The sequence below is a fragment of the Streptomyces sp. NPDC097617 genome (assembly GCF_044761485.1).
In the GTDB taxonomy this organism is placed as follows: Bacteria; Actinomycetota; Actinomycetes; order Streptomycetales; family Streptomycetaceae; genus Streptomyces.
Map to the genome: position 1 here is coordinate 114573 of NZ_JBIWCL010000013.1, position 57671 is coordinate 172243.

At 71.6% G+C, this 57671-nt stretch carries 52 protein-coding genes, 1 pseudogene and 1 riboswitch (2 of these 54 cut by a window edge); of the genes and pseudogenes, 38 read left to right on the top strand and 15 right to left on the bottom strand.

The window, feature by feature from the left end; translation table 11 throughout:
- Positions 1-471, top strand: partial view of a hypothetical protein gene (locus ACIQZO_RS21650; RefSeq protein WP_403628349.1) — the 3' portion only. 204 nt of this gene lie to the left of the window's left edge; 471 of the gene's 675 nt are visible here — the last part of the coding sequence; the start codon falls outside the window, past its left edge; its stop codon occupies positions 469-471.
- Between the two features lie 109 nt (positions 472-580).
- Positions 581-799: a DUF6458 family protein gene (locus ACIQZO_RS21655; protein WP_403628351.1), complete on the top strand. Its 219-nt coding sequence runs from the start codon at positions 581-583 to the stop codon at positions 797-799.
- Here the strand turns inward: ACIQZO_RS21655 and ACIQZO_RS21660 are convergent.
- Together ACIQZO_RS21660 and ACIQZO_RS21665 are read right to left on the bottom strand one after the other, a co-directional pair.
- Positions 792-1913 carry a glycosyltransferase gene (locus ACIQZO_RS21660; protein ID WP_403628353.1) on the bottom strand — a complete coding sequence of 374 codons (1122 nt, stop codon included), beginning with the start codon at positions 1911-1913 and terminating at the stop codon, positions 792-794. The genes ACIQZO_RS21655 and ACIQZO_RS21660 overlap by 8 nt on opposite strands.
- Positions 1910-2449: a WcaF family extracellular polysaccharide biosynthesis acetyltransferase gene (locus ACIQZO_RS21665; RefSeq protein WP_403628355.1), complete on the bottom strand. Its 540-nt coding sequence runs from the start codon at positions 2447-2449 to the stop codon at positions 1910-1912. Before ACIQZO_RS21665 ends, ACIQZO_RS21660 begins: the two co-directional genes overlap by 4 nt.
- Positions 2450-2567: 118 nt before the next feature.
- Between ACIQZO_RS21665 and ACIQZO_RS21670 the strand changes: the two genes are divergently transcribed.
- Positions 2568-4091, top strand: coding sequence for a hypothetical protein (locus tag ACIQZO_RS21670; protein WP_403628357.1), 1524 nt, complete (start codon positions 2568-2570; stop codon positions 4089-4091).
- A 155-nt stretch (positions 4092-4246) separates the two neighbouring features.
- On the opposite strand, the gene ACIQZO_RS21675 is transcribed toward ACIQZO_RS21670, so the two are convergent.
- Genes ACIQZO_RS21675 through ACIQZO_RS21685 form a run of 3 tightly spaced genes read right to left on the bottom strand, consistent with a single transcriptional unit; the run spans position 4247 to position 8447 of the window.
- Complete coding sequence (locus tag ACIQZO_RS21675) at positions 4247-5479, bottom strand: hypothetical protein (RefSeq protein ID WP_403628359.1); 1233 nt, start codon at positions 5477-5479, stop codon at positions 4247-4249.
- Complete coding sequence (locus ACIQZO_RS21680) at positions 5476-7239, bottom strand: lipopolysaccharide biosynthesis protein (RefSeq protein WP_403628361.1); 1764 nt, start codon at positions 7237-7239, stop codon at positions 5476-5478. Before ACIQZO_RS21680 ends, ACIQZO_RS21675 begins: the two co-directional genes overlap by 4 nt.
- A complete protein-coding gene (locus ACIQZO_RS21685) occupies positions 7236-8447 on the bottom strand; it encodes a glycosyltransferase (protein WP_403628512.1) in 1212 nt (403 codons plus the stop codon). Before ACIQZO_RS21685 ends, ACIQZO_RS21680 begins: the two co-directional genes overlap by 4 nt.
- A gap of 150 nt (positions 8448-8597) precedes the next feature.
- On the opposite strand from ACIQZO_RS21685, the gene ACIQZO_RS21690 reads away from it, so the two are divergent.
- Complete coding sequence (locus ACIQZO_RS21690) at positions 8598-9101, top strand: adenylyltransferase/cytidyltransferase family protein (protein ID WP_403628514.1); 504 nt, start codon at positions 8598-8600, stop codon at positions 9099-9101.
- On the opposite strand, the gene ACIQZO_RS21695 is transcribed toward ACIQZO_RS21690, so the two are convergent.
- Both ACIQZO_RS21695 and glgX read right to left on the bottom strand, forming a co-directional pair.
- On the bottom strand, positions 9082-9804 hold the full coding sequence (locus ACIQZO_RS21695; protein ID WP_403628363.1) for a CDP-alcohol phosphatidyltransferase family protein: 723 nt from the start codon (positions 9802-9804) through the stop codon (positions 9082-9084). The genes ACIQZO_RS21690 and ACIQZO_RS21695 overlap by 20 nt on opposite strands.
- A gap of 145 nt (positions 9805-9949) precedes the next feature.
- The gene (glgX, locus tag ACIQZO_RS21700; RefSeq protein ID WP_403628365.1) at positions 9950-12286 is read right to left on the bottom strand and encodes a glycogen debranching protein GlgX; all 2337 of its coding nucleotides are present in this window, start codon (positions 12284-12286) and stop codon (positions 9950-9952) included.
- 182 nt (positions 12287-12468) lie between these two features.
- Here glgX and ACIQZO_RS21705 point away from each other — a divergent pair, with 182 nt between their 5' ends.
- The 8 genes from ACIQZO_RS21705 to ACIQZO_RS21740 all read left to right on the top strand — a co-directional run bounded on the left by ACIQZO_RS21705 (position 12469) and on the right by ACIQZO_RS21740 (position 21944).
- Entirely contained in the window at positions 12469-13689 is a 1221-nt protein-coding gene (locus ACIQZO_RS21705) for an Ig-like domain-containing protein (RefSeq protein WP_403628516.1), read from the top strand.
- Between the two features lie 185 nt (positions 13690-13874).
- Complete coding sequence (locus ACIQZO_RS21710) at positions 13875-16202, top strand: choice-of-anchor A family protein (protein ID WP_403628367.1); 2328 nt, start codon at positions 13875-13877, stop codon at positions 16200-16202.
- Positions 16203-16380: 178 nt separating this feature from the next.
- Positions 16381-17619: an Ig-like domain-containing protein gene (locus ACIQZO_RS21715; RefSeq protein ID WP_403628369.1), complete on the top strand. Its 1239-nt coding sequence runs from the start codon at positions 16381-16383 to the stop codon at positions 17617-17619.
- A 105-nt stretch (positions 17620-17724) separates the two neighbouring features.
- A complete protein-coding gene (locus ACIQZO_RS21720) occupies positions 17725-18492 on the top strand; it encodes an enoyl-CoA hydratase/isomerase family protein (RefSeq protein WP_403628371.1) in 768 nt (255 codons plus the stop codon).
- A gap of 256 nt (positions 18493-18748) precedes the next feature.
- On the top strand, positions 18749-19261 hold the full coding sequence (locus ACIQZO_RS21725; protein WP_403628373.1) for an ATP-binding protein: 513 nt from the start codon (positions 18749-18751) through the stop codon (positions 19259-19261).
- A gap of 362 nt (positions 19262-19623) precedes the next feature.
- Complete coding sequence (locus ACIQZO_RS21730; RefSeq protein ID WP_403628375.1) at positions 19624-20436, top strand: polysaccharide deacetylase family protein; 813 nt, start codon at positions 19624-19626, stop codon at positions 20434-20436.
- Positions 20433-21620, top strand: a complete 1188-nt coding sequence (locus tag ACIQZO_RS21735; protein ID WP_403628377.1) for a YncE family protein — start codon at positions 20433-20435, stop codon at positions 21618-21620. The genes ACIQZO_RS21730 and ACIQZO_RS21735 overlap by 4 nt, the downstream gene beginning before the upstream one ends.
- Before the next feature lie 111 nt (positions 21621-21731).
- Positions 21732-21944 carry an EF-hand domain-containing protein gene (locus ACIQZO_RS21740; protein WP_403628379.1) on the top strand — a complete coding sequence of 71 codons (213 nt, stop codon included), beginning with the start codon at positions 21732-21734 and terminating at the stop codon, positions 21942-21944.
- Positions 21945-22017: 73 nt separating this feature from the next.
- Here ACIQZO_RS21740 and ACIQZO_RS21745 read toward each other — a convergent pair whose 3' ends face one another.
- Complete coding sequence (locus tag ACIQZO_RS21745) at positions 22018-22566, bottom strand: PadR family transcriptional regulator (protein ID WP_403628381.1); 549 nt, start codon at positions 22564-22566, stop codon at positions 22018-22020.
- A gap of 71 nt (positions 22567-22637) precedes the next feature.
- Here ACIQZO_RS21745 and ACIQZO_RS21750 point away from each other — a divergent pair.
- A pseudogene (locus ACIQZO_RS21750) lies at positions 22638-23144 on the top strand (hypothetical protein).
- A gap of 97 nt (positions 23145-23241) precedes the next feature.
- A complete protein-coding gene (locus tag ACIQZO_RS21755; protein ID WP_403628383.1) occupies positions 23242-23886 on the top strand; it encodes a dihydrofolate reductase family protein in 645 nt (214 codons plus the stop codon).
- 70 nt (positions 23887-23956) lie between these two features.
- Here the strand turns inward: ACIQZO_RS21755 and ACIQZO_RS21760 are convergent, their stop codons facing one another.
- The 5 genes from ACIQZO_RS21760 to gcvT form a co-directional block, all read right to left on the bottom strand.
- Positions 23957-24463 (bottom strand): hypothetical protein, encoded by a 507-nt coding sequence (locus ACIQZO_RS21760; RefSeq protein WP_403628385.1) that lies wholly within the window; start codon positions 24461-24463, stop codon positions 23957-23959.
- Positions 24464-24600: 137 nt separating this feature from the next.
- On the bottom strand, positions 24601-25983 hold the full coding sequence (locus tag ACIQZO_RS21765; protein ID WP_403628387.1) for an L-serine ammonia-lyase: 1383 nt from the start codon (positions 25981-25983) through the stop codon (positions 24601-24603).
- A gap of 353 nt (positions 25984-26336) precedes the next feature.
- The gene (gene glyA, locus ACIQZO_RS21770; protein ID WP_403628389.1) at positions 26337-27593 is read right to left on the bottom strand and encodes a serine hydroxymethyltransferase; all 1257 of its coding nucleotides are present in this window, start codon (positions 27591-27593) and stop codon (positions 26337-26339) included.
- A 15-nt stretch (positions 27594-27608) separates the two neighbouring features.
- Positions 27609-27989 (bottom strand): glycine cleavage system protein GcvH, encoded by a 381-nt coding sequence (gene gcvH / locus ACIQZO_RS21775; protein WP_319722092.1) that lies wholly within the window; start codon positions 27987-27989, stop codon positions 27609-27611.
- A gap of 101 nt (positions 27990-28090) precedes the next feature.
- A complete protein-coding gene (gene gcvT, locus ACIQZO_RS21780) occupies positions 28091-29206 on the bottom strand; it encodes a glycine cleavage system aminomethyltransferase GcvT (protein ID WP_403628392.1) in 1116 nt (371 codons plus the stop codon).
- Positions 29207-29378: 172 nt separating this feature from the next.
- Positions 29379-29482: riboswitch (glycine riboswitch) on the bottom strand.
- A gap of 206 nt (positions 29483-29688) precedes the next feature.
- Here gcvT and ACIQZO_RS21785 point away from each other — a divergent pair.
- The 11 genes from ACIQZO_RS21785 (at position 29689) to ACIQZO_RS21835 (ending at position 41752) form a co-directional block, all read left to right on the top strand.
- Positions 29689-30345, top strand: coding sequence for an AAA family ATPase (locus ACIQZO_RS21785; protein ID WP_403628394.1), 657 nt, complete (start codon positions 29689-29691; stop codon positions 30343-30345).
- A gap of 89 nt (positions 30346-30434) precedes the next feature.
- Entirely contained in the window at positions 30435-31169 is a 735-nt protein-coding gene (locus ACIQZO_RS21790; RefSeq protein WP_403628396.1) for an enhanced serine sensitivity protein SseB, read from the top strand.
- Between the two features lie 92 nt (positions 31170-31261).
- Positions 31262-32002: an enhanced serine sensitivity protein SseB C-terminal domain-containing protein gene (locus tag ACIQZO_RS21795; protein ID WP_403628398.1), complete on the top strand. Its 741-nt coding sequence runs from the start codon at positions 31262-31264 to the stop codon at positions 32000-32002.
- A 446-nt stretch (positions 32003-32448) separates the two neighbouring features.
- Positions 32449-33444: an ABC transporter permease gene (locus ACIQZO_RS21800; protein ID WP_403628400.1), complete on the top strand. Its 996-nt coding sequence runs from the start codon at positions 32449-32451 to the stop codon at positions 33442-33444.
- Between the two features lie 74 nt (positions 33445-33518).
- Complete coding sequence (locus ACIQZO_RS21805) at positions 33519-35297, top strand: ABC transporter substrate-binding protein (protein ID WP_403628402.1); 1779 nt, start codon at positions 33519-33521, stop codon at positions 35295-35297.
- A 131-nt stretch (positions 35298-35428) separates the two neighbouring features.
- On the top strand, positions 35429-36427 hold the full coding sequence (locus ACIQZO_RS21810; protein WP_403628404.1) for an ABC transporter permease: 999 nt from the start codon (positions 35429-35431) through the stop codon (positions 36425-36427).
- The gene (locus ACIQZO_RS21815; protein WP_403628406.1) at positions 36424-37542 is read left to right on the top strand and encodes an ABC transporter ATP-binding protein; all 1119 of its coding nucleotides are present in this window, start codon (positions 36424-36426) and stop codon (positions 37540-37542) included. Before ACIQZO_RS21810 ends, ACIQZO_RS21815 begins: the two co-directional genes overlap by 4 nt.
- Entirely contained in the window at positions 37539-38645 is a 1107-nt protein-coding gene (locus ACIQZO_RS21820; protein WP_403628408.1) for an ABC transporter ATP-binding protein, read from the top strand. The genes ACIQZO_RS21815 and ACIQZO_RS21820 overlap by 4 nt, the downstream gene beginning before the upstream one ends.
- 280 nt (positions 38646-38925) lie before the next feature.
- Entirely contained in the window at positions 38926-39582 is a 657-nt protein-coding gene (locus ACIQZO_RS21825) for a trimeric intracellular cation channel family protein (protein ID WP_403628410.1), read from the top strand.
- A 47-nt stretch (positions 39583-39629) separates the two neighbouring features.
- Positions 39630-40487: a thioesterase family protein gene (locus ACIQZO_RS21830; RefSeq protein ID WP_403628412.1), complete on the top strand. Its 858-nt coding sequence runs from the start codon at positions 39630-39632 to the stop codon at positions 40485-40487.
- 101 nt (positions 40488-40588) lie between these two features.
- Positions 40589-41752 (top strand): cysteine desulfurase family protein, encoded by a 1164-nt coding sequence (locus ACIQZO_RS21835; RefSeq protein WP_403628414.1) that lies wholly within the window; start codon positions 40589-40591, stop codon positions 41750-41752.
- Here the strand turns inward: ACIQZO_RS21835 and ACIQZO_RS21840 are convergent.
- Positions 41745-42413, bottom strand: a complete 669-nt coding sequence (locus tag ACIQZO_RS21840; protein ID WP_403628416.1) for an N-acetylmuramoyl-L-alanine amidase — start codon at positions 42411-42413, stop codon at positions 41745-41747. The genes ACIQZO_RS21835 and ACIQZO_RS21840 overlap by 8 nt on opposite strands.
- Positions 42414-42482: 69 nt before the next feature.
- Here ACIQZO_RS21840 and mnmA point away from each other — a divergent pair, with 69 nt between their 5' ends.
- Complete coding sequence (gene mnmA / locus ACIQZO_RS21845; RefSeq protein WP_403628418.1) at positions 42483-43616, top strand: tRNA 2-thiouridine(34) synthase MnmA; 1134 nt, start codon at positions 42483-42485, stop codon at positions 43614-43616.
- Between the two features lie 25 nt (positions 43617-43641).
- Here the strand turns inward: mnmA and ACIQZO_RS21850 are convergent, their stop codons facing one another.
- Complete coding sequence (locus ACIQZO_RS21850) at positions 43642-44565, bottom strand: NADP-dependent oxidoreductase (protein WP_403628420.1); 924 nt, start codon at positions 44563-44565, stop codon at positions 43642-43644.
- Between the two features lie 135 nt (positions 44566-44700).
- On the opposite strand from ACIQZO_RS21850, the gene ACIQZO_RS21855 reads away from it, so the two are divergent.
- The 12 genes from ACIQZO_RS21855 to ACIQZO_RS21910 form a co-directional block, all read left to right on the top strand.
- Entirely contained in the window at positions 44701-45717 is a 1017-nt protein-coding gene (locus tag ACIQZO_RS21855; RefSeq protein ID WP_403628422.1) for a GlxA family transcriptional regulator, read from the top strand.
- Between the two features lie 89 nt (positions 45718-45806).
- A complete protein-coding gene (locus ACIQZO_RS21860; RefSeq protein WP_403628424.1) occupies positions 45807-46151 on the top strand; it encodes a DUF1330 domain-containing protein in 345 nt (114 codons plus the stop codon).
- A 2-nt stretch (positions 46152-46153) separates the two neighbouring features.
- Positions 46154-47104 (top strand): hypothetical protein, encoded by a 951-nt coding sequence (locus tag ACIQZO_RS21865; protein WP_403628426.1) that lies wholly within the window; start codon positions 46154-46156, stop codon positions 47102-47104.
- Positions 47105-47153: 49 nt separating this feature from the next.
- Positions 47154-47843, top strand: a complete 690-nt coding sequence (locus tag ACIQZO_RS21870; RefSeq protein ID WP_403628428.1) for an SDR family oxidoreductase — start codon at positions 47154-47156, stop codon at positions 47841-47843.
- A complete protein-coding gene (locus ACIQZO_RS21875; RefSeq protein WP_403628430.1) occupies positions 47840-48823 on the top strand; it encodes a methionine synthase in 984 nt (327 codons plus the stop codon). The genes ACIQZO_RS21870 and ACIQZO_RS21875 overlap by 4 nt, the downstream gene beginning before the upstream one ends.
- A gap of 30 nt (positions 48824-48853) precedes the next feature.
- On the top strand, positions 48854-51055 hold the full coding sequence (gene ligA / locus ACIQZO_RS21880) for an NAD-dependent DNA ligase LigA (protein WP_403628432.1): 2202 nt from the start codon (positions 48854-48856) through the stop codon (positions 51053-51055).
- A 389-nt stretch (positions 51056-51444) separates the two neighbouring features.
- On the top strand, positions 51445-53637 hold the full coding sequence (locus ACIQZO_RS21885) for a putative bifunctional diguanylate cyclase/phosphodiesterase (RefSeq protein WP_403628434.1): 2193 nt from the start codon (positions 51445-51447) through the stop codon (positions 53635-53637).
- A 224-nt stretch (positions 53638-53861) separates the two neighbouring features.
- A complete protein-coding gene (gatC, locus tag ACIQZO_RS21890; protein WP_030010586.1) occupies positions 53862-54158 on the top strand; it encodes an Asp-tRNA(Asn)/Glu-tRNA(Gln) amidotransferase subunit GatC in 297 nt (98 codons plus the stop codon).
- Between the two features lie 5 nt (positions 54159-54163).
- Positions 54164-55657: an Asp-tRNA(Asn)/Glu-tRNA(Gln) amidotransferase subunit GatA gene (gene gatA / locus ACIQZO_RS21895; protein WP_403628436.1), complete on the top strand. Its 1494-nt coding sequence runs from the start codon at positions 54164-54166 to the stop codon at positions 55655-55657.
- A complete protein-coding gene (locus tag ACIQZO_RS21900) occupies positions 55654-55899 on the top strand; it encodes a hypothetical protein (protein ID WP_403628438.1) in 246 nt (81 codons plus the stop codon). The genes gatA and ACIQZO_RS21900 overlap by 4 nt, the downstream gene beginning before the upstream one ends.
- Before the next feature lie 16 nt (positions 55900-55915).
- Positions 55916-57427: an Asp-tRNA(Asn)/Glu-tRNA(Gln) amidotransferase subunit GatB gene (gatB, locus tag ACIQZO_RS21905; RefSeq protein ID WP_403628440.1), complete on the top strand. Its 1512-nt coding sequence runs from the start codon at positions 55916-55918 to the stop codon at positions 57425-57427.
- Between the two features lie 144 nt (positions 57428-57571).
- A protein-coding gene (locus tag ACIQZO_RS21910; protein WP_403628442.1) for a hypothetical protein crosses the window boundary here: on the top strand, positions 57572-57671 show its 5' end (the start). It continues 416 nt past the right edge of the window; 100 of the gene's 516 nt are visible here — the first part of the coding sequence; the start codon lies at positions 57572-57574; its stop codon lies off the right edge, out of view.

Sequence of the window (57671 nt, forward strand, 5' to 3'; positions counted from 1 at the left end):
AAGCTCACCCCGAAGACGGGCAGCTTCACCGCGCAGGAGAAGAAGTACCTGAGCGGGCGGGTCCCCGAGAAGATGGACCCGGCGGCCGTCCTGCAGACCGGCCAGGAGGCCTGCCAGCGGGTGGCGCGCACCGCGAAGCGCGACAAGGACGCGGCGACCGGCGCGGTCATCACGGGCGAGATCGCGGGCGCCAAGGACGCGATCAACCTGCTGTGCCCGGACCAGAAGCCGATCCTGGCCGCGGCGGAGAAGGGCTTCGCCGAAGGCCCCCGTACCTCGCCCGCGGCGGGCAACTACCGGGCGCTGACCCAGGCCACGAATTGCACCTGGGAGGCCAAGGGCAAGGACGGCTCCGTCCTCGCCTCGGGCCCCGAGACCCCGCCCAAGGCCGGCGACAAGATCACGGCGACGATCCCGGCGGGCACGACGGAGTTCAACTCCGCCAACTGCTACGCCTGGATCCCCGCGTAGCCGAAGCACCGACGCCCCCGAGGACCGGACTCCCGGCCCCCGGGGGCGTTTTCGTACCCGGAACCGGGGTACTCGCGCGGTCACAGCCATGACAGCGGAAGGCGGACCCATGGGCATCGGCGGATGCATCGTCCTGATCGTGGTGGGTGCCATCCTCACCTTCGCCAGCGACTGGGAACTGGAGCGCGTCAATCTCGACCTGGTCGGCCTGATCATGATGGCGGTCGGCGGCATCGGCCTGGCCGTCTACACCAGCATCTACAAACGCCGCCGCACGGCGGGCGCCGCGATCCCGGTGGTGGACGAACACCGCCGCGACGTCATCTGATGCAGCGGCGGATGCCCTCGTAGACCGGGAGGAGGGTGTCCAGGACGGCGTCCATGGAGAAGGACTCGGCGGCCAGTTCGCGGGCGGCGTGGGAGGCCTTGTGGTTGGCCGCCGGGTCGAGGAGGTCCAGGATCGCGGCGCGGACGCCCACCGGGCCGGGGTCGACCGCGTGGCCCGCGCCGGTGCGGGCGATGTCGCGGGCCAGGCCGTTGGAGTGGGTCACCACCGTCGGGACGCCGACGGAGAGGGCTTCCAGTACCGACATGGGGAACGGCTCGTCCACCGAGGGCAGGACGTAGACGTGGGCCCGGCGCAGTTCCGCGAGGACCTCCGCGCTGGAGAGCGCCCCCGGGACCGTGAACCGGTCGGTGAGGCCCAGTTCCCCGATGCGGGCCCGTACGGCGGCCAGCTCGCCCTCGTCCGGCCCCGCGACCGTGAAGTGGGCGTCGGGGTGCACCGCGAGGACCGCCGGGGCCGCGTCCACGAAGTCCACCGGCCGTTTACGGGCGTGCAGGCGCGCCGAGTACAGGATGCGCGGCGGGCCGCTCAGCGGGGGCCGTTCCTCCTGCGCCGGGGTGCCGTTGACCAGGCGGACCGCCCGCGCCAGCGGAGCGCCCACCACCGCGTCCAGCCCCTCCCGCTCGTGCGGGGTCAGGTACAGCACCGCGTCCGCGCCGCGCAGCAGCCGGCGGACCGCCACCGCGTCCAGCACCTTCGCCAGCAGCTTCTCGCTCGGGTCCACCATGCCGTGGGTCTGGAGCACCAGCGGCTTGCCCGCCCGCAGCGCCGCCAGGGCCACCGGCAGCGTCACCAGGTCGCGCGCCAGGTGGACGTGTACGACATCGGCGTCCCGCACCAGCCGGCCGGCCGAGGCCAGCAGGGCCGGCGAGGTCATCCCGCTGAAGCCGAGGGGGAGCAGCCGGCGGGCCGGGAACAGCTTCGCCGAAACGCCCTCCACGGACGTCGGCCACTCCTCGAAGCCCTCGCCGAGCGCGAGCAGCCGCGCCTCGTGGCCCCGGCCCCGCAGCCCCTTCGCCAGGTTCAGCGCGACCCGGACCGGACCGCCGAAGGCGTGCGAGGGGGAGTGCAGGGTGACGGCGTGCAGGACTTTCACTTGGGCTCCTCGACCGGGCGGCGCTGCCCGTCCTGGGTCTGCAGGGTCAGTGCGGGAAGGTTTCTGTGAACCACCGAACCGGCGCCCGCGACCGCGCAGCGGCCCAGCGTCACCCCGGCCAGCACGGTCGCCCGTACGGCCACCCACGCGCCGTCCTCGACCACGATCGGCGCGTTGCGGTAGCGGAAGTCGGCGGCCCGGTGGTCGTGCGAACCGGTGCACAGCATGGCCTCCTGCGAGACGCACACGTTCGCCCCGAGGGTCACCGGCTCCAGGTTCAGCAGCCAGGCACCCTCACCTATCCAGGTGTTGTCCCCGACGGTGAGCTTCCACGGCCACAGCACCCGCACCCGGTGCCGGATCAGCACGCCCTCGCCGATCTTCGCCCCGAAGGCCCGCAGGAGCGCCACCCGAAGCCGCGCCGGACAGAACCAGCTCATGAACAGCGTGTTCATGACGGCGAACCAGAGGGCCTGCGTCAGCAGCCCGCGCCCCTTGTCGTACCCGGCCAGCGTGAAGGAAGGAAGATCCCGCAACTGTCGCCCCCATCTGCTCCCCGGACTCCCTCCGGGGGACCCCCGGCCACCGCCTCCCCGGGCGTGGCCCGCTCAGACTAGACTGCGCGCGGACCAGGCACATCGGGTGGGGGCGGCAGTGACGACGGACATACGCAAGCCCTCCGCAGCACCCGCGAAGCAGCCCGCTCCGTCCCCCTTCGAGGACGAGAGCCTGTGGGGGCGGGCCACCCTCCCGCGCACCCTCCTCTCGCGCGCGCTGTCCGTCCCGCTCGCCCTCGGATTCACCGTCTTCCTGCCGCTGTTCGTCGCGCTCCAGTCGGGCGCCGGCGCCCGCGACGCGGCCTTCTGGCTCCAGCTGCTGCTCACCATGTACGCGGGCGCCCGGCTCTCCGCGATGGTGCTCACCAGCCGCCGCAAGCTCCTCCAGGGCTCCTTCTGGCTGTTCGTCTACATGGCGATGGGGGTGGCCCCGCTCGCGCAGGCCGTCCTGGGCCAGGTCCCCACACCGGTCGTCGGGCCGCGCTCCGACCTGACCGTCGCCGTCGGGCTCGTGCTGCTCGGCTGCACGGCCTTCGACGTCGGCGTGCTGCTGGCCCGGCACCGGCCGGCCGGGCGCGCGGGCGGTTCCCAGAAGCGGTCGAAGCCCGCCATGGCGCACCGGCACCGGCTCCAGCTCCTGACGGTCCTGTCGTTCCTGTGCAGCGCCGTGTTCATCATGAAGCTGGGCGGCCCGACCGTCTTCTTCTCCAGCCGCCAGGAGATCATCGCCGGTATCGAGGAGGCGGGCGTCTCCAACGGCGACGGCCAGGCCGGCCAGGCCCTGCTGCGCGGCTTCGGCACCGTACCGGCGCTGCTCGCGCTGCTCCTTTACACCCGCTGGCTGATCACCTCGAAGTTCGCCCGCCGCAAGGTGTCGATCATCGTCACCTGGGCGGCGCTCGCCGGCCTCAACCTGATCGTCAACAACCCGATCTCGAACCCGCGGTACTGGTTCCTGACGGTCATGTTCGCGCTGCTGTTCACCGTCTTCCCGGTGAGCGCGGCGATGTACCGCGTCGCGCTGTCCATGGCGGTGGTCGTCGCGCTCCTGATCTTCCCCTTCGCGGACCGCTTCCGCTACGACGAGAAGAACTACCGGCCGGTCGAGACCACGTCCTTCCTGGAGCCCATGGCTCTCAAGGACTACGACCAGATCGGCATGTTCGCGAACACCATCACCTTCTCGAACTCCGGCCCCGGCCACTTCTACGGCCGCCAGCTCGCGGGATCGATCTTCTTCGCGGTGCCGCGCGCGGTATGGCCCGGCAAGCCGCGGGACACGGGCGTGATGGTCGGCCAGTGGATGGGCACGGTCAACACCAACCTCTCCTCGCCGATCTGGGCGGAGCTGTGGCTGGACTTCGGGCCGCTGGGCATGGGGGCGGGGATGCTGGGCATGGGGTACGCCTCGGCCCGCGTCGACCGGCGCTACGCGAAACGCGCGACGCGGCGCAGTCCACCGGGCAGCCTGATCTCGGTGGTGGTCCCACTGGTCGCGGGGTACTCGTTCATCCTGCTGCGGGGGCCGCTGCTCCAGGCGTCGGGGCGGGTGGCGATCGCGGCCCTCTGCCTCGCGCTGGTGGCGACCTACCGCACGGACAGGTCCACCACCCTGCGCTAGGCAGAGCCCGGTAGGGAAGCCCCGCCGGCGATTGAGGCGCGGGTCCGGGCGGCGCCCGGGAAACGGCGAAAGGGCGGGGCGGGAGAGGCTCCGCGCAGCGGATCAGGCGGCGACGGACCCGCGGCCCGGCCGGATTCAGCGCTCCGCGCAGCGGCTCACGCGGCGGGAGTCGATGTCGGCTCGGGTTCGCGGGACGCGGCGGCGGCCGGGAGGCGGGTGACGCGCCACCAGGCGGCCAGGGCCTTGAGGGCCGAGCCGGCCGCCAGGCCCCACGCGGCGCCCGCCACCCCCCACACCGCGTACCCGCCGAGCAACAGCCCCACGGACAGCAGCGAGAAGACCACCTGCAGGGACAGCGTGGCCTTCGGGGCCAGCACCCGCAGGGTCAGCAGCGCGCACGTGCCCAGCCCCATCACGGCGTACTGCGCCCCCGTGGCCGGCAGCAGCGCGGACGCGCCCGCCCAGGTGTCGCCGAGGAGTTCTTGGCCCAGCCGGTCCGGCAGCAGGTACAGGGCCGTGGCCCAGCCCGCGCCGACCGCCGCCAGTACGAGTCCCAGCGCGGCCGTGGCCCGGACCGTGGCCCGCTTGCCGCCGAGCCGCCCGAGTACCGGCGGCCCGAAGGCGTTCGCGGAGTTGAACAGCACGTTCAGCGGCCCGAAGAGCGTGGTCGCACCCCGCAGCGCGCCGACGGCCAGCGGTGTCGCGAAGACGCCGAGGCCCAGAACGGCGAGCTGGCTGGAGCCGTTGCCCACCGCGAACTCGACCACGAACCGCTGCCCGAGGTGTCCCCGCCGCAGATACGGCCGCAGGTCCGCGCGGGCGCCGCGCACGTACGGCCGCAGCAGCCACAGCCCCAGCCCGAGCGCCGGCAGCGCGGAGAGCCCCCACGCGAGGACCAGGCGTCCCGCCGAGGCCCCCTCGGGCTGCACGGCCAGCGCCGCGACCACGCACACCAGGCGCAGCGCGTCGGCGGCCAGCGCCCGCTCGGGGGCGCGCAGCGCGGAGAAGCAGTACCGCAGGCCGTCCTGGAGGAGCACCAGCGGCAGTACGAGGCCCAGCGCGAGGAAGGCCGTACCGGTGGCCCCGGCCAGCGCGAGGCCGACGACGAGCAGCAGCGCGCCCACGGCGGCCGACGCGGCGGCGGTGAAGCCCACGGCCGAGCGGCACTCGGCGCCGAGCCCGTGGCCCTTCTCCAGCACCAGGCTCTGGCCGACGTAGGCCATGTTCAGTCCGAGGAGCACGCTGAAGGTCACGTACACCATGGAGAAGTCGGCGAACCCGGCTGCCGAGGACAGCCGGGCGGCCAGCACCAGCACCAGGATGTTGGTGGCGCTGGAGGCGGCCTGGTCCAGGACCGACGCGACGGCGGCGAGGCCGCGTCGGCTCATCTGCGGCCCATGCGGACGGTGCGCAGCGCGACGGTGTCGGTGCCGTCACCGGGGATGTGCTGTTCGGGCTCGGCCACTTCGTAGGGGATCGGCTGGGGCTGCGGTACGGGCTTGCCGGACTTCGCGGCGGCCTGGGGCCCCGCGCCGGAGGCGACCGGCGCCGGGCCGGCCGTGTCCTTGCCGCGGCGCTTCTCGCCGGGCAGCGGCGCGTGCAGCACGGCGCCGAGCACGGTGCCGCCGGCGCCGCTGATCAGCTCGCGGATGCGGGACAGGTCGGTGCGGTGCACGGCGCGCGGGTCGCAGACGACCAGGACGCCGTCGACGCGGTCGACGAGGGCGAGGGCGTCGGCGTACGAGAGCACGGGCGGCGCGAGCACGACGACCGTGGAGTTGGGGGAGTCCGCCTCGGAGATCAGCCGGGTGGCGCGGGCCGAGGTCAGCGAGCGCGGGACGTTGCGCGCCCGCTCGCCCGGGATGAGGTCGAAGGATCCGGACTCCCCGGCGTCCACGACGAGCTGGCGGCCGTCGGGCCACTCGGTGTCCGCGTGGCGTCCGCCCGCGGACGGGCTGCCGGGGGTCTGGCTCCAGCGCGGCCGGCCACCGGCGTCCGTCGGCAGCTGGCTGGCCAGTACCGGGGTGCGCAGGTCGGCCTCGATGAGGAGGACGTCCTTGCCGGTCTCCGCGAAGGAGGCGGCGAGGTTCACGGCCACCGCGGCGGCGGTCTCGCTGCTGCCGCGCGGGGCGACGACGAGCAGGCGGCGCCGGTCGGCGAAGCGGGCGTCGTAGGCGAGGCGGAAGGCCACCGAGCGGTACTCCTCGGCGAGCCGGGGATCGGCCTCGCCGGCGGCGAGCAGCGGTCCGCCGCCCGTCCGGTCCCGGGGCAGGTAGCCCAGGACGGGTGCGCGCAGCGCCCGGGCGACGTCGCCCTCGGAGCGCGGGGCCGGATCGAAGACGAGGCGGACCCAGGCGGCCAGCAGGCCGAGCGCGAGGCCGACGGCCGCGCCGAGCGCGAGCGACATGATGACGCCGGGGCCGTCGGTGGCGGTGGGCGCGGTCGCCGCGCTGGTGACGCGGCCCGGGGTCATGTCCAGGGCCTCGAGCTTGGTGATCTTGGTGTTGTAGCCGCCGACCTCGCTCTGCAGGTCGGTCTTGGAGGAGCTGGCGGCGTCGCGGCCGGCCCCGGCCGGCATCCGGGCGATCTCCTTCGACAGCTCGTCGAGCTGCTTGGCGATCGGGTCGCGCTGCTCCTTGTACCCCTTGACCATCTTGTCGCGGGTGGCGTCCAGGGCCTCCTGCCGCTTCAGCAGGTACGCCTCGGTCATCGTGTTGGCGCGCTTGGCGGCCTCCTTGGGGGAGTCCGCCGTGTACGTGAAGCGCAGCACCATGGTCTGCGGCGGGTTGGTGACCTGCAGCCCGCTGCGCAGGGCGGCGAAGCCGGACGCGCCCACGCCCAGCTTCTTCGCCGCCTCGTTGGCTATGGAGGAGCTGAGCGCGACCTGGCGCTCCGAGCCGATGTTGATCGCCTTGTCCGGGGCGAGGCTGGGGTTGAACGGGTCGTCGGTGGGCGCGCGCAGGACGACGTCGGCGGTCGCGACATAGGTGTCGGCCGTGGATATGCCGAGGTAGACGCCGCCCAGCAGACCTACTCCGATGCCCGCGCCGATGAGCCTGCGGTAGCGCAGGAGCTGCCGGAACTGATCTCTCAGGAGATCGGGTTCGTCGTCGGCCGGTGCCGCTGCAGGGCGGTTCGTCTCGATCACGGCCGGGTTCCCCCAAGTGCTTCGTCTATCAGTGCGTCGATGCGGGCCAGGCCCGCTTCGCGGCTCAGATGGGCCGCCACGTGGCGGGGTCCGGCCGCTCCCAGTGCGTCCGCACCCTCGGGGTCCTCGGCCAGAGCCCGTACGGCCTTCAGCAGGGCCTCGGGGTCCTCCGGCGGTACGAGTACCCCCGCGCCCGAACGTTCCACCTCCTGGGCGGTCCCGCCCTCCGCCGCCACGGAGGCGACGACGGGCCGGCCGGTCTGGAAGTAGGAGGTGAGCTTCGACGGAACGCTCATGTCCAGAACGGCTGCGTGCTGCGTGACCGCGAGAACGTCCGCCGCCGCGAGGATATCCGGGAACTCGCCGTCAGCGGCAGGGGGGATGATGTCCAGATTCGGCACATCCGCCGAGAGGTCGGCCAGAGCGGACCGCTGGCTGCCGTCGCCCATCAGGACGAAGCGGACGCTCGGATCCAGCCGGGCGGCGCCGACGAGGACCTCCAGACCTTGCTTGAGGCCCATGTTCCCGGAGTGCAGGACGACGGTCTCGCCGGGGGCCCAGCCCAGGTGGTGGCGGGTCTCCCCGCGCGGCTTGGTGGGCACGGACACGTGGGACCAGTTGGGGACGAGGCGGATCTTGCCCGGGTCCACGCCCATGCCGACGACCCGGTCCACGAAGGTCTCGTGTATGACGCCGACGAGGGTGGCCCGCTTGAGGGCGTACGCCTCGGCGCGGCCGGCGATCGCGGCGGCCTTGTCGCCGCCGCTGATCCCGCTCTGCGCGGCGGCGGCGCCCATCAGGTCCTGGACGACCGGGATGTACGGGACCTTCCACCGCGCCGCGAGCCGGGCGGCGAGCACCCCGCCGGCCAGGCTGGGCATCTGGGCGAGGACCGCGTCGGGCTTCGGCATCCGGGGCGGGGCCACGGCGCCGTGCAGCAGAATCGATCCTTCAAAAAGAGCGCGCTTCACGGCGGTCTGGCGCGGCGGCACGGTGTGCGCACGCCGGTGCACGGTGACCCCCGCACGCTGTTCCGTGCGCTGGAACGCGCCCTTGTATTCCGGTTCGAGCGACCATGCCGGGTAGTGCGGCATGCCCGCCAGCACATGGGTCTCGTGACCGAGATCCGCCCAGTGCTCCGCGATCTGGGTCGCGTACGGGCCGATCCCCGCGTGCTCCGGAGCGTAATTGGTGGAAACCAGCAGCATGCGCCGGTGACCGGATCTGGACACTGAGCGTCCCCTTCTCCCCTGGATGATGCGCACGTCACCCTATTCGTTCACCAACGTGGTGCGGAACGTGCACGCTATTGTCTGCTAATCCGCTGCACCGGGGGGTGTGGCTGCTGGGGGTAAATGATGACGGAGCATGACATGTCCGACCTTGCTGCGCCTGCGCGCAGGCCGTATCGAGTCGGCTATGCGCCCGGCGCCTACGATCTGTTCCATATCGGCCATCTCAACATCCTTCGGCACGCCCGGAGCCAGTGCGACTACCTGGTCGCAGGAGTGGTCTCCGACGAGATGGCCGAGCTGGCCAAGGGGCGCCGCCCGATGATCCCGCTCGTCGAGCGCCTGGAGATCGTCCGCAGCGTGAAGTACGTCGACGCCGCCTTCGTCGAGACGGTGCCCGACAAGGTGGAGACCTGGAAGCAGGTCCGCTTCGACGTCATCTTCAAGGGCGACGACTGGCGCGGTACCCCCAAGGGCGTCCGGCTGGAGAAGGACTTCGCCGCCCACGGCGTGGACGTCGTGTACTTCCCCTACACCGTGCACACCTCCAGCACCCAGCTGCGCCGGGCACTGGACGCGCTCGCTGAACCGGCCGCGGCCCCCGGCCAGGTCACCGGCGAACGGCGCTGAGCTCCCGGAACCACTTCGCGAGGAACGCCAGCAGGAACAGCGCGGCGACGGCGCCCAGTCCCGCGTACGCCCAGGTGAACAGCTGCCCGCCGCCGAGCAGCACGAACACCAGGCAGAAGACGCCGTAGTCCACGGGCAGCAGGGCCACCGCCCGCGCGGTCGACGGCGCGGCCGCCGGGCTCCCCGGGGCCGGCTTCGGCTTGAGCTTCTCGGTCAGCAGCCCGCCGAAGAAGGTCACCACCGCGGCGAACTGGAAGCCCAGCGGCACCAGCAGCCAGCCGTCCCCGCCCGTCCCGTACGCCTCGGGGAAGCGGTAGAAGGCGATCAGCACGCAGGAGTGCAGGGCGGTGAGCTTGGCGGCGTCCACGACGTGATCCAGCCATTCGCCCGCCGCGCTGCCGCCCCCGCGCAGCCGGGCGAGCTGCCCGTCCGCGGAGTCGAAGGCGAAGCCGACCGCGAGGGCGGCCCACACCGCGATCCCCAGCCCCCACGAGGGTGCGGCCAGCGCGACCGCGGCCACGGCGGCGAAGCTGAAGGCCGCACTGATCAGCGTCACCTGGTTCGGGGTGAGCCCCAGCGCGTAGGAACCGGCGGCCAGGTACCGCCCCAGCGGCCGGTTCACGAAGCGGGAGTAGAGCGAAACCCCCTTCGCCGACTTCTGCGCCCCGCGCAGTTCCTGCAGCGCGGTCGTGACTCTGCCCATGCAGGGACCCCCTCCGAGACGATGTCGAACACATCATCGCAGGACGAACGAGGATGCTGGTTCCGGATGTGCGGGTACGTCCGGAACCAGCGCGACGGGCCGCGCAGACCCGGGTCGCCCCGGGTCGCCACGGGTCTTCCGGGCCTCAGCTCACCACCTTCAGCAGCAGCACCGACCGCGCCGGGACCGTCAGGGTCCGACCGCCGCGGTGACGGGTGCCGGGCGGGGCGGACTGGGCCTCCAGGGAGGTGTCCAGGACGACCTCGTACTCCTCGGCCCACGGCGCCCCCGGCAGCAGCCACGGCACCGGCCGGTCCCCGGTGTGCAGCAGCGCGAGGAAGCTGTCGTCCGTCACCTGCCGGCCCCGCTCGTCACGGCCCGGGATGTCCCGCCCGGACAGGTACATCCCCAGCGCGGCGGCCGGCGCGTACCAGTCCCGCTCGGTCATCTCCGCGCCCGCCGGGGTGAACCAGGCCAGGTCCCGCAGCCCGTCCGCGCCCTGGGAGCGCCCGGAGAAGAACGCCCGCCGCCGCAGCACCGGATGGGTGTGGCGCAGCCCGATCAGCCGGGAGGCCAGGGCGAAGAGGGACTGCCAGTGCGGATCCTCCAGCAGCGACCAGTCCACCCAGCCCGTCTCGTTGTCCTGGCAGTACGCGTTGTTGTTGCCGTCCTGCGTCCGCCCGAACTCGTCGCCGGCCACCAGCATCGGCACCCCCGTGGACAGCAGCAGGGTGGTGAGCAGATTGCGCAGCTGGCGCCGGCGCAGCACGCCGATCCGGGGGTCGTCGCTCTCGCCCTCCGCCCCGCCGTTCCACGACCGGTTGTCGTTGGTCCCGTCCCGGTTCTCCTCCCCGTTCGCCTCGTTGTGCTTGCGCTCGTAACTGACCAGGTCCCGCAGGGTGAAACCGTCGTGCGCGGTCACGAAGTTCACCGAGGCGTACGGACGCCGGCCGCCCCACGCGTACAGGTCGCTCGACCCCGACAGCCGGTAGCCGAGATCCCGCACGTCCGGCAGCGCGCCCCGCCAGAAGTCCCGTACGGCGTCCCGGTAGCGGTCGTTCCACTCCGTCCACAGCGGGGGGAACGCGCCCACCTGGTAGCCGCCCGAGCCCACGTCCCACGGCTCGGCGATGAGTTTGACCCGCCGCAGTACCGGGTCCTGGGCGATCACCGCGAGGAACGGCGACAGCATGTCCACGTCGTGCATCGACCGGGCCAGCGCCGCCGCCAGGTCGAAGCGGAAGCCGTCCACCCCCATCTCGGTGACCCAGTAGCGCAGCGAGTCCGTGATCAGCCGCAGCACGTGCGGGCGCCCCGCGTGCAGGGTGTTCCCGCAGCCGGTGTAGTCGGCGTAGCGCCGCTGGTCGGACTGGATCCGGTAGTAGCCCCGGTTGTCGATCCCGCGCAGCGACAGGGTGGGACCCAGCTCGCCCGCCTCCGCCGTGTGGTTGTAGACCACGTCGAGGATGACCTCGATCCCGGCCGCGTGCAGGGCCCGGACCATCCGCTTGAACTCCCCGACCTGCTGCCCGGTCGTACCGCTCGCCGAGTACCCCGCGTGCGGGGCGAAGTAGCCGATCGAGTTGTAGCCCCAGTAGTTGCGCAGGCCCCGGCGCAGCAGGTGGTCCTCGTGCGCGAACTGGTGCACCGGCAGCAGTTCGACCGCCGTCACCCCCAGGCTCGTCAGGTGCTCGATCGCCGCCGGGTGCGCGAGGCCCGCATAGGTGCCGCGCAGCTCCTCGGGAATACCCGGATGGCGCATGGTGAAGCCGCGCACGTGCAGTTCGTAGATGACCGAATCGGCCCACGGGGTCTTCGGCCGGACGTCGTCCGCCCAGTCGTCGTCATCGTGGACGACCACGCCCTTCGGGACGAAGGGCGCCGAGTCCCGGTCGTCGCGCACGGTGTCCGCGATGTACTGCTGCGGCCAGTCGCGGACGTGCCCGTACACCTCCGGGGGCAGCGTGAAGTCGCCGTCCACGGCCCGCGCGTACGGGTCCAGGAGCAGCTTCGCCGGGTTGTACCGGGCGCCCGTCCAGGGGTCCCAGCGGCCGTGCACCCGAAATCCGTACCGCTGCCCCGGGCGTACGCCCGGCACGAATCCGTGCCAGATCTCGTGGGTGTGCTCCGTCAGCGCGCAGCGCGTCTCGGCGCCGGCCTCGTCGAAGAGACAGACCTCCACCGCCTCCGCGCCCTGCGCCCACAGGGCGAAATTGGTGCCCGCGGTCCCGTCCGGACCGTGATGGAACCGGGCCCCCAGCGGATGCGAGGACCCCGGCCACACCGGTGCCCCCGGGTGGGTGTGCACCCGTGCCACCTGGCCCCTGACCTGGCCGTTCGTTCGCTCTTTGGGCCGCTCCTCGGGTCGCTCGATCGGTCGGCCGTCGATCTGCGGTACGGCTGCGGCGGCCTGGCCGCCCCGCACCGCTTCGACGGCATTGCTGACGGCTTCCACCGCCTCCTGCTCGGCTGCGCTCGACACTGCCCGCCTCCACGGCTCCTGGGTACCGGCGGGGGTAGGGGAGAGTGCGGCCCCGGCGTCCCGGCCTGGGCCCGCCCCCGTCTGGTCCTTCACACTGTTCTGCCCGGACAGTTCTGCCCGGAACGTGGCCCGCACTCACGTTTCCCCCGCCGCGCCCGGTCGTTGGAGGGATCGTGACACTTCTGACGAGGCGGGCAGGGGCGGGCTTGGCCGCCGTGGCGGCATGGGCGGGCCTGCTGGGCGGGCTGGCCGGATGCACCCAGGACGGCAGGGCCCCGGTCGAGATCCAGCTGCCCGGCAAACCCCGCTCGCCGGACGAGGCCATCCGCATCACCCCCGACGACAACGCGAAGGGGGTGCCCGCCGACGGCCGGCTGTCGGTCACCGTGCCCGAGGGCCGCCTGGAGCGGGTCGTGGTGACCAAGGTGGAGGACGCGCAGCGGGAGCAGGTCGCCGGCGCCATCGCCGCCGACGGGCTCAGCTGGAGCCCCGAGCCCGCGTCCGCGCGGCTCGCGCTCGCGGCCAAGTACACCGTGGACGCCGTCGCCCTCGACGGGCACGACCGCCGCCAGGCCCGGCACACCACCTTCACCACCTACGTTCCCGAGGAGCGGTTCATCGGCTACTTCAAGCCTGAGAACCGCTCGACCGTCGGCGCCGGGATGATCGTCTCCTTCCGGTTCAGCCGTGCCATCGAGCGCCGCGCCGAAGTGGAGCGCGCCATTTCCGTCACGTCGGATCCGGGCGTGCAGGTCGTCGGCCACTGGTTCGGCCGGGAGCGGCTCGACTTCCGGCCAAAGGAGTACTGGAAGTCCGGCACCAAGGTCACCGTGAAGATGGACCTGCGCGACATCGAGGGCGCGCCCGGCTCGTACGGCATCCAGGACAAGACCGTCACCTTCACCGTCGGCCGCTCCCAGGTCTCCACCGTGGACGCGGACGCGCACACCATGGAGGTCCGCCGCAACGGGGAGCTGGTGTCGACCGTGCCGATCAGCGCCGGCGCGCCCAAGACCACCACCTACAACGGGAAGATGGTGGTGATGGAGATGTTCGACGTCACCCGCATGAACGGGCAGACCGTCGGCTTCGGCGGCGAGTACGACATCCCCGACGTCCCGCACGCCATGCGGCTCACCTCCTCCGGGACCTTCCTGCACGGCAACTACTGGTCCAGCCCGGACAGCTTCGGCACCACCAACCTGAGCCACGGCTGCGTGGGCCTGCGCGACGACAAGGGCGGCGGCTCCGACACCCCGGCCGGCTGGTTCTTCGACCGGACCCTCGTCGGGGACGTGGTGGAGGTGGTGAACTCGCAGGACAAGACGGTCGCCCCCGACAACGGGCTGGGCGGCTGGAACATGTCCTGGGCGGACTGGGTCGCCGGGTCCGCCATCGCCTGAGCGCCGACGGCCGGCCCCGGCTCCCGGCCACCCGGGGTCCCGGCCGCACACGCCCGCGCCCAGGCCCGGGAGAGTGATCGCTGTGATCGAAATGCCGTAGCGCAGAGTGTCCCCACCGCGCCCCGCCGAAGCCTGCCTCCAGCCTGTCCATGCACATCAGGGCAGCAGGCAACGGACGGAGCGTCATGTCAGCCAGGAACTGGACCCTCGGGCTCGCGATCGGAGCCCTACTGGCCTCCGCCGCGCCCGCGGCCTTCGCACAGGGGCCCGGCGGCGACCGCCCGGCGGCGGTCGCCAGAGCCCCGCTTCCCGGGGGGCTGGGGCCCTGCGTGCCGGGCGACTGCCCCCACCCGTACCCGCCCGTCGGCAGCGACGGCGTCCCGCAGGGCCGCGACAACGGCATCAACATCTTCGCGGGCGGCGACTTCCGGGTCCGGGGCCGGGCCTCCGAGGCCGAGGGCAGGCTCGTCGTCCTCGGCGACTTCGACCAGAACAAGCAGGCGGGCGGGGACAGCCGCTACAACGTCGGCATCGTCGGAGCCGGATCGAGGGTGCCCCCGCCCGTCGGCGCCGACTTCCTCACCACCGGCGGCTCGATCACCGTCGCGGCGGGCCAACGCCTGCTCGCCGACGGCGGTGTGGTCCGCCACGCGGGCACCGTCACCGGCACGGTCACGGGCCGCCCGGTCCAGGACCCCGCCGCCGTCACCCCGTACGCGGGACTGCGCGACCGGCTCAGCGCCGCCAGCCAGTGCTACGCACGGGTGGCCGGGCAGTCCCGCCCGGCCACCGGCACGGCCGTCAACAGCGGCTTCGAGACCGTGTTCACCGGCGACGGCACCTCCGCGCTCCAGGTCTTCACCGTCGACGCGAACCTGGTCGGCAGCGGGGGTGGCCAGCAGGGCATCCGGTTCGCCCGCATCCCGGCCAGGGCCACCGTGCTGGTGAACGTCCTGGGCGCCACGCGCACGATCAACACGTACAGCGGCGGCATCGCGGACAGCGATCCCCTCAACGCCTACCGCGACCGGCTGCTGTGGAACTTCCCGGACGCCACCACCGTGAACCTGACCGGTGGCGGCCAGTTCCAGGGCAGCTTCCTGATGGGGCAGCAGTCCTCGCAGACCGTCGTCACCCTGCCCGGCATCAACGGGCGCTTCTTCACCACCGGCTCCGTCACCCACGGCAGCAGCACGACCGGGGGCGGCGGACAGGAGTTCCACGCCTACCCCTTCAACGGCGACCTGCCCGGGTGCGACGGCCCGGTCCCGGTGACCGGATCGGTCTCGGTCCTCAAGCGGGACGCGGTGACGGGCGAGGCGCTGCGGGGCGCGCAGTTCGAGCTGTGGCGCGAGACGAACGGGACGGAGGGCCTGCAGGACACCGCACCGGACGCCGACACCCTGGTGGCCGAGTGCACCACCCCGGCCTCCGGCATCTGTGAGCGGACCACCGAGCCCGGTACCTACTACTGGCGCGAGACCCGGGCGCCGCTCGGCTACGACCTGCCGGCCGACCGCGTCCACGAGCTGACCCTCACGACCGGGAACGCGCAGGCCGGGGTCCGGTTCGAGGCCGACAACCGGCGCACCCCCGAGCCGCCGGACGCCGCCTCGGTCGTGCTGCGCAAGACCGACCGGGCCACCGGTCTGCCGCTGGCCGGCGCGCAGTTCGAGCTGTGGCAGGAGAGCAACGGCCGTACCGGCCTCCAGACGGAGGCGCCCGCCGACACCCGCCTCGACGGGGTCTGCGTGACGGACGCCCGGGGCACCTGCACGGTGGAGCTGCCGGTCGGGCGGACGTACTACTGGCGGGAGACCGCCGCCCCGGTCGGGTACGAGCCTCCCGCCGACCCGGTCACCCGGTTCGACCTGGACCGCGGCGATGTGGCGGACGGCGTCGTCGTCGCCGTCGCGAACACCCCGGTGAACGAGGAGTACGAGGGCTCGATCCGGGTCGTGAAGCAGGACGCCAGGACAAGGCGCCCGCTGCCCGGTGCGGTCTTCGAGGTGTGGCAGGAGACCAACAACACCCCGGGTCTGCAGACGCGCGGCATCAACGCCGACCGCCGCGTAGTCCCGCAGTGCACCACCGACCGGGCCGGTCTCTGCACCTTCGGCCCGCTCCCCGAGGGCTGGTACTACCTGGTCGAGACCGCGGTGCCGCCGGGCTACGTCCTGCCCGCCGACCGGGTCACCGGCCCGCTGCGCCTGGACATCGGCACCCCGGACCGGCGCATCGAGGTCACGGTGCGCAACAAGCCCGTCGACCACGGCAAGGATGAGCACGGGAAGGACAAGCCGAAGCACCCCAAGCACCCCAAGGGCGACCACGGCAAGAACAAGCCCAAGCACCCGAAGGGCGACCACGGCAAGGACAAGCCCAAGCACCCGAAGGGCGACCACGGGAAGGGCAAGCCCAAGCACCCGAAGGGCGACCACGGGAAGGGCAAGCACCCGAAGCACTCCAAGCACTCCAAGCACCCCCAGCACGCGAAGGGCCCCCGGGCCTGACCCCCGCGGCGGCCGCCCCGCGGGTCGGCCGGAACACGCATCGTCCCCGGTCACGGGGGCGGCCGCCGCACCACCGCTCCGGGCAGTTGGGACGGAACGGTGACAAGACCGTGGCTCATCGTGATCCCTCCCTGTGATTACCTGTCAACAGGCGCGCGACAGTCCGCGCGCGGGGGACATGGGGAGAACACGAGTGAACCTGCAGCCGATACGCGGCCGCGCCCGCACCGGCCTGCCGGCCCTTCTGCTGGGGGCGGCCCTGCTGCTCACCACCGCGTGCAGTGGCGGTGGCGCAGGCAACGGCAGCGGCGGCGACGACAATGCCGGGGGTGGCGGCAAGACTGGTACCGAGGCCTCCAAGGCGGTCGTCAGCGTCAAGCCCGACGACGGGGCCAAGGAGGTCGCCACCAGCGGCGTCCTGAAGATAACGAGCACGGGCGGCAAGCTGACCACGGTGACGGTCGCCGACACCAAGGGCAACGCGGTCGAGGGCAAGCTCGCCGACGACGGCGCGAGCTGGGAGCCGGCCCGCCACCTGGCCTCCGCCACCGAGTACAAGGTGCACGCGGTCGCCAAGGACGAGGGCGGCCGGGAGTCGGCCAAGGACACCACCTTCACCACCCTGACCCCGACGAACACCTTCGTGGGCCACTACACCCCCGAGGACGGCTCCACCGTCGGTGTGGGCATGCCGGTCTCGATCAACTTCACCCGGGGGATCACCAACCCCGAGGCCGTCGAGAAGGCCGTCACGGTGACGGCCGAGCCGCCCGTCCAGGTCGAGGGCCACTGGTTCGGCAACGACCGCCTCGACTTCCGCCCCGAGAACTACTGGGCCGCGGGCACCAAGGTCACTGTGAAGCTCGCCCTCGACGGAGTCGAAGGCCGCCCCGGCGTCTACGGCAAGCAGACCCGTACGGTCACCTTCACGATCGGCCGCTCCCAGGTCTCCACCGTCGACGCGAGCGAGAAGGAGATGCAGGTCGTCCGTGACGGCCAGGTCCTCAAGACCGTCCCGATCACCGCGGGCGCCCCGTCGACGACCACGTACAACGGCCAGATGGTCATCAGCGAGAAGTACAAGGTGACCCGGATGAACGGCGCGACCGTCGGCTTCGGCGGCGAGTACGACATCGCCGACGTCCCGCACGCCATGCGCCTGTCGAACTCCGGCACCTTCGTCCACGGCAACTACTGGGCCTCCTCCGGCACCTTCGGCTCGGCGAACGTCAGCCACGGCTGCGTGGGCCTGCGCGACCAGCGCGGCGGCGGCGACCCCGACGCCCCGGCCGCCTGGTTCTTCAACGAGTCGCTGATCGGTGACGTGGTCATCGTGAAGAACTCGAAGGACAAGGAGATCGCCCCGGACAACGGCCTCAACGGCTGGAACATGCCGTGGGCGGAGTGGACCAAGTAGGCGCGGCAAGGATGTCCCGCCCGTCGCGCGGGCGGTAGAAGTGGCCCGGTGCTGTGACCCACAGCACCGGGCCACTTCACGTTAACCGGCGCTAACCTGGCCCGTATGACCCTCTCTCTCGAAGTCTCCGAAGGCGTCGGCACCATCCGCCTGGACCGGCCGCCCATGAACGCCCTGGACATCGCCACCCAGGACCGGCTGCGCGAGCTCGCGGTGGAGGCGACCGACCGCGCCGACGTCCGCGCGGTCATCATCTACGGCGGTGAGAAGGTGTTCGCGGCGGGCGCGGACATCAAGGAGATGCAGACGATGGACCACGCGGCGATGGTCGTCCGGTCCCGCGCGCTCCAGGACGCCTTCACCGCCGTCGCCCGCATCCCCAAGCCCGTCGTCGCGGCCATCACCGGCTACGCGCTGGGCGGAGGTTGCGAACTCGCGCTGTGCGCCGACTACCGGATCGCCGCCGACAACGCCAAGCTCGGCCAGCCCGAGATCCTGCTCGGCCTGATCCCGGGCGCGGGCGGCACCCAGCGGCTGTCCCGGCTGGTGGGACCGTCCAAGGCCAAGGACCTGATCTTCACCGGCCGCATGGTCAAGGCCGACGAGGCACTGACCCTCGGACTGGTCGACCGGGTGGTGCCCGCCGCCGAGGTGTACGAGCAGGCGCACGCCTGGGCCGCGAAGCTGGCGCAGGGTCCGGCGATCGCGCTGCGGGCCGCCAAGGAGTGCGTGGACGCGGGTCTCGAGGCCGACATCGACACCGGCCTGACCATCGAACGCAACTGGTTCGCGGGCCTGTTCGCCACCGAGGACCGCGAGCGCGGAATGCGCAGTTTCGTCGAAGAGGGCCCGGGCAAGGCGAAGTTCGCCTGAGCGGGATCCTCCGGTCGGGTGGGGCGGTCCTCCCTGTGGGTGGATTAGCCAGGGCTTAAGGCAACCTTAAGAAGAAATGGTGATCCACTCGCTGTGATCACTTACGTGCGGGCCGTCACCGCAGGTCAGGGTGTGCGCCGAGGTCCTCTGATTGCCTCCCGCATATGACAGAACACCCCCTTGGATTCGTTGAATCCGGGGGGTGTTTTCCTGTGGAACGACCCGGGAGGGCAGGTCGGCCGTCCATGATGGGTGCATGGCGGGCCTGGAAGGTGTGGAACAGCCGCGGCAGCGCGGCAGTGCTTCGGCGGTACGGCTCACGGCGGCTGTCGAGGACGAACAGGGCCGCAAGGCGCTGGAGTTGTATGGAAATCCGGCCGAAGCGGAAGTGACGCTGCCGTCCATGCCCGAGTCGGCGAGCACCGCGCGCCGGCTCACCCAGTGCGTGGTGATCCGCCTCTGGGGCCTCTCGCCGCAGATCGCCGAGCATGCCGTCCTGCTGGTCTCCGAACTCGTCGGCAACGCGGTCCGGCACACCGGGGCCCGCTCCTTCGGATTGCGCATGCTGCGGCGCCGCGGCTGGATCCGGGTGGAGGTGCGCGATCCCTCGCGCGGACTGCCCTGCCTGATGCCGGTCCACGAGATGGACACCACCGGCCGGGGCCTCTTCCTCGTCGACAAGCTGTCCGACCGCTGGGGTGCGGACTTGCTGCCGCGCGGGAAGATCACGTGGTTCGAGATGCGGGTGGCCGACCGCCAGAACGCCTGAAGCCCCCGTGCGCCGGATGGGCGGTGTGGGGGCCTCATGGGTGCGCCGAGGATCGAAGGGGGTGTGATCCTCGGCGTGATGACTTCGCTCGGGTCAATGGGAAGCCGTGATTCCGACTATGGCAGACGAGGGCCCAAACGCCAAAAGTCTCTACTTGGACATAAGTGGGCAAATAGTAAGACTTTCTAGCTAAATCCTAGGTGAGGTCGGCCACTCACCTCGTAATCTATGAATAAGTATCGACTGCTCTGTGTAAATCGTTGATCACTTAGGGAGTCGACCACCCGGTTGGCCTCTTCTGGCGGATGGCCCGAATTGGGTCAATCATTACCATCCGGGTCATCCACCCCTTAAATGGGCAGGTGCTCTCACAACCAGGCCGCCGCGCGGCCCTGCGCGTGGCCCTGCGCGCGGCCGCCCTCGGGTCGGCCGGCGCCGCCGCTGCCGGCCTCACCGCAGGCTGCGGACGGGGTCGGCCCGCCACCGAGCCCTCCGGCCCGCCGCCGGGATCGCCCCGGCCGGCCCGCCCGGCACAGGCCGCCCCGGCCGCCGCCCCGCGCCGGTTCGCCGGGCAGCCCGTCGAGATCGGCCACGGTCCGCGCGACCGTCCCCGGGTCGCCCTCACCTTCCACGGCAACGGGGACCCGGCCATCGCCCGGGCCGTGCTGGCCGCGGCCGAGAAGGGCGGCGCGCGGGTCACCGTCCTCGCGATCGGATCCTGGCTCGACGCCCACCCCGAGCTGGCCCGCCGCATCCTCGACGGCGGTCACGAGCTCGGCAACCACACCCAGCGCCACCTCGCGATCAACGACATGCCCGAGGCGCAGGCGTACGCCGAGATCACCGGCTGCGCCCAGCGGCTCAAGCGGCTCACCGGCTCCATCGGCACCTGGTTCCGGCCCTCCCAGACCCAGTACGCGACCCCGCTCGTCCAGAAGCTGGCCCAGCGGGCCGGCTACCCGCACGTCCTCTCGTACGACGTGGACTCCCTCGACTTCACCTCGCCCGGCGCCGCGGCCGTCATCCGCACCGTCGCCGGGACGATCCGGCCCGGATCGGTGGTGAGCCTGCACTTCGGCTACGCGGACACGGTCGACGCTATGCCACCCCTCCTCGAAGAACTCGCGCGCCGCAAACTGCGCGCGGTGACCACCACGGAGCTGCTGACCCCATGACGACCACCCGCCTTCCCCGGACTGCCGGCGTGCTGCTGGCAGGGCTGGTCCTCGCCGCCCTGGCAGGCTGCGGATCAGCCGACAAGGGACCCGCCGAGGCGCTCGGCACCAAGGGCCCGGCCGAGCCCGTCAAGGCCGTGCCGGCCGCCCCGCCCGGTCTGCCCGGCATGCCACCGGTCCTCGATCCGAACGACGTCTACGCGGCGGACCGGCCGAACAAGCTCTCCCCCGTGGTCAAGGACTTCCCCTCCCGCATCTATGTGCCGAACACCAACTCCAACACGGTGTCCGTCATCGACCCGCAGACCTACCAGGTCATCGACACCATCCCGGTCGGGGTCCAGCCCCAGCACGTGGTCCCCTCCTGGGACCTGAAGACCCTGTGGGTCAACAACAACCGGGGCCACACGCTCACCCCGATCAACCCGGCCACCGGCGAGGCCGGAAAGCCGGTCGAGGTGCACGACCCGTACAACCTGTACTTCACGCCGAACGGCAAGTACGCGATCGTGATGGCCTCGATGGACAAGGAGCTGGTCTTCCGGGATCCGCACACGATGGACCGGGTCAAGACGGTCCCCGTCACCTGCTACGGCGTCAACCACGCGGACTTCTCCGCCGACGGCCGCTACTTCATCGTGAGCTGCGAGTTCTCCGGCGAACTCCTCAAGGTCGACACCGAGCGGATGGAGGTCGTCGGCCAGCAGAAGCTGCCGTTCGAGGGGGCGATGCCGCAGGACGTCAAGGTCTCCCCGGACGGGAAGACCTTCTACGTCGCCGACATGATGGCGCACGGCATGTGGGTGCTCAGCGGGGACAAGTTCGACATCCCCAAGCTGCTGCCCACGGGCAAGGGCTGCCACGGCCTCTACGTGAGCCGCGACTCCAAGGAGATGTACGTCTCCAACCGGGGTGAGGGCACGGTCTCGGTCTTCAACTTCCCGGAGGGCAAGCTCACCAAGAAGTGGACGCTGCCCGACGGCGGCAGCCCCGACATGGGCGGGGTCTCCGCCGACGGCAAGGTGCTGTGGCTCTCGGGCCGCTACAACTCCGAGGTCTACGCGATCGACACGCAGACCGGCAAGCAGCTCGCCCGGATCCCGGTGGGCGGCGGACCGCACGGGCTCGCCGTGTACCCCCAGCCCGGCCGCTACTCGCTCGGCCACACCGGCATCTTCCGCTGAGCGCGCGGGGCCTGGACGAGGACGGAGGCGGTACGGGACCCGAGGCGGGGGCGGCCGGGGGAGGCCGCTACCCTGGGCCGGTCAACAAGGCATCAAAAAGGAGTGGACCCAGTGGCGGACATCGAGAGCGCACGGACGACGTTCGGCAAGTTCGACGTGAACGGTGACGGCTTCGTCACGGCCGACGAGTTCAAGGCGGCCATGGCTGCCATGGGCGACCCGTTCGTCACCGGCCCCGTCGCGGACGCCGTGATCGCCTCCAAGGACGCGAACGGCGACGGCCTGCTGAGCTTCGACGAGTTCTGGGCCTCTGTGAACAAGTAGTCCCTCCCGCCGCCGCCCCGTCCCGGACCGCCGGGGCGGGGCGGCGCCGTCCGTCCGGGGTCCCGCCCCGGCGTCAGGCCTGCGGGCCGGACATGTCCTCGACCTCGGCGAGGGCCTCCTCCAGCCAGTGCAGCCAGAACGTCTCCAGGGCGATCCCGCCGTGCAGCACGAGCCGGCGCAGCCGGTCCTCCACGGCGTCCCGCCCCGGCGGGAAGTCCTTCTCCTCGATCGCCCCGTACTGCGCGAGCTGGCGCCGGTGCAGTTCCAGATGGCGCCGCAGCTCAGGACCGAGCCCCTGCGGCCCCACCACGCCCGCCGCCCGGATCCGCAGCAGCAGCGGGTCGCGCATCGGCTTGGGGTCCTGGCTCTCGCCGACCCACCGGGCCAGCTCCGCGCCGCCGGCGGGCAGCACCTCGTACTCCTTCTTCTGGCCCCGCACGGGCACCTCGCTGGGCAGCTCCCGGATCAGTCCGGCCTCCTCCAGCCGCCCCAGCTCGCGGTAGATCTGCTGGTGCGTCGCCGACCAGAAGTACCCGATCGACTTGTCGAACCGCCGGGTCAGCTCCAGCCCGGACGAGGGCTTCTCGAGCAGGGCGGTGAGGATGGCGTGCGGCAGGGACATGCCGCCATCCTAGGTACCCGGACGGGTGCGGTCCGCTGGCGGCGCCCGTTCCCCCTGCCGAGGCTGGGGGAGTGGCTGCCTCGTACGACTACTCGGACCTGACCGCCCTCTACGTGAACTGCACCCTCAAACGCTCGCCCGAGATCAGCAACACCGAGGGCCTGATCGACAGGAGCCGCGCCGTCATGGAAGGGGCCGGCGCCCGGACCTCGGTCGTCCGCGCCGTCGATCACGACCTCGCGACCGGGGTCTGGCCCGACATGACCGAGCACGGCTGGGAGAGCGACCAGTGACCGGTCCTCTACAGCTACAGCCTCCAGCACCTCGGCTACGCGATCCCGCCGCAGGCCGACGCGGGCTGGATGGGCGAGGCCGGTCCCGGCCCCTCCTACCTGGACCCCGGCTCGGGCGGCCCCGAGAACGACTTCACCCACCGCAACACCACCTTCATGTCCTGGAACCTGATGCACCTGGCCGCCCTGCTCAAGCGCTCGGGCGGCATCCCGGCGCACGGCAACCAGCGCTCGGAGTGGGACGCGGGCTGCCGCTTCGACTTCCCCAACCCCGAGCACCGCTGAGCCCGCGCCGGGGAAGCGAGCGAAACGGTGGGTCGCACGGCGATGAGTTCTCCCCGCCCGGGCGGTCTCCACGGTGTCGACCCCATGGGAGGAAGTCGTGCCGCAACTGCTGAGAGTCCAGAACTTCACCGTCTCGCATGACGGATTCGGGGCCGGTGAGCACCAGAGCCTGGAGCGGCCGTTCGGCTCCGCCGACCCCCGGGAGATGTTCGCCTGGGCCGGAGCCACGGCGAGCTGGCCCATGCGCACCGATCCCGGCGGGAGCCGTGGCCTCGACGACTACCTGACGCGGGACTACCCGCGCAATATCGGCGCCGAGATCATGGGCCGCAACAAGTTCGGGCCCCAGCGCGGCCCCTGGGCCGACCACGACTGGCGCGGCTGGTGGGGTGAGGAGCCGCCGTTCCACACGCCCGTCTTCGTCATGACCCACCACACGCGCCCCTCGTTCACGCTCTCCGACACCACGTTCCACTTCGTCGGCGAGGACCCGGCCACGGTGCTCGGCATGGCGCGGGACGCGGCGCGGGGCAAGGACGTCCGGCTCGGCGGCGGCGCGACCACCATCCGGGAGTTCCTCGACGCCGGCCTCGTCGACACCCTGCACGTGGCGGTCTCGCCGGTGGAGATCGGATCAGGGGTGCGGCTCTGGGAGTCGCCCGAGGAGCTCCTCGACCGTTTCCACCTCGACGTCGTGCCCAGCGCGAGCGGTGTGACGCACCATCTGTTCTGGCGCAGGTGACATCTGCCCGGAGCCGGCACGGCGAGGGCCCGGAGCGTGGGACGCCCCGGGCCCGGCGGACGGCACCGGTTCAGTGCGCGATGTCCACGACGTACCGCTCCGGCGCGTGCAGGGCGAACGCGCGGTAGTACGGCAGGGTGTCGAAGGCGGCGCCGAAGGTCACGTACCCCTCGTAGTCGCCGGTCAGGGCGATGCCCTTGAGCTTGCTGAGGTTGATCTTCTGGAGCTTGGGCCCCTGGTAGACGTTCCCACCCGCTTCGTTGTGCGCGGCGGCGGGGTTGAGACGGATCTCCAGGAAGTACTTCCCGGCCAGCGGCACGGGCTTTCCGGAACCGTCGTAGACCAGTTGCGGGACGGGAGTGACGGTCGCCGTGGGGACGTACCCCTGCACATCGATGACGATCCGGTCGTACGAGGGGTGCCCGGCCCAGCGGGCGTTGACGACGAGCGGGGTCTGGGCCTGGGTCCTGGTGGAGGTGGCGGAGGAGGCCGAGGCAGGTGCGGCGAAGGAGAGGCAGGCGGCGAGCAGTACGCCGGTTGCCAGGGCCACGGACTGCCGGAGACGGGCGTTGATCATGACGTCCCCTCGTTTCTCGAGAGACGGGGACTGGTGGCACAGCCTAGGACGCCGCCTCGGACACCGCGGTTCCGCTTCGGGCAGCAGAGAGGGGCCCGGCGAACGCGCCGGGCCCCTCTCGTGTCACGTGGTGCGCGTCAGCACTCGATGACGTTGACCGCGAGGCCGCCGCGGGCGGTCTCCTTGTACTTGACCTTCATATCGGCGCCGGTCTCCTTCATGGTCTTGATGACCTTGTCGAGGGACACCTTGTGGCTGCCGTCGCCGCGCATCGCCATCCGGGCCGCGGTGACGGCCTTGACCGCCGCCATGCCGTTGCGCTCGATGCACGGGATCTGCACGAGGCCGCCGACCGGGTCGCAGGTCAGCCCCAGGTTGTGCTCCATGCCGATCTCGGCCGCGTTCTCGACCTGCTCCGGGGTACCGCCGAGGACCTCGGCGAGGGCGCCGGCCGCCATCGAGCAGGCGGAGCCCACCTCGCCCTGGCAGCCGACCTCGGCGCCGGAGATCGAGGCGTTCTCCTTGAAGAGCATGCCGATCGCGCCCGCCGCGAGCAGGAAGCGGACCACGCCGTCCTCGTCCGCGCCCGGCACGAAGTTCATGTAGTAGTGGAGCACCGCCGGCAGGACGCCCGCGGCGCCGTTGGTCGGCGCGGTCACGACCCGGCCGCCCGCCGCGTTCTCCTCGTTGACCGCCATCGCGTAGATCGTGGCCCACTCGCTGCGGTGCAGCATCGGGTCGCCCTCGGTGCGCAGCTGGCGCGCCGTGGAGGCGGCCCTGCGCTTGACCCGCAGGCCGCCGGGGAGGATGCCCTCGCGGGACATGCCGCGCGAGACGCAGGACTGCATGACGCGCCAGATCTCCAGGAGGCCCTCGCGGATCTCCTCCTCCGTGCGCCAGGTCTTCTCGTTCTCCAGCATCAGGGAGGAGATCGACAGCCCGGTCTCGTTCGCGAGGCGCAGCATTTCGTCGCCGGAGCGGAAGGGGTACTTCAGCACCGTGTCGTCGAGCTTGATCCGGGCCTCGCCGACCGCGTCCTCGTCCACGACGAAGCCGCCGCCGACCGAGTAGTAGGTCTTCTCCAGCAGCGGGGTGCCCGCGCTGTCGTACGCGAAGAGCGTCATGCCGTTCGCGTGGTACGGCAGGGAGCGCCGGCGGTGCAGGATCAGCTGGTTCGGCTCGTCGAAGGCGATCTCGTGGACATCGCCTATCTCCGCGCCCAGCAGCCGCAGCCGGCCGCTCTTGCGGATGCGCTCGACCTCGTCGTCGGCGGTCTCGACGTTCACGGTGCGGGGGGAGTGGCCCTCCAGGCCGAGCAGCACCGCCTTGGGGGTGCCGTGTCCGTGGCCGGTCGCGCCGAGGGAGCCGAAGAGCTCGGCCCGGACGGAGGCGGTCTGGGCCAGCACGCCGTCCTTCTTCAGCCGCGTCACGAACATGCGCGCGGCCCGCATCGGACCGACCGTGTGGGAGGAGGAGGGGCCGATACCGATGGAGAAGAGGTCGAAGACGGAGATGGCCACGGTGGCGGACTCCCTTGTCTGCTCGTGGGGTGGGAGGGGGGCAGGAGCGGCGGATTATTCGGATTTTGTCCGGTAGACGAGCTTAACGCGGCGATGTGAACGTCCCGACTGCCGGACGAGGTGGGATGGATTACGTGGACGGGGCCGGCGGGTGCCGGTCCAGGGTCCCGGGGGCCCGTACGCCCGGCGGGGGACGGCGCCGGGGCCGTCGGACGGGCAGTGGGGCGGGCGAAGAGGCGGGGAGGGCTGGGCCGCGCACGGCCGGGTGCGGCCGTGTGCGGAGAAGAAAAGAGGGGCCCGGCCTGTGCGGGAACAAGGCCGGGCCCCTCCGTGGCCGGTGACCGGCCCCCCGGCTAGAGCGTCGGGTACAGCGGGAACTTCGCGGCGAGCGCGGAGACGCGCGCCTTCAGGGCCTCGCCGTCGTACGCGGGCTTCAGCGCCGCCGCGATGATCTCGGCGACCTCGGTGAAGGCCTCGGCGTCGAAACCGCGGGTGGCCAGCGCCGGCGTACCGATCCGCAGACCCGAGGTGACCATCGGCGGCCGCGGGTCGTTCGGGATGGCGTTGCGGTTGACCGTGATGCCGACCTCGTGGAGGCGGTCCTCGGCCTGCTGACCGTCCAGCTCGGAGTTGCGCAGGTCGACCAGGACCAGGTGCACGTCGGTGCCACCGGTGAGGACGTCCACGCCCACGGCCTTGACGTCGTCCTGGACCAGACGGGCGGCGAGGATCTTCGCACCCTCCAGGGTGCGCTCCTGGCGCTCCTTGAACTCGGGCGAGGCCGCGACCTTGAAGGAGACCGCCTTGGCCGCGATCACGTGCTCCAGCGGACCGCCCTGCTGACCGGGGAAGACCGCGGAGTTGATCTTCTTGGCCAGCTCCTGCGTCGACAGGATCACACCGCCGCGCGGACCGCCGAGGGTCTTGTGCGTGGTGGTGGTGACGACGTGGGCGTGCGGCACCGGGTTCGGGTGCAGACCCGCGGCGACCAGGCCGGCGAAGTGCGCCATGTCGACCATCAGGAACGCGCCGACCTCGTCCGCGATGCGGCGGAAGGCGGCGAAGTCCAGCTGGCGCGGGTAGGCGGACCAGCCGGCGACGATCAGCTGCGGCTTGGACTCCTTGGCGAGGCGCTCGACCTCGGCCATGTCGACCTCGCCGGTCTCGTCGACGTGGTAAGGGACCACGTTGTAGAGCTTGCCGGAGAAGTTGATCTTCATGCCGTGGGTCAGGTGACCGCCGTGGGCCAGGTTCAGGCCCATGATCGTGTCGCCCGGCTTGATCAGCGCGAACATCGCGGCGGCGTTCGCCTGCGCACCGGAGTGCGGCTGGACGTTCGCGGCCTCGGCGCCGAACAGCGCCTTGATGCGGTCGATGGCGATCTGCTCGACCACGTCGACGTGCTCGCAGCCGCCGTAGTAGCGGCGGCCGGGGTAGCCCTCGGCGTACTTGTTGGTCAGGACCGATCCCTGGGCCTCCATGACGGCGACCGGAGCGAAGTTCTCCGACGCGATCATTTCCAGGGTGGACTGCTGGCGTACGAGCTCGGCGTCGACAGCGGCGGCGACGTCCGGGTCGAGCTCGTGGAGCGGGGTGTTCAGTACAGACATCAGGATCCCCTGGGGTCAGTTACCGGCGGTGAGCTTGGTGTACTCCTCGAAGGACAGCGTGTCCTTCGGCTCCTCCGAGAGGCGGACCTTGAAGAGCCAGCCACCCTCGAAGGGGGCGGTGTTCACGAGCGCCGGGTCGTCCACGACGTCCTGGTTGGCCTCGACGATCTCACCGGTGACGGGGGAGTACAGGTCGCTGACCGACTTCGTCGACTCCAGCTCGCCGCAGGTCTCGCCCTCGGTCACGGTCTCGCCGACCTCGGGGAGCTGGGCGTAGACGACGTCACCGAGCGCGTTGGCCGCGAACTCCGTGATACCGACCGTCGCGACGCCGTCCACGGCGTCCGACAGCCACTCGTGCTCCTTGGTGTAACGCAGCTTCTCGGGGTTGCTCATGACCTGATTCTCCTGGATACGGGGGAGTGGATACGAACTGCGGTCTTGGGTACTGAGACGGCGCCGTACGGGTTCCCGTACGGCGGACGTGGTGCGTGGGGCTACTTCTGCCGCTTGTAGAACGGCAGGGCCACGACCTCGTACGGCTCATGCGTACCGCGAATGTCGATGCCGACGCCGGAGGTACCGGGCGCGGCGTGCGCCGCGTCCACGTACGCCATCGCGATCGGCTTGCCCAGCGTCGGGGACGGGGCGCCGGAGGTGACCTCGCCGATGACCTGACCGTCGGCGACGACCGGGAACCCGGCGCGCGGAACGCGGCGGCCCTCGGCGATCAGACCGACCAGCTTGCGCGGCGGCAACGCGCCGGCCCGCTCGGCGGCGGCCTCCAGCGCGGCGCGGCCGACGAAGTCGCCCTCCTTCTCGAACTTCACGACCCGGCCCAGGCCCGCGTCGAACGGGGTGAGGGAGGTGGTCAGCTCGTGCCCGTACAGCGGCATGCCCGCTTCCAGGCGCAGGGTGTCGCGGCAGGACAGGCCGGCCGGGACCAGGCCGACGCCCTCGCCGGCCTTGGTCAGCGCCTGCCACAGCTCGACGGCGTGCTCGGGGGAGACGAACAGCTCGAAGCCGTCCTCGCCCGTGTAGCCCGTACGCGCGATCAGCGCGGGCACGCCTGCGACGGTGCCCGGCAGGCCGGCGTAGTACTTGAGGCCGTCCAGGTCGGCGTCGGTCAGGGACGCCAGGATGCCGGGGGACTGCGGACCCTGCACCGCGAGCAGCGCGTACGCGTCGCGGTCGTCGCGGACCACGGTGTCGAAGCCGGCGGCACGCTCGGTCAGGGCGTCCAGGACGACCTGGGCGTTGGAGGCGTTGGCGACGACCATGTACTCGGTCTCGCCGAGGCGGTAGACGATCAGGTCGTCGACGATCCCGCCGTCCTCCTGACAGATGTGCGTGTAGCGGGCGCGGCCGACACCGACGGTGGAGATGTTGCCGACCAGCGCGTGGTCCAGGGCCTTGACGGCCTCCGGGCCGGTCAGCGTGATCTCGCCCATGTGGGACAGGTCGAAGAGACCGGCCCTGGTGCGTACGGCGTTGTGTTCGTCGCGCTCGCTGGCGTACCGCAGCGGCATGTCCCAGCCCGCGAAGTCGGTCATGGTCGCACCGAGCGAGCGGTGCAGCGCATCGAGGGCGGTCAGGCGGGGGGCAGTGCTCATGGGTGTGGCTCCCGGGTCCCAGGGCATCGACATGACATGACGAGGACGTTCCTCCCCATCTGTCATCGGAACCTGAGAGGTTCGCCGAGAGTTCCACCGATCAGCAGATCGCCGGGTCTCATCGACTTGCACCTTGGGTGGAGCTGCGCAGCAGCTCGCTTTTCAGATCTGCCTCATCCACGCGGTTCGGGGCCTGAGAGATTCAAGGGAGGTTCTTGCTCCTTCGGCGCCCGCGCACGGCCTTGCGGCGTGCCGGGACTCTCCCGCGCGGATTCAAGCGGCCGGTATGCAGTTGGTCCAGATGGCGCACATCATTGCACGCGATGCCCGGCATCGGGCGGTGGGGGCCGAAAGTTCGTACGGCCCTCCGAAGGGTCGGACCGGAACCGGGGCCGCCGGATTACCGTCTCTTTACACTCAGTGGGCAAGGGTCCTGGTGACCCGATTCGGGGGAGGCGAACACTGTGCGGAGATTCGGAGTGGTGACGACGACGGGAACCGTGGAAGCGGTGCCGGCGCAGCGCGGCGCGCGCGAGCGCGGGAAGGCGGCCGACACCGGTCTCGGCCCCGTGCGCGACCTGCGCGGACCCGCCGCGCGCACCCCCGAGCCGCTCGGCTTCGCGGCCGGGGACATCGTCGTGGTGTCCGGCCTGCCCGGCGGTGGCAAGAGCACCCTGATCAAGCGGACGGCCGCCGAGGGCGGGGCCGTCGACTCCCAGGACGCCCGTGAGCGCTGGGAGCGGCGCATGCCCGCGGCGCTCCCGTACGCGGTGTACCGGCCGCTGGTGCGCGCCGCCCACTACTGGGGGCTGTGGCGGATCCTGAGCTCCGGGGCCTCCGTGGTCGTCCACGACTGCGGCACGCAGAGCTGGGTACGGGGGCTGCTCGCGGCCGCCGCGCGCCGCCGCGGCCGGGCGCTGCACCTGCTCCTGCTGGACAGCAGCCCCGAGGAGGCGCTCTCCGGCCAGGCCGCGCGCGGCCGCCGGGTGTCCGCGTACGCCTTCGCCCGCCACCGCGGCGCGGTGACCCGGCTGCTCCGCGAGGCCGAAGCGGGCCGCCCGCCCGCGGGCTGCGCCTCGGCGACCCTGCTGGACCGCCGCTCGGCCGCCGCCGTGACCGGGATCCACTTCCACGGCTGAGCCCCGGCGGACGGCGCGCCCCCGGGCCCGATAACCTCGGCACGACACGCGCGGGATTCACACGTACACAGCAACGGGGGCAGGGGCAGATGCAGGGCAGCGGCTGGCCGGGGAATGAGCTGGAGCAGGTGCTCGGGGCGGCGCTCGGGCAGCCGGACGCCGGGGGCCGGATCCTGGAGGTCCTCGCGCGCAGCCAGGTGTGGGTGCCGCTGCCGGGCGGTGCCGCGGCGACGACGGCCGGGCTGGACCTGCCCACGATGGACATCGGCGGAGCGGCGTACGTCCCCGTCTACAGCTCCGAGGCCCAGTTCCTGGCCTGCGCCGGCCCCGGCATGGACTTCGCGGTGGCTCCCGCCGTGGAGTTCGCCCGCGGGCTGCCCCCGCAGCTGGGCCTCGCCCTCAACCCCGAGGGCGCCGTCGGCGTACCGCTCCCGCCGCCCGCCGTCGCCGAGCTCTGCCGCGCCGGGCGGAGCCCGCTCGACGGCCCCGCCACCGGCGGCCGCGTCCGGCTCTACGAGCCCGACTGGCAGGACGACCCGGTGGACTTCCTGGCCGCGGCCGCCGAGGAGTTCCGCGCCACCGGGGTGATCGCCGCCGCGCACCGCTGCCTCGCCAGCGTCGAGGGCGGGGCGCCCCAGCTGTTCATCGGTGTCCGCCTGGTGGGATGGGAACCCGAGATGCAGGGCGCGCCGATGGAGGCCCTCGGACGGGCCCTGACGCGCGTCCCGCCGCCGTGGCCCGTGCAGTTGATCCTGCTGGACGCCGTCCAGGACCCGGTCACGGACTGGATTCGTGAGCGCGTACGCCCCTTCTACCTGCCGTAGGGCCGCTTAAGCTGGTTACATCTCCTGGCCGCACGCGTGATGCCGGCCGGAGGGCACGCGTGGAGCGACGGGCGGACGAAGAGGGGTACCGGGTGAGTGCGTCAGGCACGGCCGCGGCCGGGCAGGTCGAGCACATGATGCGCCAGGTGACTCCCGGGCGCTACGAGAGTTACGAGTCGCTTCTGCATGCCCTCTCCGAGGGCCGGCTGTGGATGCTGCTCTGGCAGGGGCAGCCGGGCTCACCGGACGCCCAGTACGGCGGTATGGAGGTCGAGAGCCTCGGCTACGCGCCGTGCGTCACCTCGCCGCAGGAGCTGGCCGCCAGCGGCTGGAACCGGGGCTACGAGGTGGTCACCGGGCGGGACATCGCCCGCGCGCTGTACCCGGACCGCTGGGGCCTGTGGCTCAACCCGCACGCACAGGGCGGCGGCCTCGGCGTGCCCTGGGCCGACCTGCGCCGGATCGCCACCGGTCTGGATCGGATGCCGGCCGGGCCGCTGCGCCTGGCCGAGCCGGCGATCGAGCTCCCGCAGTTCTACGGACTGCTGACCCAGCACGCGCACCGCACCCCGGCCGTCCGGTCGCTGCGCCGCGCCTGGGTGCAGCCCGCGCTCGGGTCCCCGTACCTCGCGGTCGGGCTCGACCTGTACGACGCCTCCGCGCCCGCGCTGGAATCCGTACGGGAGATGATGCGCCAGTCGGTCGGGGTGGTCCCCGAGGGGGTCCCGGTGTGCACGGTCGCGCTCGCCGACGAGCACGACCCCGTGGCGATGTGGCTGCGCGCGCAGGCCCGCCCCTTCTACGACCGTGAGGGCCAGGCACCCGGGTACTGACCCGGGGGCCCGGAGGGCCCGCTTCCGCGATATCCGCATATGGAGACATCCATCTCGAAGGCCGCACCGGTCCCATCGGTGCGGCCTTCGGCATATCCGGTGAATCCGCCCAAGATTCACGCCCGAAAGGGCAGTTGGGCGAGATGTCCGTTCCGTGCCGAACGGGCGGTGTTTCACCGCTCAACAGATCCCGGGGTTCGGATAACGGAAGGTGTAGGCGTAGATCACGGTTGCGCATCACATCCCCGGCAGGTCTGGCGGGCGCTCAAGAGGGCGTTGAAGACTCCACCCCACCGAAGGCCGGTCCAACGCGCAAGCACCAGCTCTTCACGTGCACTTCAGGCACATTTCTCGCCAATCGCACCACCAGCGACACCGATTGAACCAAGCCGCCACAGCGGCGGGCATGGGCCGGCCACCGTCGGCCGAGAGGGGTCCCCACCACGATGACGGCACCACTGCACGACACCAGCGCGGCCGAGCCCGCGGCCGTGGCCACCCCCGAGGTTCCGCAGAAGGCGATCGAGGGCCGCTCCCCGTGGCAGATCGCCTGGCTGCGACTCAAGCGCGACAAGGTCGCGCTGGCCGGCGGCGTCATCGTGCTGCTGCTGATCCTCGTCGCGATCTTCGCGCCGCTGATCGTCAAGGCTTTCGGCCACCCGCCGGAAGAGCTGCACGAGGACCTCCTCGACCCGCTGCTCGGCCTGCCGATGGGCGACTGGGGCGGTATGAGCGGCGACTTCCTGCTCGGCATCGAGCCGGTCAACGGACGCGACGTCTTCAGCCGGATCGTCTACGGCGCCCGGATCTCGCTGCTGGTGGCCTTCCTGTCCGCCTTCGTGGCGGTTTCGCTGGGCACTTTCTTCGGCATCATCGCCGGCTACTTCGGCGGCTGGGTCGACGCGGCCATCAGCCGGGTCATGGACCTGCTGCTGGCCTTCCCGCAGCTGCTCTTCATCATCGCGCTGATCTCCGTCATCCCCAACAAGCTTTGGGGCTTCGAGGGATCGGGCCTGCGCATCGCCGTCCTGGTGCTGGTCATCGGCTTCTTCGGCTGGCCGTACATCGGCCGCATCGTCCGCGGCCAGACCCTGTCGCTGCGCGAACGCGAGTACGTGGAGGCCGCGCGCAGCCTCGGTGCCGGCCGCTTCTACATCCTCTTCCGCGAACTGCTCCCGAACCTGGTGGCGCCCATCACGGTCTACGCGACGCTGATGATCCCCACCAACGTGCTGACCGAGGCGGCCCTCAGCTTCCTCGGAGTCGGCGTCAAGCCGCCAACGCCGTCCTGGGGAGAAACCCTCTCCACGGCCGTGCGTACCTACGAGGACGATCCGCTCTTCATGATCTTCCCCGGCGTGGCGATCTTCATCACCGTGCTGGCCTTCAACCTCTTCGGCGACGGCGTCCGTGACGCCCTCGACCCGAAGGGCTCCCGCTAGCCGACGCAGGGCCAACCAGGAACCGGCTTCGTGCCGTACGTACACCGGAACTACAACGGAAGGTTGCGAGCATCGTGACTACCCATCGCACGTCGAAGCGCAGACTGGCCGCCGGCACCGCCGTCGTGCTCGCGGCCATGCTGACCGCGACCGCCTGTGGCGGAAACGGAAAGAACGACGAGAAGGCGGCCGCCGGCGGCAGTGCCTTCAACGCCGGCATCGACAAGGTCTCCAACGCGGCGGACAAGAAGGGCGGCGAACTCAAGTTCGTCGGTACCCAGGACGCCGACTCGTGGGACCCGCAGCGCGGCTACTACGGCTTCATGTGGGACTTCTCCCGCTACTACACGCGCCAGCTGGTCAGCTTCAAGCCCGCCCCCGGGCAGCAGAGCACCGAGCTCGTCCCCGACCTCGCCACCGCCAAGGCCGAGATCAGCGACGGCGGCAAGACCTACAAGTACACCCTCAAGGACAACGTCACCTGGGAGGACGGCTCGCCCGTCACCGCCCAGGAGATCAAGTACGGCATCGAGCGCACCTGGGCCCAGGACGTCATCTCCGGCGGCCCGGTCTACATCCAGCAGGTCCTGGACCCGAAGGCCGAGTACCCGGGCCCGTACAAGGACACCTCTGCGGACAAGCTCGGCCTGAAGGCGATCGAGACCCCGGACGCGAAGACCATCATCTTCAAGCTTCCGACGCCCAACGGCGACTTCGAGCAGATGCTGGCGATGCCGGCGGCGAGCCCGGTCAAGCAGGACAAGGACACGGCCGCCAAGTACGGCCTGAAGCCCTTCTCCAACGGCCCGTACAAGATCGACTCGTACGAGCCCAACAAGAGCATGAAGCTCTCGCGCAACGAGAAGTTCGTGGCCGAGTCGGACACCATCCGCAAGGCGCTCCCGGACAGCATCTCGGTCACGTTCATGGCGAACGCGGACGACATGGACAAGCGCCTGATGAACGGCGAGTTCGACGTCGACATCAACGCGACCGGCATCGGCCAGGCGGCCCGCTCCACCGCGCTGAAGGATCACAAGGGCAACCTCGACAACGGTCAGACGGGCTTCATCCGGTACGCGGTCATGCCGCAGACCGTCGCCCCGTTCGACAACATCGAGTGCCGCAAGGCCGTCATCTACGCGGCCGACAAGAAGTCCCTGCAGACCGCCCGCGGCGGCCCGCAGGCCGGTGGCGACATCGCCCCCAACATGCTCCCGCTGGGCATCAAGGGCTCCGACGCCAAGTACGACCCGTTCGAGGTCCTGCAGAACGACGGCAAGCCGAACCTGGAGAAGGCCAAGGCCGCGTTGAAGGCCTGCGGCAAGGAGACCGGCTTCAAGACCACCATCGCGGTCCGCAACAACAAGCCGGTCGAGGTCGCGACCGCCGTCTCCCTGCAGAACGCCCTCAAGCAGGTCGGCATCGAGGCCGACGTCGACCAGTTCGACGGCGCCCAGCACTCCGGGATCATCGGTTCGCCGAAGGTCGTCAAGGAGAAGAACTACGGCATCATCATCATGGGCTGGGGCGCCGACTTCCCGACCGGTCAGGGCTTCTCCCAGCCGCTGGTCGACGGTCGCTTCATCCTGCAGAGCGGCAACAACAACTATGCCGAGCTCAACGACCCGGCGATCAACAAGCTGTTCGACGACGCCATCGCGGAGACCGACCCGAACAAGGCCGGCGAGATCTACAAGGCCATGAACCAGAAGGTCTCCGAGGCCGCGGTCTACCTGCCCTTCGTCTTCGACAAGACGATCACCTGGCGCAGCACCCGGCTGACGAACGCCTACACCACCGACGCCTACAACGGCCGCTACGACTACGCCTCGCTCGGTGTCGTGAAGTAACCGTCCGTCCGTCCAGTTCAGTGTTCCAGTGCCACACCCGCTAGGCACGAAGGGCAGGTGATGGCCGCGGTTACGGCTTGGGGGCGCTCTCCGGAAGGGGGCGCCCCCGGGCCGCAGCCAGGCCGAGCGCAGTGCTTGCATATTTCATCCGACGGATCTTCTCCGTCATCGTCATGCTGCTGGTCATCTCGTTGGTGACCTTCGGAATCTTCTTCCTCTTCCCGAAGATGATCGGGACGGATCCGGCGCTGTACTTCGTCGGTAAGCAGTCCGACCCCATCGCCATCGAGGGCATCCGGCAGAAGATGGGTCTCGACGACCCGATCCTCGTCCAGTTCGGCAAGTTCATCGTCGGGCTGGTGGCGGGTCGCACGTACGCCAACGGCCCCGATGTCACGCAATGCGCCGCGCCCTGCTTCGGCTACTCGTTCAAGACCGAGCAGGAGGTCTGGCCGCTGCTGCTGGACTGGCTCCCGGTCACGCTCTCCCTCGCCCTCGGTGCCGTCGTCCTCTGGGTGATCGGCGGTGTCGCCACCGGCGTCATCTCCGCCCTCAAGCGCGGCACCGTGCTGGACCGCTCGGCCATGGGCATCGCCCTCGCCGGCGTCTCCCTCCCCATCTACTTCACGGGCATGCTCGTGATCGCTGTCTTCTCCGACCAGCTCGGCTGGTTCGGCCGGCCCGACGCGACCTTCGCGGACGACCCGGCCAGATGGTTCAACGGCATGATCCTGCCGTGGGTCTCACTCGCCTTCCTCTACGCGGCGATGTACGCGCGGCTCACCCGGGCCACCATGCTCGAAGTCCTCAACGAGGACTACATCCGCACCGCCCGCGCCAAGGGCCTGACGGAACCCGTCGTTATCGGCAAGCACGCCATGCGCTCGACGATGACGCCGATCCTGACCGTCCTGGGTCTGGACCTCGGAGCCCTGATGGGCGGCGCGGTCCTGACCGAGTACACGTTCTCGCTGCACGGCCTCGGCTACAGCGCCGTCCGCGCCATCAGCGAGCACGACCTGCCGGTCATCCTGGGCATCACCTTGATCTCCGCCTTCTTCGTCGTCGCGGCGAACCTCATCGTTGACCTCATGTACGCGGTGATCGACCCCCGAGTGAGGCTGTCATGACCGAATCGACCAAGACCGGAGCGCTCAACCAGCCCTTCACCGGCACCTCCTCCGCGCCCTCCACGGCCTTCCTCGAGGTCCGCGACCTCAAGGTGCACTTCCCGACCGAGGACGGTCTGGTCAAGTCGGTCGACGGACTCTCCTTCACGCTGGAGAAGGGCAAGACCCTCGGCATCGTGGGCGAGTCCGGATCCGGCAAGTCGGTCACCTCGCTCGGCATCATGGGCCTGCACCGGGTGGGCCAGTACGGCCGCCAGCGGGCCCGGCTCTCCGGCGAGATCTGGCTGGACGGCAAGGAGCTGCTCTCCGCGGACGAGGACGAGGTGCGCAGGCTGCGCGGCCGGGAGATCGCGATGATCTTCCAGGACCCGCTGTCCGCGATGCACCCGTACTTCACCATCGGCAAGCAGATCGCCGAGGCGTACCGGGTCCACAACAAGGTCGACAGGAAGACCGCCCGCAAGCGGGCCGTCGAACTCCTCGACCGCGTGGGGATCCCCGAGCCGCACAAGCGGGTCGACAGTTACCCGCACGAGTTCTCCGGCGGCATGCGCCAGCGCGCGATGATCGCGATGGCGCTGGTCAACAACCCCGAACTGCTCATCGCGGACGAGCCGACGACGGCCCTGGACGTCACCGTCCAGGCCCAGATCCTCGACCTCATCCGCGACCTGCAGAAGGAATTCGGCTCCGCGGTCATCATGATCACGCACGACCTCGGCGTGGTCGCCGAGATGGCCGACGAACTCCTCGTGATGTACGGCGGCCGGTGCGTGGAGCGGGGCACCGCGGAGAAGGTCTTCTACGAGCCCCGGCACCCGTACACCTGGGGCCTGCTGGGCTCGATGCCGCGCATCGACCGCGAGCAGACCGAGCGCCTGATCCCGGTCAAGGGCTCACCGCCCAGCCTCATCAACATCCCCAGCGGCTGTGCCTTCAACCCGCGCTGCCCGTACGCCGACATACCCAAGGGCAATGTGACCCGCACGGTACGGCCCGAGCTCACGGCGCCGGACGAGGCGGGGCAGGGCGGTGGCCGACATTGGTCCGCCTGCCACATGTCGTCGCAGGAGCGGACCCGGATCTGGACCGAAGAGATTGCGCCGAAGCTGTGACCGACACCCAGAAGACGGAAACGGCCGCCGGTATTCCGGCGCAGGCCACGGACTCTCCCGAGCCGCTGCTCAAGGTCACCGGCCTGACCAAGCACTTCCCCATCACCAAGGGGCTGCTGCGGCGCCAGGTCGGCGCGGTCAAGGCCGTGGACGGCATCGACTTCGACGTCCGGCGCGGTGAGACCCTCGGCATCGTCGGCGAGTCCGGCTGCGGGAAGTCGACCATGGGCCGGCTGATCACGCGGCTGCTGGAGCCGACCGCCGGCACCATCGAGTTCGAGGGCAAGGAGATCACGCACCTGGGGGTGGCGGGCATGCGGCCGCTGCGCCGCGATGTGCAGATGATCTTCCAGGACCCGTACGGATCGCTGAACCCCCGCCACACGGTGGGCACCATCGTCAGCGCGCCCTTCAAGCTCCAGAACGTCGCCCCGGAGGGCGGGCTCAAGGCGGAGGTCCAGCGGCTGCTGTCGCTCGTGGGCCTCAACCCCGAGCACTACAACCGCTACCCGCACGAGTTCTCGGGCGGCCAGCGCCAGCGCATCGGCATCGCGCGGGCCCTGGCGCTGAAGCCGAAGCTGGTGGTCGCGGACGAGCCCGTCTCGGCGCTGGACGTGTCGATCCAGGCCCAGGTGGTCAACCTGATGGACGACCTCCAGGAGGAGCTCGGCCTCACCTACGTGATCATCGCGCACGACCTGTCGGTCATCCGGCACGTCTCGGACCGCATCGCGGTGATGTACCTCGGCAAGATCGTCGAGCTGGCCGACAACAAGTCGCTGTACGGGGAGCCCATGCACCCGTACACGACGGCCCTGATGTCGGCCGTGCCGGTGCCCGACCCGAGGCGGCGCGGCGCCAAGAGCGGCCGCATCCTGCTCAAGGGCGATGTGCCGTCGCCGATCTCGCCGCCGAGCGGCTGCCGCTTCCACACCCGGTGCTGGAAGGCCACGCAGATCTGCGCGACGCAGGAACCGCCGCTGCTGGCCCTCAAGCCGGGCCACCAGGTGGCCTGCCACCACCCGGAGAACGCCCCCGACCAGGCCCCGGGCGACAAGCCCCTGCCAAGCGCGGCGGACGCGGTGATCACGGTCACGGACTAGCCGACCCGCCGGCGGGGCCCGCCCACCCCGCCGGCGCGGCCGCTCCGGCCCACCCCCCCAGCCCTGCTGGCGCGCACTCCCCAGCCCCTGCGGGCACACTCCCCAGCCCCGCCGGCGTTTGAGGCGATCATTCAGCCCCGCCGGTGTTCGAGGCGCACCCACCCAGCCGCGCCGGCGTTTGAGGCGCGGGGGTCCGGGGCAGCGCCCCGGGAAACGCCGGAGCCCGGCCGAGGTGGCAGCACCCCGCACCCTCACTCCGCCGAGGGGCGACAATGGCCCGGTGCTCCACGATCTCTTCCCGCCCGGGATCCAGCATGCCCTGGACCTCGCCGGCATCTTCGTCTTCGCCACCGCAGGCGCCCTGCTCGCCGTCCGCAAGAACTTCGATGTCTTCGGCATCGTCGTCCTCGCCCTGGTCACGGCCCTGGGCGGCGGTCTCTTCCGCGACCTCGTCATCGGCGCCGTGCCACCCGCGGCCTTCGGCGAGCTCAGCTTCTTCGTCACCCCGCTGATCGCCGCCGCGATCGTCTACTTCCTGCACCCCGAGGTCCAGCGGATCAACCGCGCCATCAACGTCTTCGACGCGGCCGGCCTCGGCCTGTTCTGCGTGACGGGCACGACCAAGGCCTACGAGTTCGGCCTCGGCCTCACCGCCTCCGCGGCGCTCGGTGTCACCACGGCCGTCGGCGGCGGCGTCCTGCGCGACGTGCTCGTGAACGAGGTGCCCTCGCTGCTGCGCGACCGCGAGATGTACGCGGTCCCCGCCCTGGTCGGCGCCACGATGGTGGCCGTCTTCATCAGCGTGGACTCCCTCAACGCCGTCACCACCGGCCTCGCGATCGTCACCACCTTCGTTCTGCGCCTCCTCGCCATGCGCTACCACTGGCGGGCGCCGCTGGCCTGGAACCGGCGCTCCTCGGTGGCCGAAGAGCCGTAACAAAAGAAAGCTACCGCTTAGTAGTAAGCCGGTGTACCGTCGTTTGCATGTCACACACAGCTGCCAAGGCCTCCATCGGCGACAGTGAGTTCGACCGCGACACCGCCATCACCGCACGCGCGGGCGAGCCCGGGGTGTACGACGCGGAACTCTCCGCCGGCTGGACGATCATCGCCGCCGTGAACGGCGGCTACCTGCTGGCCCTGGTCGGCCGGGCCCTGTCGGCGGCCCTGCCGCACCCGGACCCGTTCACGGTCTCCGCGCACTACCTGACCTCCTCCGTGCCCGGCCCCGCCGTGATCCGCACCCAGGTCGTCCGCGTCGGCCGCACCCTGTCCACCGGCCAGGCCTCGCTGTTCCAGTACGACGAGAGCGGCGCCGAGATCGAGCGCATCCGCGTCCTGGCCTCCTACGGCGACCTCGCGGCCCTGCCCGACGACGTGCGCACCGTCGCCGTGCCGCCCGCCATCCCCGCCTACGAGGACTGCATCGGCCCCGAGGCCGGCCCGGCCCCGATCCCCGGAAGCTCCGCCATCGTGGACCGGCTCCGGCTCCGGCTGGACCCGGCGACCGCCGGCTGGGCCGTCGGCGCGCCCTCCGGCAAGGGCGAGATGCGGGCCTGGTTCGAGCTGGCCGACGGCCGCGACGCCGACCCGCTCTCGATGCTGCTGGCCGTGGACGCGCTGCCGCCGACCGCCTTCGACCTCGGCCTGGTGGCCTGGACCCCGACGGTGGAACTCACCACTCACGTCCGCCGCCGCCCGGCCCCCGGCCCGCTCCGGGTCTCCATCACCACCCGCAACCTGGCCGGCGGCTTCCTGGAGGAGGACGCCGAGGTCTGGGACTCCTCGGACCACCTCGTCGCCCAGTCCCGCCAACTGGCCCGCGCGCTGCGCCCGTCCTGACGCCTTCGGCGGCGCCCGGGGGCACCCCGCGGGCCGTCGCGGGCCGTCGCGGGGTCCCGCGGCGCAAGCAGCCATCGGTGGACTCGTAGAATCGGGGGATCATGGCCTACCTCGACCACGCCGCCACCACCCCGATGCTGCCGGAGGCCGCCGCGGCGATGACCGCGCAGTTCGCCGCCACGGGGAACGCCTCCTCCCTGCACGCCGCCGGCCGCCGGGCCCGCCGTACCGTGGAGGAGGCCCGCGAGGCCTTCGCCGAGGCGGCCGGCGCTCGCCCCAGCGAGGTGGTCTTCACCGCCGGCGGCACCGAGGCCGACAACCTCGCCGTCAAGGGCCTCTACTGGGCCCGGCGCGACGCCGACCCGGCCCGGACCCGGGTCATCGCCAGCCCCGTGGAGCACCACGCCGTCCTCGACGCCGTCCACTGGCTGGCCGAGCACGAGGGCGCACAGGTCGAGTACCTGCCCGTGGACCGCTACGGGCGGGTGCACGCCGAGGCCTTCCGCGAGGCCGTCGAGCGCGACCCCGACGACGTGGCCCTCGCCACCGTGATGTGGGCCAACAACGAGATCGGGACCGTCATGCCGGTCCGCGAACTGGCCGCCATCGCCCGCGAACACGGCATCCCGCTGCACTCCGACGCCGTCCAGGCCTTCGGACAGCTCGACGTCCACTTCGGTGACAGCGGCCTCGCCGCCATGACCGTCAGCGGCCACAAGGTCGGCGGCCCCTACGGCATCGGAGCCCTGCTGCTCGGCCGCGACCAGAGCCCCGTACCCGTCCTGCACGGCGGCGGCCAGGAGCGGCACGTCCGCTCCGGCACCCTCGACGTGCCGGCCGTCGCCGCCTTCGCCGTGGCCGCCGTCCTCGCCGCGCAGCGGCGCGAGCGGTTCGCCACCGAGATCGGCGCCCTGCGCGACGAACTGATCACCGCGGTTCGCGCGACCGTGCCCGACGCCGTCCTCGGGGGAGACCCCGAGGAGCGGCTCCCGGCCAATGCCCACTTCAGCTTCCCCGGCTGCGAGGGCGACTCCCTGCTGCTCCTGCTCGACGCCCAGGGCATCGAATGCTCCACCGGCTCCGCCTGCACCGCGGGCGTGGCCCAGCCCAGCCACGTCCTGCTCGCCACCGGCACCGACCCGCAGCTGGCCCGCGGCACCCTGCGCTTCTCCCTCGGCCACACCTCCACCAAGGAGGACGTCGCGGCGCTCGCCGCGGCCATCGGCCCGGCGGTGGAGCGCGCCCGGACGGCGGGCCTCAGCTAGGGACGGCCGCCCGGGCCTCCCGGACCAGCCGTATGTAGCGGTCCCAGTCCCAGTGGGGGCCCGGATCCGTGTGGTCGGCGCCGGGGACCTCGGAGTGCCCGACGAGGTGGGCGCGGTCCACCGGTATCTCATACCGGTGGCAGACGTCGGCCGCCAGCCGGGCCGAGGCCGCGTACATCGCGTCCGTGAAATCCTGCGGGCGGTCCACGAACCCGACGTGCTCGATGCCGATGCTGCGCTCGTTCATCGAGCGGTTCGCCGCGTGGAAGGCCACGTCCATCTCGCGCACCAGCTGCTCCACATGGCCGTCGCCGCGCACCATGTAGTGCGCCGACGCCCGGTGGAAGGGGTTCTTGAAGGCCTTCACCGAGCCCTCGAAGCTGCCCTGTGTGACATGCACGACGATCCGGTCCACCGGGTAGTCGTCGGGCCGGTCCGCCATCCGCCAGTTCGCCGGCGAGGCCGAGGTCCAGCTCGCGCCCACGTGGTCGAGCTCGCCCTCCTTGCGCGGCTTGGCCACTCCCGGCAGCAGCCACCAGGCGCGGCCCATCTCGTCCCGGCCGACGACCGCCGCCGCCGCGGCGACCCCGAGACCGCCGAACAGCACCGCCCTGCGGGTCCGGTTCCGCGGTTTCGATCTTTTGTTCCCGAGCTCGGTCATGTGATCCACCCCCCGTACTCGATAACGCGCTGTGACCCCGCTCGGTTCCCCCGTACTCTGGACGGTGCTATGACTGAGAACCTGCCGCGCACCGCCCGCCCCCTTCGCGTCCTGGCCGCCATGTCCGGCGGCGTGGACTCCGCCGTCGCCGCCGCCCGCGCGGTCGAAGCCGGGCACGACGTGACCGGCGTCCACCTGGCGCTCTCCGCGAACCCGCAGTCCTTCCGGACCGGCGCCCGCGGCTGCTGCACCATCGAGGACTCCCGCGACGCACGGCGTGCCGCCGATGTCATCGGCATCCCGTTCTACGTCTGGGACCTGGCCGAGCGCTTCCGCGAGGACGTGGTCGAGGACTTCATCTCCGAGTACGAGGCCGGGCGCACCCCGAACCCCTGCCTGCGCTGCAACGAGAAGATCAAGTTCGCGGCGCTGCTCGACAAGGCCATCGCGCTCGGCTTCGACGCCGTCTGCACCGGCCACTACGCGACCGTCGTGCCGAAGGACGACGGCTCCCGCGAACTGCACCGCGCCTCCGACATGGCCAAGGACCAGTCCTACGTCCTCGGGGTCCTCGACGAGAAGCAGCTCGCCCACGCCCTCTTCCCGCTCGGCGACACCCTCACCACCAAGGAAGAGATCCGAGCCGAGGCCGAGGAGCGGGGACTGGCCGTCGCGAAGAAGCCCGACAGCCACGACATCTGCTTCATCGCCGACGGCGACACCCAGGGCTTCCTCGCGCAGCGCCTCGGCAAGGCCGAGGGGGACATCGTCGACGAGGCGACGGGCGAGAAGGTCGGCACCCACGAGGGTGCCTTCGGCTTCACCATCGGCCAGCGCAAGGGCCTGCGCATCGGGCACCCCGCCCCCGACGGCAAGCCGCGCTACGTCCTGGACATCTCGCCGGTGAACAACACCGTCACCGTCGGCCCCGTCGAGGCCCTGGACGTCACCGCCCTCACCGCGATCCGCCCCCGCTGGTGCGGAGCGGTGGCCGCCGCCCCGGGCACCTACACCGCCCAGCTGCGCGCCCACGGTGGCGAGACCGAGGTCTTCGCCGAGGTCGTCGACGGCGAGCTGAGGGTCTCCTTCACCGAGCCGGTCCGCGGCGTCGCCCCCGGCCAGGCGATCGTGCTCTACGACGGCACCCGCGTGGTCGGTTCGGCCACCATCGCGACCACGACGCGGGCCGCCGCCGCCGTCTGACCGGCGTCCTGCCGTCAGATGACGGTCAGGCGACGGTCAGGACGATCTTGCCGGTGGTGCGGCCCTGCTCGCCGATCTCGTGGGCCTTCGCGGCCTGCTCCAGCGGCAGCACCGTGTCGACCAGCGGCTTCAGCAGGCCCTGCTCGACGAGGGCCGCGATCTCCCGCAGGCCGCTCAGGTCCGGCTCCACCAGGACCCAGGACGCGTGCACGCCCTGCGGGTCGGCCGGCAGGGAGTCGGGGCCGGGCAGGGTCACCAGGTGGCCGCCGGCCTTGAGGACCTTCAGCGAGCGCTGCGTGTACTCCCCACCGACGGCGTCGATCACGACGTCCACGTCGGCGACGGCATCCTCGAAGTCCGTGGTGCGGTAGTCGATCACCTCGTCGACGCCGAGCTCGCGCAGCAGCGCGTGCTTGCCGGCGCTCGCGGTGCCGATCACGTACGCGCCGCGGGCCTTGGCGATCTGCACCGCCAAGTGGCCCACCCCGCCGGCCGCCGCGTGCACCAGCACCCGCTGTCCGGCGCTCACCCCGGCCGTGTCCACCAGGGCCTGCCAGGCGGTCAGCGCGGCCAGCGGCAGAGCCGCCGCCTGCACGTGGTCCAGCGTGGCCGGCTTGCGGGCGAAGTGCCGGGCCGGGGCGGTCACGTACTCGGCGTAGCCGCCCGCCTGCCGCGGGAAGTGCGGCATGCCGTACACCTCGTCACCGGGGGCGTGGACGGTCACGCCGGGGCCGACCGCCTCGACGGTGCCGGAGACGTCCCAGCCCACGATCGGGTGCTCGCCCCAGGCGATGAGCGCCCCGCTGTCCCGGGTCTTCCAGTCGACGGGGTTGACGCCGGCCGCGTGGACCCGGACCAGGACCTCGCCCAGGCCGGGCTCGGGCCGGTCGATCTCCCGCTCGACCAGATTCTCCGGGCCGCCCCACTCGTTCACGACGATCGCGCGCATGTCTGTCCGCCTCTTTCCATCCGTGTGCGTCGGTTCCGGGTCTTTTCCCGGCGACGTGTCTCAGATTCGGGCACGGCGCCCCCTGACGGTGTTGGCCGTTTGGCCACTATGTGACAGGATCTGGCCATAAGCGAGATGCGGGAGCACACCGAGCACACCGCCCGCCCCGGGAGCGGCACGGACGGGCGGCACCTGGTCGCCGTGCTCGCCCTGCCGGGCTTCCCCCCGTTCGAGCTGGGCATTCCCTCGCGGGTCTTCGGCAGCGCCGTGGGCGAGGACGGCGAAGCCCTCTACGAGGTCGTCGTCTGCACCGCCGACGGTGCCCCCGTGCTCAGCGACTCCGGCTTCACCCTCCAGCCCGCCGCCGGACCCGAAGCCCTCGCCGCCGCCGACACCGTGATCGTCCCGCCCACCCACGCCATGCCGGAGCTGGCCCTCGGCGGGCCGCTGCCGCCCGAGGTCGCCGCAGCCATCGCCCGCATCCGCCCCGGCACCCGCCTCGTGTCGATCTGCACCGGCTCCTACGTGCTCGCCGCCGCCGGCCTGCTCGACGGCCGGCCCGCGACCACCCACTGGAACCTCGCCCGGGAGTTCCGCCGCGCCTACCCGAGGGTGCGCATCGACGAGGACGTCCTCTTCGTCGACGACGGCGACGTGCTGACCTCGGCCGGCGTCTCCGCCGGGGTCGACCTGTGCCTGCACATGATCCGCCGCGACCACGGCGTCGCCGTCACCAACCGCGCCGCGCGCATGTGCGTCGTCCCGCCGTGGCGCGACGGCGGGCAGGCCCAGTTCATCGACCGCCCCGTCCCCGAGCCCTCGGTGGCCAGCACCACCGCCACCCGTGCCTGGGCCCTGGAACGCCTCGCCGAACCGGTCGCCCTCGCCGAACTGGCCGCGCACGCCCGGATGAGCCTGCGCACCTTCACCCGCCGGTTCCGCGACGAGGTCGGCATGACCCCGGTGCAGTGGCTCACCGCCCAGCGGCTCGAACTGGCCCGCCACCTGCTGGAGTCCAGCGATCTGCCGGTCGACCTGGTCGCCCACCGGGCCGGCTTCGGCTCGGCCAACTCGCTGCGCCAGCACATGCGTTCCACGCTGGGCGTCTCCCCGATCGCCTACCGGCGCACCTTCCAGCCCGCCTCGGCATGACCTGCGGGGTAATCGCCGCCGGGGCCGCGCCCTGACAGGATCGGATCAACGGCCCGAACCGACGGGCCGATCCGCAGGAGGGGACCGCCATGACCGCGTACGCCATCGCCCACATACGCCCCGAGACCATGAACGAGGGCATCCTCCGGTACATCGAGACGATACAGTCGACCATGGACCCCTTCGGCGGACGCTTCCTCGTCCACGGCAAGGAGGTCGAGGTCCTGGAGGGTCCCTTCCCCGGCACTGTCGTCGTGATCGGATTCCCGGACATCGAGAGCGCCCGCGCCTGGTACGCCTCCGACGCCTACCAGGCCATCCTCCCGCTGCGCACCGACCACATGGCGGGCGAGGTCATCCTGGTCGAGGGCGTCCCGGCCGACTACGACGCCACGAAGACGGCCGCCGCCCTGCGCGAGGCCGCGGGGCTCTGAGGATGGGCAACCGGGCCGTCCTCGTGCTCTCGGGCCCCCGGGGCAGCACCCGACACCGCTCCTCCTACGGCGCCGTGGGGCTGGACCTCGACCTGCTGGCCGGGCCGGAGGCGGCGATCCCGTTCCTGCGCGGCCACGTACAGGAAGACGGCTGGTACCCCGACGACATGGTCGAGGCGGGCGTCCTCGCCGACGAGGCCCGCCGGCTCCTGCTGCTCTTCGCAGGGGAGGGGCCCATCGCCTCCCTGCGCACCCGGGCCGCCGCCCTGGAGCTGCTGAGGTGCGCCTGGCCGGGCTGGGAGGTGCGCTGGCTCTACGACGGCCAGAGCGGGCTGCGGACCCACCTCGGGCTCGCCCCGGAGGAGGCGGACGCCGCCGTGCACCCCGGGCCGGCGCTGGAGCCGGACGACGAGGAGCTGGACGACCCCGATCCGCTGGTCGCGGTGGTCACCATCGGTGCGGAGCGCTGCCACGTGCTGGCCGACATCGCCGACCACCCCGTCGAGGAGGGGCCCGCCCTGCTGGAGCGGCTGCGGGACGCTCCCGACCACGGGAGCCACCGGCTCCGGGCGGACGCCGGGATCCACGTGGATCCCGGGCGGCGCCGGGTCGGCTGGTGGCTGAACACGGCCCGCGCCCGCGGACGTACCCTCGCCGCCCGCTGGCCCGGCTGGACCGTGGAGTTCTGGGAGGACCGCTGGGCCGAGCACGAGCGGGCCTGCGGCGGCCGCTTCGCCCCGCCAGCGCCGGACCGCGCAGCCGCGCTGGCGGAGGTACGCGACGAGGCCCTGGAGCGGTGGGCCGGGCCGCGGGGCGACGTGCGGGCCCGGCTCGTGGAGGCGCTCCCGCACGCGACGATCGGCCAGGGCTTCGGCCCCGCCGTCACGGCGGAGCGGGCGGCCGCCGCCCGGGCCGCCGTCGAGCGGGCGTACGCGGCGGCCGTCGGCACCTGACCTCGGCCTTCGGGCCCCGGGCACGCGCGGGGGTGCGAGCATGGGCGGTATGGCTACTCACTTGATCACCGGTGCCGGCTCCGGCATCGGCGCCGCCGTCGCGGCCCGGCTGCACGCCCGCGGCGACGACCTCGTCCTCCTCGCCCGGGACGCCGGCCGCGCCCGCGAGCTCGTCGGCCGCTACCCCGGCGCCACGTCCCTCGTCGGCGACCTCGCCGACCCCGACCGGCTGTCGTGGGCGTTCTCCAAGCAAGCCGTCCCGGAGCGGATCGACTCCCTGCTGCACATCGCCGGGATCGTCGACCTCGGGCCGGTCGGCGAGCTCCGGCCCAAGACCTGGCACCAGCAGCTGAACGTGAACCTGATCGCCCCCGCCGAGGTCACCCGGCTGCTGCTGCCCACCCTGCGGGCCTCGCACGCCGACATCGTCTTCGTGAACTCCGGCGCCGGACTGCGCGCCCACGCCGACTGGAGCGCCTACGCCGCCTCCAAGCACGGCCTCAAGGCCCTCGCCGACTCGCTGCGCGACGAGGAGAAGCCCCACGGCATCCGCGTCACCTCCGTCTATCCGGGCCGCACCGCCAGCCCCATGCAGGCCAAGGTCCACTCTCAGGAGGGCAAGGAATACGACCCGGCCGCCTGGATCGACCCCGAGTCCGTGGCGACCACCATCGTCATGGCCATCGACCTGCCCCGTGACGCCGAGGTCAACGACCTGAGCGTCCGGCCGGGCCGATGAGCGCGGGTGCCACCGGCGTCGGATCGCTGCCCGGCGGCGACGCCCGCGAGGCCGCGAAGACCGTCACCGGGTCCTTCGAGGACTTTCCCTACCTCGCCGAGCTGCCCGCCCGGGGGCCCGGCGCCGACATGATCGGCCGGTCCCTCGGCCTGCTCGTCGACATGTACGCCCACGTCGAGCCCAGCGGCTGGCGGATCAGCGACCGCCCGGGACGGGACTCGAAGCGGGCCCGGTCCTGGCTGGGCGAGGACCTCGACGCGCTGGAGGAGTTCACCCAGGGGTACACGGGCAGGCTCAAGGTCCAGGCCGTCGGCCCCTGGACGCTGGCGGCCGCCCTGGAACTGCACGGCGGTGAGGCCCTGCTCCAGGACGCGGGAGCCTGCCGGGACCTGGCCGGCTCGCTGGCCGAGGGCCTGCGCGAGCACCTGGCCGACGTACGCAAGCGCATCCCCGGCGCCGAGGTCGTGCTGCAGCTCGACGAGCCGTCCCTGACGGCCGTGCTGCTCGGCCGGGTCCGCTCGGCGAGCGGCTACCGCACCTACCGCGCCGTCGACCGGCAGGTGGTCGAGGGCACGCTGCGCGATGTGTTCGCGGTCCACGACGGGGAGGTCGTCGTGCACTCCTGCGCGCCCGAGGTCCCCTTCGGCCTGCTGCGCAGGGCCGGCGCCACGGGCATCTCGTTCGATTTCTCCCTGCTCACCGAGCGCGAGGACGACACCATCGGGGAAGCGGTCGAGGGAGGCACCAAACTCTTCGCCGGAGTGGTGCCCGGTACCGACGCCCCGTTGTCGGACCCGGGCGGTAGCGTCATGGGTGTCAGGAAGCTTTGGCGCAGGCTGGGGCTGGCCCCGGGGACTCTGGCGGAGTCCGTCGTGGTCACCCCGTCGTGCGGTCTGGCGGGCGCTTCACCCGCCTACGCCCGCGCGGTGCAGGCGCATTGCGTCAGGGCGGCGAGGTCGCTCGCCGACAACCCTGAGTGACGGTCGAGACGGGCCACAGGAGGACACGGCATGGCAGCCGAACAGCAGGACACGGCAGTACCGGCGGCGGTGCGTGATCAGCACGCGCTGCTGGCCGAGCAGATCGAGGAGCACCGCTTCCGGTACTACGTGAGCGACCAGCCGGTCGTCAGCGACGCCGAGTTCGACCAACTGCTGCGCTCCCTGGAGGCGCTGGAGGAGCAGTACCCGCAGCTCCGTACCCCCGACTCGCCCACCCAGAAGGTGGCCGGGGCGTACGAGACGGACTTCGCCTCCGTCGAGCACCGCGAGCGCATGCTCTCCCTCGACAACGCCTTCGACGACGAGGAACTGGCCGCCTGGGCCGAGCGGGTGGCCCGGGACGTGAACACCTCGGACTGCCACTACCTGTGCGAGCTCAAGGTGGACGGCCTCGCCGTCAACCTCACCTACGAGAACGGCCGTCTGACCCGGGCGGCCACCCGCGGCGACGGCCGCACCGGTGAGGACATCACGCCCAACGTCCGCACCATCGCCGAGATCCCGGACCGGCTGAAGGGCGATCGGATCCCGGCCCTGGTCGAGATCCGCGGCGAGGTCTACTTCCCGATGGAGAAGTTCCAGGAGCTCAACGCGCGTCTGGTGGAGGCGCAGGGCAAGCCCTTCGCCAACCCGCGCAACGCCGCCGCCGGTTCGCTGAGGCAGAAGGACCCCAAGGTCACCGCGAGCCGCCCGCTGCATATGGTCGTGCACGGCATCGGTGCCCGCGAGGGCTTCGAGATCGAGCGCCAGTCGCAGGCGTACGAGCTGCTCCACGAGTGGGGCCTGCCGACCGCCCGGCACAACAAGGTGGTCGCCACGCTCGCCGGGGTACGGGAGTTCATCGCGGACTTCGGCGTGAACCGCCACTCGGTGGAGCACGAGATCGACGGCGTGGTCGTCAAGCTCGACGAGATCTCCCTCCAGGGCCGGCTCGGCTCCACCGCGCGCGCCCCGCGCTGGGCGATCGCCTGGAAGTACGCGCCCGAAGAGGTCAACACCAAGCTGATCGACATCAAGGTCGGTGTCGGCCGCACCGGCCGCGTGACCCCGTACGCACAGGTGGAACCGGTGACGGTGGCGGGCTCCGAGGTGGAGTTCGCGACCCTGCACAACCAGGAGGTAGTCAAGGCCAAGGGCGTCCTCATCGGGGACACCGTGGTCCTGCGCAAGGCGGGCGACGTCATCCCCGAGATCCTCGGCCCGGTGGTGGACCTGCGCGACGGCAGCGAGCGGGAGTTCGTGATGCCGGCCGTCTGCCCCGCGTGCGGGACGGAGCTGCGGCCGATGAAGGAGGGGGACATCGACGTCAGATGCCCCAACGCGCAGACCTGCCCCGCCCAGTTGCGCGAACGCCTCTTCTACCTGGGCGGCCGGCAGTCCCTGGACATCGAGAACTTCGGCATGGTGGCGGCGGCCGCGCTGACCGGCCCGCTGGAGCCGGCGACGCCGCCGCTGCTGGACGAGGGCGACCTCTTCGGTCTGACCATCGAGCAGCTGCTGCCCATCAAGGCGTACGTCCTGGACCCGGACAGCGGGCTGCCCAAGCGGGACCCGAAGACGGGCGAGGAGAAGATCGTCACGGTCTTCGCGAACCAGAAGGGCGAGCCGAAGAAGAACGCGCTGGCCATGCTGGAGCACATCGCCGCCGCCAAGGAGCGCCCGCTCGCCCGCATCATCAACGGCCTGTCGATCCGTCATGTGGGCCCGGTCGCGGCCGAGGCCCTCGCCCGCGAGTTCCGGTCGATCGAGCGCATCGAGCGGGCCACCGAGGAGGAGCTGACCGCCACCGAGGGGGTCGGCGCGATCATCGCCGCCTCCCTCAAGGAGTGGTTCGCCGTCGAATGGCACCAGGAGATCCTGCGCAAGTGGCGGGAGGCCGGTGTCCGGATGGAGGAGGAAGGTTCCGCCGAGGAGGAGGGGCCGCGGCCGCTGGAGGGGCTGACCGTGGTCGTCACCGGCACCTTGCAGAGCCACACGCGGGACGGTGCGAAGGACGCCCTGCAGAGCCGCGGCGCCAAGGTCACCGGTTCCGTGTCGAAGAAGACCTCCTTCGTCGTGGTCGGCGACAACCCGGGCTCGAAGTACGACAAGGCCGTCCAGTTGAAGCTCGCCATCCTCGACGACGCCGGGTTCGCCGTCCTGCTGGAGCACGGACCGGACGCGGCGCGGGAGGCCGCGCTCCCGGTGGACGGCGCGGGCGAAGGGGAGTAGTACCTGAGACAGGGAATCGCCGAGGGGGAGCAGCGAAGGCGAACTGATGCGTGGCGTGCGGCCGTACGGGCGGGCGCACGCCAGGCGTGACCGGCGGTGGTAAACGGCCGGTACAGGGCTGGTCGCAGGGCGGTGAGCTGTCGGATCATCGGATGGGTGACAAGGGGGGCCCAGTCCAAACTCACCCGTTCGGCGGATACCGTACTGATGAGGATGGCTGGGTCGCATTCGGGCAACCACTGCCGACCGCTGCCCCTGGGAGCCTCGCGCGTCCTACTGTTGAGGGGTGCGCCTGTCGTGCACGGCTGCAGGATGCGATTTCGGCCGTGGTGGCATGACATCGGGGCCATCGCGTGACATCGGCATCGCCGGCTGTGAGAGGTACGGGCATGAAACCCACCGAAAGCGCCGACCCGTCACCTGAATTCGGCGGGGAACTCCCGTCCATGCGGGCGGGCAGGGCGGGCAGATCCGGTGTCCTGGGTACCAGGACACCGGAGAAGACCCGGCCGATCGACACGGGCGCGGGCGGACAGGAGCGGCGCGGCGCGCTGCCCTTCATCGTCGTGGGCCTCGCCGTCGTGGTGCTCACCATCGGCATCGTCTCCGCACTGAGCGGTCGTCACGCGCTGTTCCCCGGCGGACCGGTCGGCTGGGCGCTGGCCCTCCTCACCGGCATCATCGTCGGCCACCTCGTCGCCCTCGGCCGCGACCGCTGGTGGGGCGGCACCGGATCCGGCGCGGCCCTCACCCTCGGCGTGCTCATCCTCTACGGATGGGTCCCCGCCGGACTGGTCTCGCTCGCCGTGGTCTCCCTGGTCGGGGCCGCGCGCAGGCACCGCTGGCGGCAGGGGCTGCTGCACGGCTCCGTCGACATCCTCGGCATCGGCGCGGGAGCGCTCGTACTCGCCGCCTTCGGCGAGGTGCCCTCCGTCGAGACCCCCTGGCTGCCCGCCTTCTGGGGGCTGGAGGCGGTCCCCGAGATCGTCCTCGTCGCCGTCGCCTACCTGCTCGCCACCCGGGTCCTGCTCTGGATCGCGCTGGCCCCGCGCGGCGGCGGCCTGCCCACCGTCGCCCGCACCGCCCTGATCCGGCAGGCCTTAGTAGCCGTCGCCCTCCTCGGCATCGCCCCCCTGATCTGCGTCGTCGCCGTCACCCAGCCGGTCCTGCTGCCGCTGTTCGCCGTACCGCTGATCGCGCTCGACTCCACCCTGTGGATCGCCCGGGCCCGCGCCGAGGAGCAGCTGCGGGATCCGCTCACGGGCCTGCCCAACCGGCAGTGGCTGCTGGAGCGGGCCTGGTCCGCCCTGGACGAGGCCGAACGTTCCGGCACCCGGGCCGCTCTCGTACTGATCGACCTGGACCGCTTCCGGGCGGTCAACGACACCCTGGGGCACCTCGCGGGCGACCGCCTGCTGCTCCAGATCGCCGAACGGCTGCGCCAGGCCCTGCCCGAGGACGCGGAGGCGGCCCGGCTCGGCGGCGACGAGTTCGCCGTCCTGCTGCCCTTCGCCGACTCCACCACCAGCGCCCAGCGCATCGCCCGCCACCTGGTCGCGGATCTCAGCTCCCCTCTCGACCTCGACGGCCTCACCCTCGTCCTGGAGGCCAGCGCGGGCCTCGCCGTCTTCCCGGACCACGCGCTGGACGCGGAGGGACTGCTGCGGCGCGCGGACGTGGCGATGTACCAGGCGAAGCGCGACCGCACGGGCGTGGAGGTGTACGAGTCCAAGCGGGACAGCAACACCCCCGACCGCCTGGGCCTCCTCGGCGATCTCCGCAGGGCCCTGGACGCCGGCGAAGTGGAACTGCACTACCAGCCGAAGGTCCGCTTCGACGGCCAGGTGGCCGGGCTCGAAGCCCTCGTACGCTGGGTGCACCCGGAACGCGGACGGGTCTCCCCGGACGAGTTCATCGCGATCGCCGAGACCTCCGGGCTGATGCCGCACCTGACCGAGTACGTCCTGGAGACGGCCCTCGCCCAGGTCGCGCGGTGGCGGGCCCAGGGCCTCAAGGTCCCGGTCGCCGTCAACGTCTCGCCCCGCGACGTGCACACGCCGGGCTTCGCGGGGGCGGTCGCCGCACGACTGGCCCGCCACGGGGTCCCGGCGAGCGGGCTGCAGCTGGAGATAACGGAACACGTCCTGCTGGAGGACCCCCAGCGGGCCGCGGACACCATGGCGGGGCTCACCGGCCACGGCGTGAAGATGTCCCTGGACGACTTCGGCACCGGCTACTCCTCGCTCGTCCACCTGCGCCGCCTGCCGGTCAGCGAGCTGAAGATCGACCGGTCGTTCGTCGGCCGGCTGGCGGTCGACGCGCAGGACGCGGAGATCGTCCGCTGCACGGTGGACCTGGCGCACTCGCTGGGCCTGCTGGTCGTGGCGGAGGGCGTGGAGGACGACGAGACCTGGGAGCGGCTGCGGGACCTGGGCTGCGACGCCGTCCAGGGCTGGCTGGTGGCCGCCGCCATGCCACCGCAGGAGGCCACCGCCTGGCTGCTGGCCCGCGGCGAACGCGGCTGGCGCCGCCCGGCGGACATCACGGCGGAGCTGGCGGCGGCCGAGGCCGAAGCGGTCTGACCCGCCGCCGGACGCCGCCGCCGGGGCGGAGCCCCGGTCCTTGAGCCGCACCGGCGATCGGGGGCCGGGGTCCGGCGCACCCCGGGAGGCCCCGGGAGGCCCCGCGCGGCGGCCCGCGCACGGCCCCGTTCCGGCATCGGCCAAACCGTTTAGCCGCCCGAGCGCCCGGCCCCATAGGATTGGGTCCGAAACGAAACATCCACCCACCCCCAGAGGATCGCTGCATGCCTGGCATTACGCGCGAGGAGGTCGTCCACCTCGCTCGGCTGGCGCGCCTTGAGCTGTCCAGCAACGAGCTGGATCACTTCGCCGGACAGCTCGGCGACATCATCGGCGCGGTCGCCCGTGTTTCCGAGGTCGCCGACCAAGACGTCCCGCCGACCTCCCACCCGCTGCCGCTGACGAACGTCATGCGCGCGGACGAGGTCCGTCCGTCGCTCACCCCCGAGCAGGCGCTCTCCGGTGCTCCCGCCCAGGAGCAGCAGCGTTTCAAGGTGCCGCAGATCCTGGGGGAGGACTAACAACCATGGTCGACATCATCAAGCTCACGGCTGCCCTGACCGCCGAGAAGATCGCCTCCGGCGAGCTCACGGCCGTCGAGGTGACCGAGGCCCACCTGGCCCGCATCGACGCCACCGACGAGAAGGTCAACGCCTTCCTGCACGTGGACCGCGAGGGCGCGCTCGCCCAGGCCCGCGCCGTCGACGCCAAGCGCGAGGCCGGCGAGAAGCTCGGCCCGCTGGCCGGCGTACCCCTGGCCCTCAAGGACATCTTCACCACCGTCGGGGTCCCGACGACCGTGGGTTCGAAGATGCTCGAAGGCTGGATCCCGCCCTACGACGCCACCCTGACGCGCAAGCTCAAGGAAGCCGACGTCGTCATCCTCGGCAAGACCAACATGGACGAGTTCGCCATGGGGTCCTCCACCGAGAACAGCGCCTACGGCCCCACCGGCAACCCGTGGGACCTCACCCGGATCCCCGGCGGCTCCGGCGGCGGCTCCGCGGCGGCCCTGGCCGCCTTCCAGGCCCCGCTCGCGATCGGCACGGACACCGGCGGCTCCATCCGCCAGCCCGCCGCCGTCACCGGCACGGTCGGCGTGAAGCCCACGTACGGCGGTGTCTCCCGCTACGGCATGGTGGCCTTCTCCTCCTCCCTCGACCAGGGCGGGCCCTGCGCCCGTACGGTCCTGGACGCCGCGCTCCTGCACGAGGTGATCGCCGGGCACGACCCGCTCGACTCCACCTCCATCGACGCCCCGGTCCCGCCGGTCGTCGAGGCCGCCCGCAACGGCTCGGTCGCCAGCATGCGCGTCGGTGTGGTCAAGCAGTTCGCCGGTGAGGGCTACCAGGCCGGTGTCGTCCAGCGCTTCAACGAGTCGGTGGAGCTCCTGCGCGAGCTCGGCGCCGAGATCGTCGAGCTGGACTGCCCGTCCTTCGACCTCGCGATGGCCGCGTACTACCTGATCGCGCCGTCCGAGTGCTCCTCCAACCTGGCCCGCTTCGACGCCATGCGCTACGGCCTGCGCGTCGGCGACGACGGCACCAGGTCCGCCGAGGACGTCACGGCCCTGACCCGTGAAGCCGGTTTCGGCGACGAGGTCAAGCGCCGCATCATCCTCGGCACGTACGCGCTCAGCTCCGGCTACTACGACGCGTACTACGGCTCCGCCCAGAAGGTCCGCACGCTCATCACCCAGGACTTCGAGAAGTCCTTCGAGCAGGTCGACGTGATCGTCTCCCCGACGACCCCGACCACCGCCTTCCCGATCGGTGAGCGCACCGACGACCCGCTGGCGATGTACCTCGCGGACCTGTGCACCATCCCGACCAACCTGGCCGGCAACTCCGCCATGTCGCTCCCCTGCGGCCTGGCCCCGGAGGACGGTCTCCCGGTCGGGCTGCAGATCATCGCCCCGGCGATGAAGGACGACCGGCTCTACAAGGTCGGCGCGGCCGTCGAGGCCGCCTTCGTCGCACGCTGGGGTCACCCGCTGCTTGAGGAGGCACCGTCGCTGTGAGTACCAGTGCACTGTCCAAGGCCAAGGGCTTCAAGAAGTCCAAGACCGGCACCTACCTGTCGATCGGCACCACCGCCTTCGGCGCCATCAGTGTGATCAAGCAGGTCAAGAAGGCCCGCGGCGACCACGACATGCTGAAGCTGGTCGACGCCGCCGTGTCCGCCGCCGCCATCGTCACCGGCCTCGCGATCCTGTACCGCGAGTTGAAGCGCCTGGGCGACGACGACGTCCTGCTGGGCTGAGAGGGAAAGTTTCACCGTGACCACCTTCACCGAACTGCTCTCGTACGAGGACGCTCTCGCCTCGTTCGACCCCGTCATGGGCCTCGAGGTCCATGTCGAGCTCGGCACCAGGACCAAGATGTTCTGCGGCTGCTCCACGGAGCTGGGCGCCGAGCCCAACTCGCAGACCTGCCCGACCTGCCTCGGTCTGCCCGGCTCCCTGCCGGTCGTCAACGCGATCGGCATCGAGTCGGCCATCAAGATCGGTCTCGCGCTGAACTGCGAGATCGCCGAGTGGTGCCGCTTCGCCCGGAAGAACTACTTCTATCCGGACATGCCGAAGAACTTCCAGACCTCCCAGTACGACGAGCCGATCGCCTTCAACGGCTTCCTGGACGTCCAGCTGGAGGACGGCGAGATCTTCCGCGTGGAGATCGAGCGCGCCCACATGGAGGAGGACACCGGCAAGTCGCTGCACGTCGGCGGCGCCACCGGCCGCATCCACGGCGCGTCCCACTCCCTGCTGGACTACAACCGCGCCGGCATCCCGCTCATCGAGATCGTCACCAAGCCCATCGAGGGCGCGGGAGAGCGGGCCCCCGAGGTCGCCAAGGCGTACGTCGCCGAGCTGCGCGAGGTCATCAAGGCGCTGGGCGTCTCCGAGGCCCGCATGGACAAGGGCCAGATGCGCTGCGACGTGAACCTGTCGCTGCGCCCGACCCCCGAGTCCGAGCTCGGTACCCGCTCGGAGACGAAGAACGTCAACTCCCTGCGTTCCGTCGAGCGCGCGGCCCGCTTCGAGATCCAGCGCCACGCGGCGGTGCTCTCGTCGGGCGGTTCGATCGTGCAGGAGACCCGGCACTTCCACGAGGAGGACGGCTCCACCACGGCCGGCCGCATCAAGGACAACGCCGAGGACTACCGCTACTTCCCGGAGCCCGACCTGGTCCCCGTCGCCCCGGCCCGCGCCTGGGTCGAGGAGCTGCGCGGCGGTCTCCCCGAGATGCCGCGCGTGCGCCGCAACCGGCTCCGCGAGGAGTGGGACGTCACCGAGCACGACATGCAGTCGATCCTCAACGCCGGTGCGGTGGACTCCATCGTCGCCACCATCGAGGCGGGCGCCGACTCGGCCGCCGCGCGCAAGTGGTGGATGGGCGAGCTGGCCCGCAACGCCAACGAGCAGGGCGTGGTCGTCGACGAGCTGCCCATCACCCCGGTACAGGTGGCCCGGGTCGCGGCGCTGGTCGCGGACGGCTCGCTCAACGACAAGCTGGCCCGCAAGGTCCTCGAAGGCGTTCTCGCCGGCGAGGGCACCCCGGACGAGGTCGTCGAGAAGCGCGGCCTGAAGGTTGTCTCGGACGAGGGCGCGCTCGGCGCGGCCGTGGACGAGGCCATCGCGGGCAACGCGGGCATCGCGGACAAGATCCGCGGCGGCAAGATCGCCGCCGTCGGCGCGCTGGTCGGAGCGGTCATGAAGACCACCCGCGGCCAGGCCGACGCCGCGCGCGTCAAGGAGCTCATCCTGGAGCGCCTGGGCGTCTCCGAGTAACCCTCCGTACGTCGGACGGCCCCGCACCGGATGTCCGGTGCGGGGCCGTCCGACGTTGCGGTCGTCGTTGCCGTCGGCGGCCAGACTGTGGGTGGGTGATCGCGCGCGCCGGGCGCGGGGTCGGCGGAGTCAGGGGGTGCGCCGGTGGAGATCGGTGCGATGGTCATCGCGGTGGCGGGTGTCGCGGGCACGCTGGGCGGCGCGCTGCCGACCCAGCGGGGTGCGGAGCGCGCCAAGCGCCGCG

Excerpts from the sequence above, each read along its gene's own strand:
- ACIQZO_RS21760 (WP_403628385.1), bottom strand. The coding sequence starts at position 24,463 with ATGATCAACGCCCGTCTCCGGCAGTCCGTGGCCCTGGCAACCGGCGTA.
- gcvH (WP_319722092.1), bottom strand. The coding sequence starts at position 27,989 with ATGAGCAACCCCGAGAAGCTGCGTTACACCAAGGAGCACGAGTGGCTG.
- ACIQZO_RS21695 (WP_403628363.1), bottom strand. The coding sequence starts at position 9,804 with ATGGGCAGAGTCACGACCGCGCTGCAGGAACTGCGCGGGGCGCAGAAG.
- ACIQZO_RS21715 (WP_403628369.1), top strand. The coding sequence starts at position 16,381 with ATGGGGAGAACACGAGTGAACCTGCAGCCGATACGCGGCCGCGCCCGC.
- glyA (WP_403628389.1), bottom strand. The coding sequence starts at position 27,593 with ATGTCTGTACTGAACACCCCGCTCCACGAGCTCGACCCGGACGTCGCC.
- ACIQZO_RS21685 (WP_403628512.1), bottom strand. The coding sequence starts at position 8,447 with ATGCTGCTGGTTTCCACCAATTACGCTCCGGAGCACGCGGGGATCGGC.
- ACIQZO_RS21840 (WP_403628416.1), bottom strand. The coding sequence starts at position 42,413 with ATGACCGAGCTCGGGAACAAAAGATCGAAACCGCGGAACCGGACCCGC.
- ACIQZO_RS21800 (WP_403628400.1), top strand. The coding sequence starts at position 32,449 with ATGACGGCACCACTGCACGACACCAGCGCGGCCGAGCCCGCGGCCGTG.
- ACIQZO_RS21710 (WP_403628367.1), top strand. The coding sequence starts at position 13,875 with ATGTCAGCCAGGAACTGGACCCTCGGGCTCGCGATCGGAGCCCTACTG.
- ligA (WP_403628432.1), top strand. The coding sequence starts at position 48,854 with ATGGCAGCCGAACAGCAGGACACGGCAGTACCGGCGGCGGTGCGTGAT.
- ACIQZO_RS21655 (WP_403628351.1), top strand. The coding sequence starts at position 581 with ATGGGCATCGGCGGATGCATCGTCCTGATCGTGGTGGGTGCCATCCTC.
- ACIQZO_RS21735 (WP_403628377.1), top strand. The coding sequence starts at position 20,433 with ATGACGACCACCCGCCTTCCCCGGACTGCCGGCGTGCTGCTGGCAGGG.
- ACIQZO_RS21885 (WP_403628434.1), top strand. The coding sequence starts at position 51,445 with ATGAAACCCACCGAAAGCGCCGACCCGTCACCTGAATTCGGCGGGGAA.
- ACIQZO_RS21830 (WP_403628412.1), top strand. The coding sequence starts at position 39,630 with ATGTCACACACAGCTGCCAAGGCCTCCATCGGCGACAGTGAGTTCGAC.
- ACIQZO_RS21675 (WP_403628359.1), bottom strand. The coding sequence starts at position 5,479 with ATGAGCCGACGCGGCCTCGCCGCCGTCGCGTCGGTCCTGGACCAGGCC.
- ACIQZO_RS21875 (WP_403628430.1), top strand. The coding sequence starts at position 47,840 with ATGAGCGCGGGTGCCACCGGCGTCGGATCGCTGCCCGGCGGCGACGCC.
- ACIQZO_RS21835 (WP_403628414.1), top strand. The coding sequence starts at position 40,589 with ATGGCCTACCTCGACCACGCCGCCACCACCCCGATGCTGCCGGAGGCC.
- ACIQZO_RS21745 (WP_403628381.1), bottom strand. The coding sequence starts at position 22,566 with ATGTCCCTGCCGCACGCCATCCTCACCGCCCTGCTCGAGAAGCCCTCG.
- ACIQZO_RS21860 (WP_403628424.1), top strand. The coding sequence starts at position 45,807 with ATGACCGCGTACGCCATCGCCCACATACGCCCCGAGACCATGAACGAG.
- ACIQZO_RS21870 (WP_403628428.1), top strand. The coding sequence starts at position 47,154 with ATGGCTACTCACTTGATCACCGGTGCCGGCTCCGGCATCGGCGCCGCC.
- ACIQZO_RS21690 (WP_403628514.1), top strand. The coding sequence starts at position 8,598 with ATGACGGAGCATGACATGTCCGACCTTGCTGCGCCTGCGCGCAGGCCG.
- gatC (WP_030010586.1), top strand. The coding sequence starts at position 53,862 with ATGCCTGGCATTACGCGCGAGGAGGTCGTCCACCTCGCTCGGCTGGCG.
- ACIQZO_RS21815 (WP_403628406.1), top strand. The coding sequence starts at position 36,424 with ATGACCGAATCGACCAAGACCGGAGCGCTCAACCAGCCCTTCACCGGC.
- ACIQZO_RS21725 (WP_403628373.1), top strand. The coding sequence starts at position 18,749 with ATGGCGGGCCTGGAAGGTGTGGAACAGCCGCGGCAGCGCGGCAGTGCT.
- gatA (WP_403628436.1), top strand. The coding sequence starts at position 54,164 with ATGGTCGACATCATCAAGCTCACGGCTGCCCTGACCGCCGAGAAGATC.
- mnmA (WP_403628418.1), top strand. The coding sequence starts at position 42,483 with ATGACTGAGAACCTGCCGCGCACCGCCCGCCCCCTTCGCGTCCTGGCC.
- ACIQZO_RS21720 (WP_403628371.1), top strand. The coding sequence starts at position 17,725 with ATGACCCTCTCTCTCGAAGTCTCCGAAGGCGTCGGCACCATCCGCCTG.
- ACIQZO_RS21850 (WP_403628420.1), bottom strand. The coding sequence starts at position 44,565 with ATGCGCGCGATCGTCGTGAACGAGTGGGGCGGCCCGGAGAATCTGGTC.
- ACIQZO_RS21790 (WP_403628396.1), top strand. The coding sequence starts at position 30,435 with ATGCAGGGCAGCGGCTGGCCGGGGAATGAGCTGGAGCAGGTGCTCGGG.
- gcvT (WP_403628392.1), bottom strand. The coding sequence starts at position 29,206 with ATGAGCACTGCCCCCCGCCTGACCGCCCTCGATGCGCTGCACCGCTCG.
- ACIQZO_RS21855 (WP_403628422.1), top strand. The coding sequence starts at position 44,701 with ATGCGGGAGCACACCGAGCACACCGCCCGCCCCGGGAGCGGCACGGAC.
- ACIQZO_RS21865 (WP_403628426.1), top strand. The coding sequence starts at position 46,154 with ATGGGCAACCGGGCCGTCCTCGTGCTCTCGGGCCCCCGGGGCAGCACC.